This window comes from Mesoflavibacter zeaxanthinifaciens subsp. sabulilitoris, from assembly GCF_014191595.1.
Lineage (GTDB): Bacteria > Bacteroidota > Bacteroidia > Flavobacteriales > Flavobacteriaceae > Mesoflavibacter > Mesoflavibacter zeaxanthinifaciens.
This window is the reverse complement of sequence record NZ_JACHWV010000010.1, coordinates 1-55,186: the sequence shown is the minus strand read 5'-3', so window position 1 is coordinate 55,186 and position 55,186 is coordinate 1. Positions and strand designations below refer to the sequence as shown.

61 protein-coding genes are annotated in these 55,186 nt (G+C 26.0%); 26 read left to right on the top strand and 35 right to left on the bottom strand.

Going from position 1 to position 55,186, the window contains the following annotated elements:
• The coding region (locus FHS04_RS13995) for a hypothetical protein (RefSeq protein ID WP_183408382.1) at positions 1–3,162 on the top strand (3,162 nt) is incomplete at its 5' end.
• A 154-nt stretch (positions 3,163–3,316) separates the two neighbouring features.
• On the opposite strand, the gene FHS04_RS13990 is transcribed toward FHS04_RS13995, so the two are convergent.
• The 11 genes from FHS04_RS13990 to FHS04_RS13940 all read right to left on the bottom strand — a co-directional run bounded on the left by FHS04_RS13990 (position 3,317) and on the right by FHS04_RS13940 (position 7,526).
• Entirely contained in the window at positions 3,317–3,994 is a 678-nt protein-coding gene (locus FHS04_RS13990; protein WP_106676335.1) for a TnsA endonuclease N-terminal domain-containing protein, read from the bottom strand.
• Between the two features lie 92 nt (positions 3,995–4,086).
• Positions 4,087–4,578, bottom strand: coding sequence for a hypothetical protein (locus FHS04_RS13985; RefSeq protein WP_106676333.1), 492 nt, complete (start codon positions 4,576–4,578; stop codon positions 4,087–4,089).
• A gap of 5 nt (positions 4,579–4,583) precedes the next feature.
• Entirely contained in the window at positions 4,584–4,934 is a 351-nt protein-coding gene (locus tag FHS04_RS13980) for a hypothetical protein (RefSeq protein WP_146131281.1), read from the bottom strand.
• 63 nt (positions 4,935–4,997) lie between these two features.
• Complete coding sequence (locus FHS04_RS13975) at positions 4,998–5,225, bottom strand: hypothetical protein (protein ID WP_106676329.1); 228 nt, start codon at positions 5,223–5,225, stop codon at positions 4,998–5,000.
• Between the two features lie 110 nt (positions 5,226–5,335).
• Positions 5,336–5,668, bottom strand: a complete 333-nt coding sequence (locus FHS04_RS13970) for a hypothetical protein (protein ID WP_106676327.1) — start codon at positions 5,666–5,668, stop codon at positions 5,336–5,338.
• Positions 5,669–5,683: 15 nt separating this feature from the next.
• Entirely contained in the window at positions 5,684–6,046 is a 363-nt protein-coding gene (locus FHS04_RS13965; RefSeq protein ID WP_106676325.1) for a hypothetical protein, read from the bottom strand.
• Positions 6,039–6,368, bottom strand: coding sequence for a hypothetical protein (locus tag FHS04_RS13960; protein ID WP_106676323.1), 330 nt, complete (start codon positions 6,366–6,368; stop codon positions 6,039–6,041). The genes FHS04_RS13965 and FHS04_RS13960 overlap by 8 nt, the downstream gene beginning before the upstream one ends.
• A 36-nt stretch (positions 6,369–6,404) precedes the next feature.
• Positions 6,405–6,575 carry a hypothetical protein gene (locus tag FHS04_RS13955; protein WP_181256095.1) on the bottom strand — a complete coding sequence of 57 codons (171 nt, stop codon included), beginning with the start codon at positions 6,573–6,575 and terminating at the stop codon, positions 6,405–6,407.
• A 3-nt stretch (positions 6,576–6,578) separates the two neighbouring features.
• Complete coding sequence (locus FHS04_RS13950; protein ID WP_106676320.1) at positions 6,579–6,920, bottom strand: hypothetical protein; 342 nt, start codon at positions 6,918–6,920, stop codon at positions 6,579–6,581.
• Between the two features lie 37 nt (positions 6,921–6,957).
• Positions 6,958–7,251: a hypothetical protein gene (locus tag FHS04_RS13945; RefSeq protein ID WP_106676318.1), complete on the bottom strand. Its 294-nt coding sequence runs from the start codon at positions 7,249–7,251 to the stop codon at positions 6,958–6,960.
• Positions 7,252–7,259: 8 nt separating this feature from the next.
• Positions 7,260–7,526: a hypothetical protein gene (locus FHS04_RS13940; RefSeq protein WP_106676315.1), complete on the bottom strand. Its 267-nt coding sequence runs from the start codon at positions 7,524–7,526 to the stop codon at positions 7,260–7,262.
• Between the two features lie 95 nt (positions 7,527–7,621).
• On the opposite strand from FHS04_RS13940, the gene FHS04_RS13935 reads away from it, so the two are divergent.
• The 5 genes from FHS04_RS13935 (at position 7,622) to FHS04_RS13915 (ending at position 12,316) form a co-directional block, all read left to right on the top strand.
• Complete coding sequence (locus FHS04_RS13935; RefSeq protein WP_106676313.1) at positions 7,622–7,900, top strand: hypothetical protein; 279 nt, start codon at positions 7,622–7,624, stop codon at positions 7,898–7,900.
• Positions 7,901–7,903: 3 nt separating this feature from the next.
• Entirely contained in the window at positions 7,904–8,536 is a 633-nt protein-coding gene (locus tag FHS04_RS13930; protein WP_106676311.1) for a hypothetical protein, read from the top strand.
• Complete coding sequence (locus FHS04_RS13925) at positions 8,536–8,895, top strand: hypothetical protein (RefSeq protein ID WP_106676309.1); 360 nt, start codon at positions 8,536–8,538, stop codon at positions 8,893–8,895. Before FHS04_RS13930 ends, FHS04_RS13925 begins: the two co-directional genes overlap by 1 nt.
• Positions 8,896–9,257: 362 nt before the next feature.
• Positions 9,258–10,526 carry a hypothetical protein gene (locus tag FHS04_RS13920; RefSeq protein ID WP_106676307.1) on the top strand — a complete coding sequence of 423 codons (1,269 nt, stop codon included), beginning with the start codon at positions 9,258–9,260 and terminating at the stop codon, positions 10,524–10,526.
• A gap of 2 nt (positions 10,527–10,528) precedes the next feature.
• On the top strand, positions 10,529–12,316 hold the full coding sequence (locus FHS04_RS13915; protein ID WP_106676305.1) for a T9SS type A sorting domain-containing protein: 1,788 nt from the start codon (positions 10,529–10,531) through the stop codon (positions 12,314–12,316).
• 1,430 nt (positions 12,317–13,746) lie between these two features.
• Here the strand turns inward: FHS04_RS13915 and FHS04_RS13910 are convergent.
• The 17 genes from FHS04_RS13910 to FHS04_RS13830 all read right to left on the bottom strand — a co-directional run bounded on the left by FHS04_RS13910 (position 13,747) and on the right by FHS04_RS13830 (position 31,588).
• A complete protein-coding gene (locus FHS04_RS13910; RefSeq protein WP_106676297.1) occupies positions 13,747–14,820 on the bottom strand; it encodes a hypothetical protein in 1,074 nt (357 codons plus the stop codon).
• Between the two features lie 168 nt (positions 14,821–14,988).
• Positions 14,989–15,423 (bottom strand): hypothetical protein, encoded by a 435-nt coding sequence (locus FHS04_RS13905; RefSeq protein WP_106676295.1) that lies wholly within the window; start codon positions 15,421–15,423, stop codon positions 14,989–14,991.
• Positions 15,413–15,667, bottom strand: a complete 255-nt coding sequence (locus FHS04_RS13900) for a hypothetical protein (RefSeq protein WP_106676292.1) — start codon at positions 15,665–15,667, stop codon at positions 15,413–15,415. The genes FHS04_RS13905 and FHS04_RS13900 overlap by 11 nt, the downstream gene beginning before the upstream one ends.
• A gap of 1 nt (position 15,668) precedes the next feature.
• Positions 15,669–16,568, bottom strand: coding sequence for a hypothetical protein (locus FHS04_RS13895; RefSeq protein ID WP_106676290.1), 900 nt, complete (start codon positions 16,566–16,568; stop codon positions 15,669–15,671).
• 491 nt (positions 16,569–17,059) lie between these two features.
• On the bottom strand, positions 17,060–17,848 hold the full coding sequence (locus FHS04_RS13890; RefSeq protein ID WP_106676288.1) for a PRTRC system ThiF family protein: 789 nt from the start codon (positions 17,846–17,848) through the stop codon (positions 17,060–17,062).
• A 2-nt stretch (positions 17,849–17,850) separates the two neighbouring features.
• A complete protein-coding gene (locus FHS04_RS13885; RefSeq protein WP_106676286.1) occupies positions 17,851–18,564 on the bottom strand; it encodes a hypothetical protein in 714 nt (237 codons plus the stop codon).
• Entirely contained in the window at positions 18,558–19,610 is a 1,053-nt protein-coding gene (locus FHS04_RS13880; RefSeq protein ID WP_106676284.1) for a hypothetical protein, read from the bottom strand. The genes FHS04_RS13885 and FHS04_RS13880 overlap by 7 nt, the downstream gene beginning before the upstream one ends.
• 37 nt (positions 19,611–19,647) lie before the next feature.
• Positions 19,648–20,100 (bottom strand): hypothetical protein, encoded by a 453-nt coding sequence (locus FHS04_RS13875; protein WP_146131280.1) that lies wholly within the window; start codon positions 20,098–20,100, stop codon positions 19,648–19,650.
• Between the two features lie 4 nt (positions 20,101–20,104).
• Positions 20,105–20,323, bottom strand: a complete 219-nt coding sequence (locus tag FHS04_RS13870) for a PRTRC system protein C (protein ID WP_106676280.1) — start codon at positions 20,321–20,323, stop codon at positions 20,105–20,107.
• A 3-nt stretch (positions 20,324–20,326) separates the two neighbouring features.
• Positions 20,327–20,899, bottom strand: a complete 573-nt coding sequence (locus FHS04_RS13865) for a hypothetical protein (RefSeq protein WP_106676277.1) — start codon at positions 20,897–20,899, stop codon at positions 20,327–20,329.
• Between the two features lie 231 nt (positions 20,900–21,130).
• Positions 21,131–26,104 (bottom strand): helicase-related protein, encoded by a 4,974-nt coding sequence (locus FHS04_RS13860; RefSeq protein ID WP_106676274.1) that lies wholly within the window; start codon positions 26,102–26,104, stop codon positions 21,131–21,133.
• A 58-nt stretch (positions 26,105–26,162) separates the two neighbouring features.
• Complete coding sequence (locus FHS04_RS13855; RefSeq protein ID WP_106676272.1) at positions 26,163–26,468, bottom strand: hypothetical protein; 306 nt, start codon at positions 26,466–26,468, stop codon at positions 26,163–26,165.
• 11 nt (positions 26,469–26,479) lie between these two features.
• Positions 26,480–27,835, bottom strand: coding sequence for a hypothetical protein (locus FHS04_RS13850; RefSeq protein WP_106676268.1), 1,356 nt, complete (start codon positions 27,833–27,835; stop codon positions 26,480–26,482).
• Positions 27,825–28,076: a hypothetical protein gene (locus FHS04_RS13845; protein WP_181256093.1), complete on the bottom strand. Its 252-nt coding sequence runs from the start codon at positions 28,074–28,076 to the stop codon at positions 27,825–27,827. The genes FHS04_RS13850 and FHS04_RS13845 overlap by 11 nt, the downstream gene beginning before the upstream one ends.
• A gap of 62 nt (positions 28,077–28,138) precedes the next feature.
• Positions 28,139–29,368, bottom strand: coding sequence for a hypothetical protein (locus FHS04_RS13840; protein ID WP_106676263.1), 1,230 nt, complete (start codon positions 29,366–29,368; stop codon positions 28,139–28,141).
• A gap of 29 nt (positions 29,369–29,397) precedes the next feature.
• Positions 29,398–30,789, bottom strand: a complete 1,392-nt coding sequence (locus FHS04_RS13835; RefSeq protein ID WP_106676261.1) for a PcfJ domain-containing protein — start codon at positions 30,787–30,789, stop codon at positions 29,398–29,400.
• Between the two features lie 10 nt (positions 30,790–30,799).
• A complete protein-coding gene (locus FHS04_RS13830) occupies positions 30,800–31,588 on the bottom strand; it encodes a M23 family metallopeptidase (protein WP_106676259.1) in 789 nt (262 codons plus the stop codon).
• A 92-nt stretch (positions 31,589–31,680) separates the two neighbouring features.
• Between FHS04_RS13830 and FHS04_RS13825 the strand changes: the two genes are divergently transcribed.
• From FHS04_RS13825 to FHS04_RS13805, 5 genes are all read left to right on the top strand, one after another.
• Positions 31,681–32,871, top strand: a complete 1,191-nt coding sequence (locus tag FHS04_RS13825) for a hypothetical protein (RefSeq protein ID WP_106676256.1) — start codon at positions 31,681–31,683, stop codon at positions 32,869–32,871.
• Positions 32,872–33,059: 188 nt separating this feature from the next.
• Positions 33,060–33,914, top strand: a complete 855-nt coding sequence (locus FHS04_RS13820; protein ID WP_106676253.1) for a hypothetical protein — start codon at positions 33,060–33,062, stop codon at positions 33,912–33,914.
• Between the two features lie 82 nt (positions 33,915–33,996).
• Positions 33,997–34,566, top strand: a complete 570-nt coding sequence (locus tag FHS04_RS13815) for a hypothetical protein (protein ID WP_106676251.1) — start codon at positions 33,997–33,999, stop codon at positions 34,564–34,566.
• Positions 34,563–37,001: a type IV secretory system conjugative DNA transfer family protein gene (locus FHS04_RS13810; protein ID WP_106676248.1), complete on the top strand. Its 2,439-nt coding sequence runs from the start codon at positions 34,563–34,565 to the stop codon at positions 36,999–37,001. Before FHS04_RS13815 ends, FHS04_RS13810 begins: the two co-directional genes overlap by 4 nt.
• Before the next feature lie 3 nt (positions 37,002–37,004).
• Entirely contained in the window at positions 37,005–37,418 is a 414-nt protein-coding gene (locus FHS04_RS13805; protein ID WP_106676246.1) for a hypothetical protein, read from the top strand.
• Between the two features lie 52 nt (positions 37,419–37,470).
• On the opposite strand, the gene FHS04_RS13800 is transcribed toward FHS04_RS13805, so the two are convergent.
• Positions 37,471–37,923: a hypothetical protein gene (locus FHS04_RS13800; RefSeq protein ID WP_106676243.1), complete on the bottom strand. Its 453-nt coding sequence runs from the start codon at positions 37,921–37,923 to the stop codon at positions 37,471–37,473.
• 242 nt (positions 37,924–38,165) lie between these two features.
• Here FHS04_RS13800 and FHS04_RS13795 point away from each other — a divergent pair, with 242 nt between their 5' ends.
• Both FHS04_RS13795 and FHS04_RS13790 read left to right on the top strand, forming a co-directional pair.
• Positions 38,166–38,360: a hypothetical protein gene (locus tag FHS04_RS13795; RefSeq protein WP_106676241.1), complete on the top strand. Its 195-nt coding sequence runs from the start codon at positions 38,166–38,168 to the stop codon at positions 38,358–38,360.
• Positions 38,357–38,635, top strand: a complete 279-nt coding sequence (locus FHS04_RS13790) for a hypothetical protein (protein WP_106676239.1) — start codon at positions 38,357–38,359, stop codon at positions 38,633–38,635. The genes FHS04_RS13795 and FHS04_RS13790 overlap by 4 nt, the downstream gene beginning before the upstream one ends.
• A 46-nt stretch (positions 38,636–38,681) precedes the next feature.
• Here the strand turns inward: FHS04_RS13790 and FHS04_RS13785 are convergent, their stop codons facing one another.
• From FHS04_RS13785 to FHS04_RS13760, 6 genes are all read right to left on the bottom strand, one after another.
• Positions 38,682–39,233, bottom strand: coding sequence for a hypothetical protein (locus FHS04_RS13785; protein WP_106676237.1), 552 nt, complete (start codon positions 39,231–39,233; stop codon positions 38,682–38,684).
• A 74-nt stretch (positions 39,234–39,307) separates the two neighbouring features.
• Entirely contained in the window at positions 39,308–39,667 is a 360-nt protein-coding gene (locus FHS04_RS13780) for a hypothetical protein (protein ID WP_106676235.1), read from the bottom strand.
• A gap of 161 nt (positions 39,668–39,828) precedes the next feature.
• Positions 39,829–40,065 carry a hypothetical protein gene (locus tag FHS04_RS13775; RefSeq protein ID WP_106676233.1) on the bottom strand — a complete coding sequence of 79 codons (237 nt, stop codon included), beginning with the start codon at positions 40,063–40,065 and terminating at the stop codon, positions 39,829–39,831.
• Positions 40,066–40,068: 3 nt separating this feature from the next.
• Entirely contained in the window at positions 40,069–40,434 is a 366-nt protein-coding gene (locus FHS04_RS13770) for a hypothetical protein (protein WP_106676231.1), read from the bottom strand.
• Positions 40,435–40,538: 104 nt separating this feature from the next.
• The gene (locus FHS04_RS13765) at positions 40,539–42,815 is read right to left on the bottom strand and encodes a relaxase/mobilization nuclease domain-containing protein (protein WP_106676229.1); all 2,277 of its coding nucleotides are present in this window, start codon (positions 42,813–42,815) and stop codon (positions 40,539–40,541) included.
• Positions 42,805–43,281: a hypothetical protein gene (locus FHS04_RS13760; RefSeq protein ID WP_106676227.1), complete on the bottom strand. Its 477-nt coding sequence runs from the start codon at positions 43,279–43,281 to the stop codon at positions 42,805–42,807. Before FHS04_RS13760 ends, FHS04_RS13765 begins: the two co-directional genes overlap by 11 nt.
• Before the next feature lie 459 nt (positions 43,282–43,740).
• Between FHS04_RS13760 and FHS04_RS13755 the strand changes: the two genes are divergently transcribed.
• From FHS04_RS13755 to FHS04_RS13695, 13 genes are all read left to right on the top strand, one after another.
• Positions 43,741–44,490, top strand: coding sequence for a ParA family protein (locus FHS04_RS13755; protein WP_106676225.1), 750 nt, complete (start codon positions 43,741–43,743; stop codon positions 44,488–44,490).
• Positions 44,483–44,917, top strand: coding sequence for a hypothetical protein (locus FHS04_RS13750; RefSeq protein ID WP_106676223.1), 435 nt, complete (start codon positions 44,483–44,485; stop codon positions 44,915–44,917). The genes FHS04_RS13755 and FHS04_RS13750 overlap by 8 nt, the downstream gene beginning before the upstream one ends.
• Positions 44,918–45,055: 138 nt before the next feature.
• Positions 45,056–45,280 (top strand): hypothetical protein, encoded by a 225-nt coding sequence (locus FHS04_RS13745; protein ID WP_181256092.1) that lies wholly within the window; start codon positions 45,056–45,058, stop codon positions 45,278–45,280.
• Positions 45,237–45,572: a hypothetical protein gene (locus FHS04_RS13740; protein ID WP_146131279.1), complete on the top strand. Its 336-nt coding sequence runs from the start codon at positions 45,237–45,239 to the stop codon at positions 45,570–45,572. The genes FHS04_RS13745 and FHS04_RS13740 overlap by 44 nt, the downstream gene beginning before the upstream one ends.
• Before the next feature lie 11 nt (positions 45,573–45,583).
• Positions 45,584–45,904: a DUF4133 domain-containing protein gene (locus tag FHS04_RS13735; protein ID WP_106676216.1), complete on the top strand. Its 321-nt coding sequence runs from the start codon at positions 45,584–45,586 to the stop codon at positions 45,902–45,904.
• Entirely contained in the window at positions 45,889–48,429 is a 2,541-nt protein-coding gene (locus tag FHS04_RS13730; RefSeq protein ID WP_106676214.1) for a TraG family conjugative transposon ATPase, read from the top strand. The genes FHS04_RS13735 and FHS04_RS13730 overlap by 16 nt, the downstream gene beginning before the upstream one ends.
• Before the next feature lie 24 nt (positions 48,430–48,453).
• Positions 48,454–49,107 (top strand): coiled-coil domain-containing protein, encoded by a 654-nt coding sequence (locus FHS04_RS13725; protein ID WP_106676211.1) that lies wholly within the window; start codon positions 48,454–48,456, stop codon positions 49,105–49,107.
• A 4-nt stretch (positions 49,108–49,111) separates the two neighbouring features.
• Entirely contained in the window at positions 49,112–49,942 is an 831-nt protein-coding gene (locus tag FHS04_RS13720) for a type IV secretion system protein (RefSeq protein WP_106676209.1), read from the top strand.
• Positions 49,943–49,954: 12 nt separating this feature from the next.
• Positions 49,955–50,572 (top strand): conjugative transposon protein TraK, encoded by a 618-nt coding sequence (gene traK / locus FHS04_RS13715; RefSeq protein WP_106676207.1) that lies wholly within the window; start codon positions 49,955–49,957, stop codon positions 50,570–50,572.
• Positions 50,569–51,570 (top strand): conjugative transposon protein TraM, encoded by a 1,002-nt coding sequence (traM, locus tag FHS04_RS13710; protein ID WP_106676204.1) that lies wholly within the window; start codon positions 50,569–50,571, stop codon positions 51,568–51,570. Before traK ends, traM begins: the two co-directional genes overlap by 4 nt.
• Positions 51,567–52,538 carry a DUF4138 domain-containing protein gene (locus FHS04_RS13705; protein ID WP_106676202.1) on the top strand — a complete coding sequence of 324 codons (972 nt, stop codon included), beginning with the start codon at positions 51,567–51,569 and terminating at the stop codon, positions 52,536–52,538. Before traM ends, FHS04_RS13705 begins: the two co-directional genes overlap by 4 nt.
• A 2-nt stretch (positions 52,539–52,540) precedes the next feature.
• Positions 52,541–53,092 (top strand): conjugal transfer protein TraO, encoded by a 552-nt coding sequence (locus tag FHS04_RS13700; RefSeq protein ID WP_106676199.1) that lies wholly within the window; start codon positions 52,541–52,543, stop codon positions 53,090–53,092.
• 10 nt (positions 53,093–53,102) lie between these two features.
• Positions 53,103–55,186 (top strand): TraQ conjugal transfer family protein (locus FHS04_RS13695; RefSeq protein ID WP_183408381.1); only part of this gene is annotated, 2,084 nt, incomplete at its 3' end.

Sequence of the window (55,186 nt, the reverse complement as noted above, 5' to 3'; positions counted from 1 at the left end):
CAAGAAACTCAATCAGCTAGTATTGCTTATAGTAATATCGATTTTAATTTAACGTCTGCAGGTGATACCTCTTTATACGTTAATACCATTGAAGATTTTACACTGTTCTTATCACAAACAGCTACGGACCCATCGATTACTTATGATGTCGTCTTTTCTTTAGGTACAGGTACTGCTGGTAATGGTAATATTACCGATAATGGTGGTGCTGCGCTTACTTTAGGGACTTCTTATCCACTTGCTATTGGTAGTACTGGATTTAATTTTGAAGGTACAGCTGTAGGTTTAGTAAATGTGGTAGCTACCGTTACTGATTCTAATGGTGTAGTACATAGTACAACTATTGCAATGGATGTTCAGGATATCTCGTATACCTTTACTGCAGCTGCTCAAAATAATACCATTGGCGCTGGTGGTTCTACCGCTATTAATATGTCGATTATTGAAGACTTATTTAGTGGTGCGGATTATCAATTAAAATATGTGATGGTTAGTGGTACAGGAAGTGTGACTAATAACGGAACGCCTTTAAATACCAACACGTTCTATAATGTAACTACTGGTAACTTTGCTTGGACTTTTGAAGCGGGTAGTGCTGGAACTACAGAGTTATTATTTACTGCAGTAAACACTACAACAGGAGAGGAGCAAACACAAACAGTAACCATTACTGTTGATAATGCCCCTGCATGTCAATTTAACTTTACAGCTATTGCTTCAGAGAATAGTGCTATTGTAGGAGAGGATGTAGCGATTAACTTTAATGTCAATAGTACAGTACCTGGTACAAACTATACTATGATTTATACCACTTCAGAGAGTGGATCATTAGATTATAATGGTACAACGTATACACCTGGTCAAGTGATTAACCTTGGTTCTAATCCTAGTTCGTTTGTAGCTACTTATGCAGGGTCTACTCAAGGAGCGCATGATTTAGACTTTACCATTACTTGTGATGGTGGTTCTCAAGAAACAGAAAGTTTTAGCATTCTATATAATACAACCGATTTCACTCTCTCTACAGTAGGTGATGGAACATTATTAGTAAATGAAATTAAAAATTTCTTTGCTATTATTACTCAAGCAGAAAATGATCCTTCAATTACATATCAAGTTCAATTTAGTATTGAGTCAGGAAGCACTGGTTATGGAGAGGTATATCAAGGTAACACTAATTTGGATTATGGTGTATATCATAATATTAGTGTAGGTAATACAAATTATACTTTTAAAGGAATATCAATAGGTGATGTTACTTTAAATGTTGAAGTAACCGATTCAAATGGTGTTACTCATTCGTCTAATATTGATTTTGTAATTGAAAATATTGAATTTACTTTTAGTGCAACACCTCAAGATGGAAGTATTATATTAGGAGAAACTACAAATATTTTCTTTGATATAAATGAAACTACAGCATCTGGAACAAATTATGAAATTAAATATGTGATCACTTCTTCTGAAACAGGTGAGTTACTAAATGCAGCTACAACTATTAACCCAAATAATTATATTCCTATTAGTGTTGGAGGCTCTTCTTGGGAGTTTAATTCTATTGAGGTAGGAAATATTAATATTGAGTTTACTGTTATTAATTTAAGTACTTTACAAGAAGAAACCGATAGTGTTACAATAGAAGTAAATGAACCTGTTATACCTACATTCAATTTTACTGCTATTCCTGAAGAAAATTCAGAACAAATAGAAAATTGTGTTAATATAAACTTCAATTTAACTGAAATTGATGGTTCAAGCGCTCCTTATACATTAATATTTATTACAGATCAATCAGGGTCTTTAAATTATAATGGTAATACATATTCACAAGGACAACCAATTCCATTTGTTCCTGGAACTTCAGTTGGTTGTTATACAGGTAATAATGTTGAAGAACATAATATAACATTTACAGTTACAAACTCTAATGAAAGTCCTATTAGTGAAGATTCTGATATTGTAATTGATTTTACTCCGTTGAATGACTTTAATGTATCAAGTCAATCTTCAAGTGATAATATAAATGTAAATTCTACAACAAACATTGATTTGACTATTACTGAATTGGTAGGTAACTCAAATTATACTTTTGCTTTTACAAATACTGGTAATGGTAATTTAATTTACAATGGTAATTTAATTAATGAAGGTCAACCTTATGTTATAAGTCCAGGAAATCACTCATTAGAATATACACCTTCAAATACAGGTGTTCATGAAATTATTTTTTATGTAACTAATGATAATACGACACCTATAACTAAAAGTACAACAGAAATTATAACAGTAGATAACTTAAATATTTTTGTTAATCCAACTTACATTCAATTAGAAGAGGGAGATATTCAATCTATTTCAATAAATAATTATGAAACATCTCCAGGATGGACTCTTAGTTTAGAAAACAGTGATGCAATTCAAAGTGGTGAATTTTATGATTATAATCCTTCTCCTCCAATATATCCTGAAATACCTTATAATTCAAATTCGACAAGTATACCTTATGGTGATACCACTTTATATTTTAAAGCTACAAGTTCTACAGATATGATTGTAAATTTCCATTTTAGTAATGGATCAGAAGAAATAACAATACCTGTTCAAATTGTTGTTATTCCTAAGTTTACAAACGATATAGTTGGATTATTTCAAAAACAGGGAGTTATATTAGGAAGTTCTGGTTGTTCAAATAGATCTGAACTTGATATTGCATATGTATTAACAGAATCAGACTTTTTAGCTACTAATCAAACTTTAGATAAAATCTATATAACTTCTAGTGTAGGTAGCGGTAATGTAATTGAACAGAATTTAAATTTTAGTAACACAGTTACTACTAATACTTATAATACTTACGGAGGTAGTCCTGGATTACAATCTGGTTTAGTAACAAATAATGCTCATGTTGTATTTAACACTTTAAATATGAGTGGTAATAAGCCTAAATGTACTCCATTTGTTACAGCTGCAGATGGTTGTAATACTTATGCACAAGATATCGACAATAAAACAGTTGGAGCATATGATATGTTTAATCCTGCTCCATTTAACACTGTTGGTAATGTAAATGTTTTCTATATTAAATTTGTTACAACTGATGGAAAAGAATCTTATTGGAAATCTGTAGTAATTCCTAATTATGATAATCATTATTCTCTTTAAATTGTTTATTTAAATCACCTAGTAGATTAACAGTTTAATAAATAAAGCCAGATATTTAATCTGGCTTTATTTATTAAAAACATTTAAAGTTATCAGAAAGAGTATTTATGTAATAAAAGAAGTTATACCTTTTCTCTAATATTAAAATTTAAAACTAATGAGCCCATATTTTTGAATCCAAATTCAACCAACTATCTTTATCATAAAGGATAAAATTATTAGCAATCATATGCCAAGTTAAAAAAATTAATTGCGCTTTTTGAGTTTTGTTATTTGTAATTAGATCTATTAATTCAATTATTGTATGATCTTTTTTTTTCTCTGTTCTAAGTTTTTTTAGTAATAAAAGTGAATCTTTTGCATCAATTTCGACACCTGTTTTCTTAAAATCAATTCCATCAAAGCAATCTCTGTACCTAGCTAGAAATTTAAAGTTTCTTAGTCTAGTTTTATTCTTAATATAAATATATTCGTCAGTACAAACCCTAAACATCAAATCATTTTTAATACAATATAATCTAGCAGCTTCTAATTTTACTTTAAGATCTTCATCCTCTTTGTCTAACTCTTCTTGATATTTAATTTCTATCACTTCATTTTTTCTAAAAGTATCATGATAGCTAACTATGAAATCTGGAGTATATTTTCTTAACTTATTGTTTTGCTCTAAATATGCTTTAACATCAAGGTTAAACTCTAATAGATAAATGAAATCTCTTTTAAGAGCAGATTCAAATTGAACTGATTTATTTAATTTTTTACTACTTATTTGTCCTGATAATGAAGAATATTTATAAGTAATTTCTCTTACTCTTTTATTTAGTTTTAGCATTTATTTTAATATAAAATCAAACGAAAATTTATTTACATAAAAAAAGGAGTATAATAATTATACCCCTTTTAAATTATCTAATAAAAATTATTTTACTCAAATAAAATAGTTTCAATTATACTATAAGTTGTCCCTCGTGAAGTTGTTATCTCTATCTCAATTTCATGTGTACCAGTTTCTAAACCAACATAGTAAAAAGATGATTGGTAAAAGTTTTGTATGCATTGATTTAGTTCATCAACAATAATAGATTCTCCTACACTATAAGTTTCTCCTTCATAAGTTAAAGTTCCATTTAAGTTGTTATTTACTAATTTTGCTTCTACAATTGAATTTTCGGAAGTATAAGGTTCTGTAAAAATACAACCTATTATAGTATTTGAATTATAAGAATCATTCATCCCAACAGGAAAAGGGAAATCTAAATAAGTCTTATCAGGATTAGCTTCTAAGTTAAGTTGTAAAACTGATTTTAAAACTATATCCTCAGATATAATAGGGTCACTAACTGAATCATCATTTTCACAATTAAAAAAAGATAATAAAGCTATAAATACAAATGTGAATTTTAATAAATTTTTCATAATAATTAAGATTTTTTAAGTTCGTTTTTTAAATTTTGAATTCCAAGGTTAAAAGCTTCAGTATTTGTTTCTTTAGAAACTTTATCACCTATTTTTTTTAATATTTGATAATTGTCTTTGTTATAGATTACTAATTTATCAATCAAAGGTAATATTTTTTGTTTAAAATATAATCTATCTAACTTTTCATTATTTAATAATAAGATAATTTCATCTTTTACTTTTGATATCTTATTTTTTTTAAGATCATCGATAGAAATAATAGACTCTACATTCTTATTAGATTCTACAACTTTAGCATCTTCCCTGCAATTGAATAAAAAAGAAAGCATAATAATAAACAGTATTTTTTTCATACGCATTTAAGTTTAAGGTTTAAGTGTTTAACAAATGTAGTGTTTTTGCACTACATATAAAAATTATTTTTTAAAAATTTTTTTATATTCTTTATTTATTGAATTTTCTAATGGTTCTTTTAATTCAGCTGCTTCTAATAGTTTTTCTAAAATTGGCAACGAAGCGCTTTCTCTATTGTAGAGCTCATTTACCCTTTGTCTAGCATACTTTTCATTAAACCCCATGAAAATACCTAGCTTATTTTTGTTTCCTATTTTATGAGCCCCTATATCGATTAATTTTCTTATCATATCATGTATTAAAATACAAACATACATTTTGTAGTGATAAAACACTATAATTTATCACATTATTTATGTATTATAATTTTTCTTATGTAAAATAGGTTTTAACTTATCAATTACTCTTCATTTTTAAATTGTTTAGTAAAGTTATCTTCTTCTATTCCAATAGGAAAAAGAACATGATACCAAAGACAATTGAAGTAATATCTTATTATTCTAAACCAGCGAGGTAATTTATTGTTTTTCATATATTTTTTAAACCCTATTATTAATGTAATTACTATAGAAATTAATATCATTATAATCAAAAAAAAATCATCGACCTTACCTGTACTGTTAGGACTAATATTTATGTACAGAACCCAAAAAACAAAACCAACAATAAACACTAAAGCAAAAACATTTGTAAATAGCTTAAATAATTTCATCCAATATTTATTTTTATCCATTGATATTATATTTAGTTATATAATTGTATCATCTGAATTACTTATATCTTCGTCGAGGATCTGTAAATTAAAATGCTCTTGCATTTCATTTTTTAAATCTTCTGTTATAGAACAAAAAGACTCTCTTAATTCGTACATATCTATTCTAAATGCACTTGATTCATTTTTAAATGGTATTTCTATTGCCTCAATATGTTTAAATAAAATACTTGCTAAATTCCTAGTACTTATCGATTTAGATTCATCAATTATAGCTTCAGCTCTTAACTGAATAAATATAGCTTTTTTAAATATTATTTCAGGTTCTTCATTAGATATAAAAAAAACATCCTGACCACAAATATCATATAAATGAGTTAATACATATAGTTTATTCATTAGTATCTTTTAAAAATTGTTTAAATTCAGCACTTTTCATCCAAGTTTTATTTTCATCCATAGATATTATAGAATTAGCATACTTCTGATTTATGATATAATCTAATAGTAATTCTTGATGTAGATCATCCATATTTAAAACCGTTTCAAGAATAGCTGTACTACTGTCTTTATTTTCAGATAAATTACCTTGAAATTTATCCCATTGATATTGCCATCCTAAATGTGAAGATTTAAAAGCAATTTCAAAATCTTCCTTTTTCCAATTATACACCCATAAAAAAAGATGATGCATTACTGTTGTTGTTAATTTTTGTTTCATTTTAATTTGTTTTTAGTATTAATTTACTATGGTTAGTTATCTACTTTTAAAAACATCATAAGTATTAGTTTCCTTATTTTTAATTAAGTTTTCTCCTACCTTTTTTGCTTCTTTATAACTTTCAAAAAAAACAAGTTTTCCATCATCATCGGATAAAGTCCAATATGTAGAAAATCTACTGTCTAAAACTAAAATATATGATGCCATCGATTATTTAGATTTTAAAATTTTAATATTAACTAAGTCATTAAACCATTTTTCATAATGCATCAATAAAGTTTTTCTTTTATCTAAAATCATTTTATCATTATAATCATTTTTAATAACATATAAGCAAGAGTGAAAATCAATGCTACCATCACTTTCACTTGGATTAGTATATAAATTAACTGCTATATTCCAATTATCATATTCTTCATACATAGCAAAAAGGCTATTAAGATTAATAAGTTCGCTTTTTTCAACAAGCTCTCTTTTCTTTAGTTTATTTGCAGTTGATACACTTATTAAACGTGTCTCTTGTAAATTATCTACAATTGAATCTAGTACCATTAGTTAATTATATTTCATTTATATTAATAACTTAGATTTAAAGAACATCTTTTTTTTCTATAAACCATTGATTAAAAAATCTTTCTCCATTCTTCCATGTATCCCAATAATCCTTTAAATATCTACAATCACATAGCACCTTAGTATTAATATCAAAATAATATTCTTTATTTCTAAGTCTTCCTATAATTTTACCATCTTTAATTCCATATTCAGGAAGAAGTTCAACAGTGTAAAATACCTTTCCTTTTGGAAGACAAAACCTTACACAAGTTCCTCCGAAACTTTCAGCATAAATAAAAACTTTTAAAGGTATTGTATATATTTTCATATTTAAAGTTATTTAAAATATTCATCGTGATTATCAATACAAATTAATTTATGTTCTTCAGGAAAAGAGAAACCACAACTTTCATAAACATCAATTAATAACTCAAAAGTCCATAAATAATAAGTTGTATTTAATATATATTTAAATTTTCCAGATCTATTTGCTTTTAAAATAATTTGAACTACATCTACTGGCATCAAATCCTCTCCAAATTCAATAGATTTATGATAAATATAATTTCTAAAATCTTTTAGTTTAGAATTTTCTATATTCATATGATTAGTAATTTATTATACAAATGTAGTAAAATATTTTTATATGTAGTGTAAAAACACTACTTTTGTTATAAATGTAAAGAAAATTTATTAAAATGGATTTAAGATTATTTGTAAGGTCCTTAAGTAAGGAAGAAAAGGAAGAGATTAAAATATATTTAAACTCTGATGAAAATAAAACTCCTATAGAAGATTGGGTACAGGATCAATATAATATATCTTTAAGGTTAAGAACAACTCTATTAAACAACCAATATTGTAGATACAACAAACCTTTTATATACGCTGAAGACATAGATATTAATTCTTTCAGAAAATTAAAAAATGTTAGTCTTAAAATTATAAATGAATTAGAGTCTTTATTAAAAAAATAAAATATGCAATTTGATTTAGAATACAATTATTACTACCCATTTTATACAATGGAAAAGAGAGGTCAAAAAAAATATTATTATTCTGAGGAAGTATATATGCACCTTTCTGATGATACTAGCATAAAATTTTTACTAAAGTATCAAAATAGTAAATTGATTGAAGTAATACTAGATAAAATCAATAAAAAGGAGCATAATGTTTATTCAAAAAAATGCATTCATCTTTCATATATAGATTTTTCAAAAAAAATTAAAACATTTCAAAATTTCCTTAATAAAGGTTTAAATAGTTTAAGCGGCTTTAATAACTACCATAAAATAAATTTTTTTTATGAAGTCTATAAATTTAACACAGATTTTGAGTTATCTTTTGGTTATTCTAAACTTCATTTAAAAAAAGACATATTTAATCACAAAATCATCGATGGTAAAAAAATTAACGTTGAAAATCAAAAAACTTCCATTTCTGAAGAATGGGATAAAATTAATACAATAATTAATACTTACGAATCAGGTTTTACCTATAAAGAAATACCAGAAGCAAAATTTAAAGATAATCTGAATGATTTCTTCTCAAGATATATACCGTATTTAAAAGCACCAAAAAAATTATTTAAAAAAGAATATAAACCATAATGAAAACAAAATTAGTTATAGCTGCTGTTAAGTATTGGAACGGATCTATTAAAGGTATAATTACAGTTGAATCTGAGGATTTAAACCATTTAATTATATCCAAAGCAATGAGAAAATTAATTTATGATAAAAACATTAAAAATGTAGAAGAGTATTCTTATAAGATTTTAGCTAAAAATAGACTTCTAAAAAACAAGAAAAAAATAGATTCTAATTTTCTAAAGATTCAAAAACTAAATAAAAAAGGTTATAATACTCAAGAAATAGCCTATAGACTTGGAATAGAAATTAATGAAGTAAAAAACTATTTACTATCAAATTCTTATGTTAATTCTGAAAATATTTTAGTTATAAAATAAAGAAATAATAAATTTATACTTAAAACTCTTTTTCTTTCCCTTAAAATAAAAAGCCAGTTATAAAAACTGGCTTTAATTACTTAAAAGGTATAATACTATTCTTCAAATACCTATTAATTTCTGAAATATTTCCTAAACGGAAAACTTTACTTTTTATTGATTTCAAAAATAAGAATAATAAACTAGAAAACAAATAATTTACAATTTGATATTTAAAATACAACAGATAAATAAGGTTATATTATTAATGTTTAAAGGTGTTATTAACTAAAAAGGGTTAAATATTAAATTTATAATAAAATGATTATTAATTGTAAATAATTTATATTTTTGTAAATAATAATATTTTAAAAATTCAAATTATGAAACAAACAAAACATTACATTTTAATTTTATTAGCATTAGTTTGTCAATTAACTTATGCTCAAGTAGGAATAGGAACTACAAATCCTGATCCATCATCTATTTTAGATTTAGATACAAACAATTCGGGAATTTTAATTCCTCGTTTAACTACTTTAGAAAAATCTAACATTTCAAATCCAGCTACAGGATTAATGGTATATGATTTAACAGAGCAATCATTTAGCTACTTTAATGGTACAACATGGAGTAGAATAGTGATTGATTCACAATTGCAAATAGCTCATGAAGGATATTCAGAAACAGGAACTAGAGATAATGCAGATTTAAACGTAACCCTAGGGGATTTTGATGATAGTGGTAATGGAACAAAATTAATTATCGATGATAATTCAGGTATTATAAAAGCTAAATCAGGTTTAGAAGTAAATGGTTGGACTAATTTTATTACAGGAGCTTACACAACGCAATTGAAAAATAATGGTAATACTGCAGATAGAAGTATTATATTTCCAAATGAATCTGGAGAATTAGCATTAAAAGGTATAAATAATCTAGGGTTACAAGGTTATTATGAAACAGGAACAAGATCAGGTGGTGATTTAATTGTAACACTTGGCGACTATGATTCATCCTATACAGATTTTAAAGCGGTTATTGATATAGACCAAGAATGGTTTTATACAAACTATACAATTGGAGGCTCTTTAGGAGTAGGTAATCCTGAAACAGACTTTATAGGAGCTATACATCAAAATTTATTGACACAAAACCAATCGTATGAACTTCCAAATGAAACAGGTGTTATAGCATTAAAAGAAAGTACTAACCTTCAAGCGGTAAGTGATATAGGTAATTCTACTACAAATGAATTAGAATTAAATGGTGGAATAAACTTAAATGGTTCTACAATTACATTATCGGATATAGATGGAGATGTTCAATTTATATCTGCTTCATCTGGAAATATTGAAATAGGTTCAGATTACTATTATGTTGATATAACTGCAGATTCTGGTATGAGAATTACTAATGGAGGTTTAGAAGTATTACCTCCATTAGTATCTAGAACTGTTTCTTTTTTAGAAGGCAAAACTGTTTTTAAAGATACATTAACTAGTCCTCAATATGATGAAAAAGTAGAAATTTATGATGGTAACTTATTAATAGAAGATGGACATCTTATTATGAAAGATAAAGTTAATGGTAATCATTATAAGATAGAAATGATTAATGGCGTATTAACAACAACTCAAGTAACATTATAATTATGAGAAACATTAATTTAATAATATTAATTTTTATTTCTCATCTATCAATATCTCAAGTTAGTGTTATAAATAGTGAATCTATTTATGTTACTAATGAAGTCTTCTATATTGAAGATAATTTAGAGCTTAAAAATATTAATTCACTTATGTATTTGAGAAATAATGCGCAATTAATACAAGGACCAGGAACAACAGGTAATTCTGGAATAGGACAATTAAGTGTTTACCAGGAAGGTACTTCTAATAATTATTCTTACAACTATTGGTGTTCTCCAGTAGGTAATGTATCTGTAAATACAACAGATAATAATACATTCATTCCTAATCAAAATATTTATGATGCTTTAGATAATTTAAATAGTAATCTAGCTGGTTATTCTACAAATAATTATAATGGTACAAGTAATCCATTAAATATAGAAGATTATTGGTTGTGGAAATATAATCCAGGAATGAATTATAATGATTGGATTTATGTAGGACAAAATGGTACTGTGGAAACTGGATATGGATTCACAATGAAAGGGGTTATTGGTGCAACAGTTTCTTCTGGCCAATTATATGATTTTAGAGGTAAACCAAATGAAGGTGAAATAACAGTAGCAGTAGAAGCAAACAAAGAAACTCTTATAGGAAATCCATATCCATCGGCTTTAGATGCTGTAGCATTAATACATAATGTTAATAACGCTTCTTTATTAGATACAGGAACTTTATATTATTGGGAACAAGATCAAAATGTAACTTCTCACAATTTAGCTAATTATAAAGGTGGTTATGCGAGTTACACTATAGATGCTTCAGGATCAATTGAAACATTTGTTCCTGCAACATTTAATACTTATGATACTTCAGGTAATCTTAATAGTGTTGGTAATGTTTCAAATTCTGGAAAAATAGCTAAAAGATACATTCCTATTGGTCAAGGTTTTATTATTAAAGGCTTAACTAATGGAAGTATTATAATATCTGACAGCTTTAGAACATTTTATAAAGAAAGTGATATTCAAAGTGAGTTCTTCCGTACTAATAGTATAGTTGAATCAGCTTCAACTAATAATACTTCATCAATAATTAATTATACACCAGATGGACTTTCAATAGTTCCATCAGATTGTAAAAGATTTAGACTGAATATTGATTTTAACAATACTTATACAAGACAATTAGTTCAAAATTTAAAAAATAGCTTTACACCTGGTGAAGATTATGGAGTAGAAAGTAAAATAAACACTATACTCCCATCTGATATTTTTTGGCCACAAGGGATCAATCAATTAGTTACTCAAGCAAATGCATTTAATCTCGATTTAATACTTCCGTTAGAATTAACGTTAGATAATGATGAGTTAATAAGATTTAGACTTATAGATGTACAAAATTTTGATTCAACTCAGCCTATTTATATTCATGATATATTAAATGATACTTATACTGATTTAAGAACTACAAATTTTGAAATTAATTTAGTATCCGGTAGTTATCCAGATCGTTTTGAAATAACATTTCAAGAGAGTTCATTATCTATCGATGAATTTACTGCAGATAGTATAAATGTATATCACAATAATAGTTCGTCAGAGTTAATTCTTTATAATCCAAAGAATAAATTAATAGTAAGTATAGAACTATTTGATATTCTAGGGAAAAAGATATTCCAAGATTCTATAAATAGTAATACAGAGAACTATTCAAAAAATACAGACTACTTAAGTAAAGGAGTATATCTAGTAAGAGTTAACTTGAGTAGTAATAAGACTATTAATAAAAAAATAATTATCAAGTAGATATGAAACAATTACTTAATAAAGAAATAAGAATTAAAATATGCTTACCATGTTTCATTTCAAAATTTCTAAAAAAACGAAAAAAAGTGATTAGTGTAATTCAGTAGGCAATTACGTTGGGGACTACTCACTTCAAAAGAGGCTTTCGGGCCTCTTTTCTTCTTTATAAAAATAACAATAGTGTAAATAAAAAAAGCCCGCTATTTGCAGGCTTTTTAACTAACTCACTAAACTATACTACCCTTAGTCTTTTAAGAACAGTATATACTATTAAAAAAGCTTCTAGAAAGCATATGTATGGTATCATTATTCTCATAAAAGGAATAAAAGCTAATCCAATTACAACAAATAACGTTGGTAGACCAGATAATCTTTTTAATCTTCTAACAAAAAACAACATCAATACCATCATAATAACGAAATGATCTTGTCTTATAATCTCTTCTAGGTTTAAAAATTGATGTGTCATAACAATAAAATTTTAATTATTAGTACAATATATGTACAAATAATGTACCAAACAAACAAAACAGAATAAAAAAAAGAGAATTTAATATTTAACTTTTCCTTTCCCTTAAAATAACACTATTTTCGCTGTCCATGGACAAGCGAATTAATCAAATATATACCTGTTGTATCAATAACAAAGTTATTGTTGTTGATACTAATTTAGAGGCGTTTTATAAGCAATTAAAGGCTTTAGGTATCATTGATATAACATACTGGGGATTCTATAAAAACTTCAAAGATAGATCAGCATTAACTATAGTTAAAGATTCAAAAACATATTATCTGCAGAAAAACCTGTAATATTTAGGGTAGTGTAATTACGAAATCATTTCAAGGGAAAAAGAAAATCTTTGAAATTAGAGAAAATTTTAGAGAGAAGAAATTTAAATAAGTGGCAAAACTTAGTGTATTTTTCGCGAATAGAAATTGAGCTAATGATAAGTATTACAAGGTGTATTTACAAAAAAGGGTGTGTAATTACGAATTATAACCAGTTTGAAAATCGACTTTCTTTTTCCCTTTAAATAAAACGTTTTACTCCGTAGTTGGACGGTAATATTTCTTTTATATTTATATTAATAATTTAGATATTATATATTTAATATTTTTAAGAACTCTTAAAAGTCACATAAACAAAGGGTTTTTGCTACTTTTAAGGGGTGTGTAATTACGAATCAAAAGGGTGTGTAATTACGAATTCAGGGTAGTGTAATTACGAATTTAGAGTAGTGTAATTACGAATTCAAAGGGTGTGTAATTACGAATGATTTCATAAAATTGTATTTCAGGGTAGTGTAATTACGAATGAAAAAAGGAAAGGGTAGTGTAATTACGAATAAGTACCATTTTATAGACCATATTTTAGTAAAAAAGTGCATCAGGGTAGTGTAATTACGAATTTAGGGTAGTGTAATTACGAATTAAACAATCTTAGGATATCCATTTTTCATTAATTGAAAAGCCTTTGTTGTTTTGTAATGTTCAATAATATGAGTTTGAAATTCTTTCATAAACTGATCTGAAGTAAAAGACGTTGTTTTTTTACCAACTTTTCTACATGCAGCTGTAAAGAGTTTATAAGCATCATTAAGTAAATAAATAGCACTACCATCATTATTAAAAAGAGTTTTAAGAGTAGTAATGTGTTTATCACTTAATTTATGTCTTAGTTTCCAATAATGAAGTTTTTGACTAATATTTAAAGTTTTTTTAGTTTCAGGTTTTACGTTATCTAAGCTAGTGACAACATAAGGAACAATATTTATAGAATCTTTCTTATAAGAATAATTAAAAGACTTGAATGAGTATTGGTCTAGAGTTTTTTTAATCGGTTTTAAAAAACCTTTTGTTAAGCTCTTAGCATCTTTATAATTTAAATTATATCGTGTATTAAACGTCTCAAAATTAACTTGAGTACCATAATCAGGAATAGTAATTAACCAAAAATGAAATAAGATATGTTTATTATTAGAAACGTTAAATACTAATTTAAAAAAGGTATTGTTATATTTTGGTAAATATGCTAATTTTTTAAGCCAGTAAGAAGAAACTAAAAATGTAGTTCTTCCTTTAGTGTAAGAAGGTGAAGAAATTAGTCCTCCATAAGAACTTACAGTCTTACCGTCTTGGTTTTTTGATTTATACCAACCTTTTTTGTACTCTACTAAAAATTGAAGTGCATCTTTAACTCTGGATGTATTTCTATTCAAAGACACTTCAGAGAGAGAAAAATTAAAAGTAGCAAACGTGTTGTTTTCGTTTAAAAACTCTTTATCAAAAAGATTAAGTTGGTATGTGTTTTTATCCTGGTATTGAGAATTTCTTAAGTCAGAAGCTATTTTAAAAATAATACGAATAGCATCCATGGGAACGTCTATCATTTTTTTTTCATCATCAAAAAAGAACGTGTGAACAAACTCTTGAGAAAATCTAATAGTATCTGTTGGTGGTAAATTAGGAAATTCTTTTTTTACGATCATCGATGTTGCAGGCATTTTAAATAATTTTAAGTGAGTTAAGGAATATCAAATATACAAAAAAAGGACTTAAAATACATTAAGCCCTCGGTTGTTGTTAAATACTGCGAAAATCAATACTGCAGTATTCAAATATAGTTATTTTTAAATTTAAATTTTTCATTTTTTACAATTTTTATATTCAATTTATTGAGAGGTAAGTAGTTGATTTAATTCAGATTGATAAGTTTCTAACTTGTCTTTTAGTTTCAAATATTTTGGATTGTCAAAATAAGGTATTATTAAAGTTTTCTGCTCTTCTTCATAAGATTGGATAGCATTTTTAAACTTAGTTATCATTCTCCTGCAGGTTTTAATTCTATTGTTTTTCACTTTCAGATCTAACTGTGCTTTAGTTAGTCCAACAGGATCTTTACTACCCATAATTAAGTCCACTTTATAACGAGGATATTTTATCTGCAGTAAAGCAGCTCTATATTTAAAATACCACTCCCATTTCACTACTGTATCAAACCTCATATTACTCCATACCATACGTTCAATGATAGGCTTTCCAAGTTTTTCTCTAACTTCTATAATTCTATAAAAAGCTTGAGGTTTAAAATTAAAATCAGTGGCCATCTTTTATAAGTCTTAAATTAGAACAATGCACGCCATAAATAATAGTTTCACCTGCAGCAATATCAAATTTATAAGCATTAAGGTTCATGCCTTGAAACATACGTTTTTCAGATTTATTTAGAATAGTAATTTCTTTACCTGCAGCTATAACATCGCCACCTAGATTTTTCACTTCATTAAGCAAAAGAGCTTTAGCACCTTCCCAGGCACTAGAACTCTTGCTTTTATAAATATATTCTTTCATCTTATTGAGCCTTTAAGAAGGATTTCACTTCATTCATTTTCTTTTTAGAGAAGATCCATCCAGGACCACAAGTAAGTCTATTATTCCAACGACCACCTAAAGCCTTCAAATCTTCTTTAATAGGTTTAGTATCACCAATAACCGCAAATGCTTTTTCAGAATAATCAACAATATTTACTTCTGGTAGCTTCTCCTCTACTTGTTCATCTTCAGATAAAGAATCAAAAGCATTTTTAAAAACTTCAGCAGGATCCTCTGTTTGATCAGATGCTGCATTGATAGAATTATCATAATTATTCTTCTTTTCAACAGCATCAATAATAAGAGAGTTAAACTCATTTTCAGAGAAACCTAAATCAAAAATAGTTTTACAATTTCTTTCCATATAGTAACCAATACCAAATTTTTCATTGTAATCTGTCAAATGGTCCACATTAATAATTTCTTGAGTATCAATTTTAATTGCTTTAACAGCGTTTCCATTTAATTCATAAATTACAAAAAGGTTACCAGGATCACCTTTAGTAGAACCATAACCTTCAAAAAAGAAACAATCTCCAATATTATATTTAAGAGGTGGATTAAACTCTTTGCTTTTTTCCTCAAATAAACTCAAGGCTTCAAAATGGCATTCACGCAATTTTTGTGCAGTAGCTCTAAAATTACCATGGTTTTTTTTAAAAACTTCTTTCATTAAATTATGATAAGTTTGAGAGCCATCAGGATTAAGTTCAAAATCTGAAGCGAAAGAATAAATAGCACCACGAGAATTTTTAAGAGTAACTATTCTATAATTTTTTTCATTAACGACACGTATACTCTCAAATGATTTTTTATTGGAGTGATCCAATTTTAAATGAGCAGTAAATTCTTCAGCTAAAAGTACATTTTTAGTATTCATAAGTATTGATTTTTAAATTATTTAACAACACTTAAATTTAAGAAATAATCAAGGTAAAGCATAGAAAAACACAGGTATATCAATAAAAAAGTAACCTCAAACTTTCTTTTTCCCTTAAAATATTTTTCATCTGAGTAAGTCGTTTTTGGCGTGAGTTTTTGATACAAAAACCATGACAAAAACAAGCCAAGGAAAAAGGTAAATTATACCGCACTTTTATTTTTGGACCAATTATCCAAAAATAAAAGTGCGGTATGTTTTACCAGGGGAAGCAATAGTCTGTTTTAAAAATTTAATAAGGTCTTTATAAAAGGGTGAAATTAAATTTTTAAGACAGTCTATGCGAGGTAAACCCTTTAACAGAGTTAAATAATAAACAATATTTTTGGCGTGGATTTTTGACACAAAAACCATGACAAAAATTTACCGCTTCATTTGCCTTTCTGCCAAAAGCAGAAAGGCGGCGCAAGATAGCACCGCCAAGAGATATTTTAAATTCTAATAGGATTAGCTTTAAAAGTATCAAGATTAATAAAAGCGCCTTGATGGGCAATACGTTTATCTTTAAAAAGTTTCCAAATAAGATTGGAAGCAAAAAGCGCAATACTATCATTAACAAAAAGGTCTTGTTCCATCAGCTTATCAGCTATTGAGCAACCAGCACCTTGTAAGGTTTCTGTTTCCATATCGTCAATATTTCCAAAACGTTCAAAAAGGTTAGGCAAAATAGCTTTGCCATCGGTTTTAATAGTAGACAAAATACACTGACCAGCAGTTCTAGTATTACCGCAGTCTAACCAAAAATAAGGTTTAACCGTATCATTAAAATGTCTATTTGAAGCCTTTAGTAAGTCTGTAAATACAGCAAGTTCCTTTCGAGGTTTAAGAGTATCTAAACAAGAGATAATAATATTACTTGATAGTATATCACAGCTGTCTTTATCTTTAAAAATCTGTTGTGGATATTCAAATTTAAAATCATATGCTTTCCAATCCGTATGGTAGCACAGATTAATTTTAGAAATAAGGCGTTTAGCTTTATGCTTTCCAACATCAGCCATAAAAAAACCTTGTCTAAGCACGTTTGCTTGTTCTACGGTATCAAAGTCAAAACCTTTCACAAAAAGTCCTGGATGGTTTAAAGCGACTAAACACGCATTAAGTTTAGCAAGTTTAGTAAGCAAAAGAGAGCCTGTTCCTCCTACTCCAAATAAAGAAACAGTAATTCTATGTTGTCCATTAATAAAATATGCAGGCGTATTAAAATAAGTAGTTGTCATAATTAGATTGATTGTGAGAGTGATAAAATAGATTGATTTGATTTTAAGGGAAAAAGAAGATTATTGTCAAAGGGTTGATTAGAATTTAGCCAACGCTTATGGTTTTCTTTATGAGAAAGGGAATTATTAAATAAGTTTTCGTGGTTTGAATGTGTAAAAAGGCTTTTAAAAAAAGTGATTTCAGTGGTTTTAATAATATCAGAGATGTCAAAAGAATTAAATTCAAGATTAGCGTTACCCATACAAACATCACAGCTATCATAAACATTAAAAAATGGTGCATAATATAGTTTTGCATGTTTACCAAAATGTTTAACAGCAAAGACAGAAAGTTTATGATTTGAAAGTTTAAATATTAATTTAGGTAAATGATACAACCCACTTTTAATTGAAGTATCATCTTTAAAATGTAAGTACATTTCAGAACGATTAAACGACCAAATAACACTTTTTTCATTCATATTAAGAGCGATAATATTTTTAGGAAAAACACCTTTAGAAGTCCACGTTTGAGTTTCAACTTCAAAATATTGAACAATGTTTTTAAGAGTATCTTTATAAAGTGGTTTACCTTCAGATAGTGTTCCATTTTCCAAAACAGATCGGAACTCTAAAAAGTAGGATGTATTAAAATTAGAATTTGAAGAATATCCCGTTATAGTAAATTGGGGTTTCATATCAATTAAATCAATATCAATAGGTCGTTCATTTAGCATAATAAAGAAGTTATATAATCGTTAAATGTTTGAGTTAAGTCTAGATATTCTCTATATAAAATAGCATCGTTATTTGCTCTAAAAATGCCATTATCAGAAAGTGTTATAAAATCATATAAATGATTATCCATAGCGGAATTATTCATAAGGTCATTGACATAAGATAAAATCCAATTTGTATAATAATCATCTTCTTGATAAGAAAAAATAACACTATATTCAATAGCTTGAAGATTATCTGCAGTAATACTATCTTGACAGTTATAATCATCGCAATCATCAAGGTTTCTATAATGTACGAATTGACTAAAATCAAAACGATTAAGTCTTATAAGTTCCCTCATAATTTCTGCAAGTTGCTTTTCAGTATCATTAATAGGGTTAAAAACATTAATAGCGAGGTCAAAGGCATCACATTTAAAGTTTTTAATAAAAGATTTAGCATCGATAAAGTCTTGAATATCTTGTTCACATTCTTCGTGCATTTCAAAAAAAGACGAGCTTGTCCAATCATTATCATCTAAAAATGAGGTACAATTCATTGCTTTAATAAAGCCAAGAATAAGATGTAAAAGTTCTTTTCTAAATTTTTGATGTTGAGTAACAATAGGTTTTAAGTAAATAGAGTACACTAAGTCGTTACAATAAATAGTATTAAAAAGTTTAAGTGTTTTATGCTCAGAAAACCAATAGCAATTAGAAAAAGGAAAATTAGTATTAAGAGCATTAAATAAGTTACGAACAACAAGTTCTAATCTATTTTCATTGACTACTGGTAAAGATTTAAATTCAGGAAAACAATTAAAAATAATCTCTATACAATTAAAAGCATCCTCATTAGAATTAAAAAAAGTAAGTGCATTAGAAACTACATTATTAATTATTGGAGAATAATCAATGCACCCATATTGCAGTTCAGTATTGGTTTTTGTTTGGCATTGGAGTTCAAGAGGTTGTCTTGTTCTTCGATAAGGATATTGTAGAGGGTTAGATGAAACGCTTTGAGTTCTTCTAACTGTTGATTGTTTTGTGAGTGTTTGTGGCATCCTTTAATAGATTTAAATTGATTTTCAAGAGAACTCATTACAAAAGATGTTTTATATAGTTTTTAACGACAGTTAAAGGTTCATAATTAACGCCATCCCCTTTTTTAATAAAAAGGTCATTATACTCATTACTATCAACTATTTGAGCAAGAGCGTAGACTTGAAGCGCATTATCTTTAGAAATAGCATTAATTTTAAACCTATCAGAAAAACCAACACGATAAGCCCATCTAACAATATGAGTATAGTTATCAAGCGTTAATTTATCTTGAGGTATGTTAAAATGAGAAAAGTTTTTAAGGTAATTAGGATGCTGTTTAACATAAAGAAATTCAGCACGAATAAAAGCTTTTGAGCAAAATATAGGTTGAACAGCGCCATCATCAAAAGTGGTAAACTTAGCATCAAACTCATTTTGTAAAATATCATTAACACGTTTAATATTTTTTTCAGATTTATTTTTAAGAGCAACACAATAATATCTTCCCATAACATTAACCTTTAACACCAATAACGGTGGTTAGTTCGTAAATTTCGCTATCATTTTCAATACCTTTATAGGTAGCAGTTCCGTTAGTGAGTTCGGGATAAGCTCCACTATAAAATTCAAGGACTTGATTAGGAGTTGTATTAGGAATATCTGCAAGTTCAATCTTTTGTCCATTAGAAGTAAAAGAGAACTTACGATTTAAAACAGTTGGAGTAAGAGCCATAATTTAAGAGTTTTGATTATCAAGGTTAAACGCATCAAGAGTATTACTATCGGAAGCAAACAAATCAACTTGTGATTGTTTTGATTTAATATCATTTATAAGCAGGATAACTTCTTGCGAATTTGGGTAGGTAGATTTAATACTTTGCAAATCATTAAGAGCCTTAGTGACTGCTTTAGCATCGTTAAAATTAAATTCCTCGCTTGCAATTAATTCTTTAACCTTATCAAAGGTGTCTTTAGCTTTTTTAGCGATTTTATCTTTTTTCTCTTTTTCAGCTTTAGCGATTTTAGACTTTTCTTGCGCCTCTTTAGTTGCAATTTCAAAGGCTTCAATATTATCATTAAGAGAAACAGAGTTTTTAATAGGCTGATTAATGGCATCAAAAAAACCATCATCAAGTTCATTTATAGGGTAAGTAAAAGTAAGAGGAGGAATAACATTAAGGGCATTATCCTCTGCGGAGTGATTAACTTTAAGGCTTACAGTCATAGAATTGTCTTTATGAAGTAAAAAAGACATATTACAATTAGATATACCAAGCCTAGCTAATTCAGAAAAGAAATTAGTTTTCATAAGTATTGATTTTAAAATATTTAACAACACTTAAATTTAATCAATACTTAGAGTAATTAGAAAAAAGTATCAAAGTATAATTAAAAAAATCACAAAAAACTTCTTCTTTCCCTTAAAATAAAAAACCACTCATTTCAGAGTGGTTTGCAATGAAAAAAGGATAGAAATGATATCCTTTTAATAACATTAAAAGATTAAATAGATAGCCTGGTGCAGTTGTGCATTTTCCAATTAAATATCAATACCATTAGAATGATCTTTTTCTTTCTCTTTATCTTTGTCATTATCTTTATTATTTTCTTTATCAATTTTATCTTCAATAGATTTAATTTTAGATTTAATAGAATTAATATCTTTAATATAAGGATTTTGATCATTAAGTATTTTAGAATAGCTAGTTATAGAATGATTAATATTATTAATTTTTTGCTCAATAGCTTTTGGTAAGTCAAAGACTTTAGAAATTGCATTTTTAAAATACTTCCCTGCCTCTACTCTATCTTTTACAAGCATATTTCTACCATGGGAATATTTGAGTCCATAAGGACCTTCTACAAAAATTTTATATTCATTAAGAGAAATAGGAATAGAACGTCCAACAGCAGCAATAACAAGTTTAAAATTTCCATCTGTAGATACGGCTAGAGGTTCATCATACTTTTTAGAAACAACAATAGACTCTAGTTTTTGATGGAGTAATTCACCGAAAGATTTATAAGAGGTAGCTGATAGAGATTGTCCTTTCAAAGTAACATTAAAACCAGGATTAAACTGATTATCTGTAAATTTAAAATCTTTAGCAGCAGCAGCTTCTTTATTAACTTTATCGAGGGTTTTAATTTGTTTATCAAGATCCTGTTTTTCCCATTCAAGACTCACTTTAGCATTTGAAATCTTTAAAGAAAATGCTTTGTGTTTTTGTTCTAAAAGATTGAGGTCTTTTTCTAATTTAGATTTTTCTATAAAATCAGAATCATTAGAAATTAGCATTCCTAGATCTTGAGCATCAATATTACCATTAGCATCAATAATACCTTCATCAATAGTACGTGTGGTAATAGAAGCATCTTTAATTTGTTTAATAAAAAAAGCTTTAGTAGCAATAAGGCTAAAAATACCAGCATCGGTAGTTCCTTTAGTGCCGTATATATAATTATCAACTTGATTATTATTAAACGTTTTAGCAACATAATTGCCTTGACGTTCACCACGTCCGTTACGTTGATCATAATCAGATGGGCGCCAAGCCATATCTACATGATGCATAGCAATACAGTTTTGTTGAGCATTAACACCAGTACCTAATTTTTGAGTAGAACCAAAAAGGATTCTTAATTTACCGGCATTAAAGTCTGTTAAGATTTTATCTTTCTTTTTAACAGAGGTATTAGCATCATGAATAAAAGCAATTTGAGTTTCAGGAATACCTTTATTAATCAATATTGATTTAATTTCATCATAAGCATTAAAGGTATTAGCTTTAGGAGTGGAAAAGTCACAAAAAACAAACTGGGTACCGTTAAAGTTTTTAGAATCATTATAAACCTTGAAAATATTTTGTGCAACCTGATTAATTTTATTGTTAGGGTGAAAATCAAAAAGGCTTGAATTTACAAGTCTTAAATCTAAAGCAGCTTTTCTTCCGTAATTAGTAGCGATAAGACCAATAGCCTGTAATTGATCTTCTGTATAATGCTTACCAGCATGAAGTAAAGCAGGATTACCATTATTCATAAAATCCTGTAAATCCTTCATGTAATTATTTAATTCAGGATAAGACTCTAATTCCATAAAAATAGTATTCAAATTAGGTTTATCAATAGAAAAGACACGTTCATCTGCAACATGAGCAATATGAGTATATTGTTTTGCAAGTTCAGGAACCTTTACAAAGAAACGGAGGCGTTCTTTTTTCTTAACAATACCAATTAAGTTCTGTTCGAATTTAACATCTTTTCTGGCATAAGTCCTAGCCCATTGATCAAAACTAGAGATATTAAGTTGTTTGAGTTTTTTAGGCGTTAAGTATTTAAAAAGCAAATACAGTTCAGCAAGAGAATTAGATAAAATTGTAGCAGATAGAAAAGTAACACCTTTATCAGCATTGTATTTTTTTTGCATTGCTCTACAAAAAACTAAAAGTTTTGATGTTTTTTGATTACCTGCAGTAGTTCCAAGTCCAGATAAATTAGTATGTCTAGTAGAAAAAGCAAGATTTTTAAACTGGTGACTTTCATCAACAAAAATATGAGTAATACCAAGATCATTAAAAGATACAATACCTTTGCGAGATTTAGCATTAATGATATCATAGAGTGTTTTCATACGAATTTCATTATTCTCTTGTTTTTTGACAAGACCAGCTCTCATTTTAGGGGTTATTTTAAAGCCTTCTTCTTCAATAACTTTTAAATCATTAGCAATGTTTTGATTTTCTTCTTTTATAATTTGATACTCAATTTCTGGTTCAGTAGGGAATTTATCAATAGTAGAGTGCGGAATAACGATAAAATCGAAATTAGTATTTGCTATTTTAAAAAGCGCATTTTGTTTTTTAGAAGGCGCAAAATCGTCACTATGTAATAAAAGGCCATTAAGATGTGGTAAAGTGGATTTAATATCTTCGTATAGCTTAACATAATTAGCATTCATACCAATGATCAAGTTTTTTTTAGATAGACCAGTAGAAGAAAATTTATCAATGGTTAAACTAATAGTTAAAGTTTTACCAAAACCAACTTTATGATCGACAACACCTCCAAAATTTCCTAAAATATGAGCAGCACCATTAATTTGGTGTGGATTAGGAGTATAAGTGTTTATATGAGAAAAATCTAAATAACTACCATCAAAAACTTTAGATACAAAAGCGTTATTATTTAAATGATAAATGGATTCGAGTTCATTTTTAATAACCTGGTTATTTGAGAGCCAATCTACAAAAGCAGATTTTACAGCATCTACTCGTATAGCGACTTGATTATTAACTTTATCATCACTTATTTTAACTTCATTTCCTTGTCTTAAAACTGTTTTTTTAAAATCAGGAGTGTTATCATGCATGGCATAATCCAAAATATCTTTTGCAGTAACACTACCTCTATTTTTTGAAACATAATATTCTTTAAAAGTTTCCGAATTATAAGGTAATTTGATATGATATAAATTGCTAAGTGCAGAAAGTTTTATAACGGCATCTGTTTTAAAAAATTCAGAAGCAAATTGTTGATAATATTCTGTAGGAATCCAAGGTTCTCCAAGTTCAGGGTTAATTTCATCGATTGATAATTTTTGAGGGATAAAATCCTTTAAAACATCTATATAACTGTTCTGAAGTTCATAATTAAAAAACTCACTAAAATCACCATCGATACGTCCTGAAGAAAAGAGCTGTATTTTTTTTTCTATAAAACCAGATTTAAATGTTGAAGCATCTGAAATTTCATTTCCTAAATAAGTAGTATCAGCATTTAAAATAGGATTAATAAAGAGTTTATGATCTTGAAGTGCTTTAGGTAAAAAATCATCATATGGTTTATCTAATGCCATAGCAATAAGATCTAAATCTATACGATTATGTTTATTTAGTGATAAAATAATAGCTTCATCAATACTTTTAACTTTAAAAGAATTGTTATCTGTATTGTTTTCAATAATAGAGTTTGAAGCATTGGAAAGTTCAACTTTAGAAAAGGTATTATTTTCGAGCTGTTCTAGACTTAATAATAAATCAGATTGACTATCTTGAATAATGAGATCAAGATTTATTTTATCGTTTAATTTGCCATATTGAAATTCAAAAGTGCTGTAATTAAAATCAAAGTCATCTTTAAGTTTTTTTAAATCGGTTTGATTATTCTTTTTAGCGATAAAATAATTGAGATAACTTTTCTTTAATTCTATTAAAGAGTAGGCTTTTTGAATATCTTTAATATTAAGCTTTACATCATCGTCATTAGGATTATAAGCATAAACAATACTATTTTTTATAAATAATCCTCCTTCTATAATACCAGGATAAGGAACTGTTTTAGTTTTATTTTGATTTGTATCTTCAGGTGTCTTTAAATTAGTTTTTTTAGGAGTACTCAAAGTTAAAGCATGAGAAAAATTAGCATTAATATTTTGAGTGAGCTGCTGATTAATAAATTCACCTAAATCGTTAATATTAGGAAAATCGGCATCAGTAACCGTTAATTTTTTAGCATTATGAAAAATATACTCTTCAATAGGTCCAGAGAGTTGTTCTCTATTTTCATCAAAGTAGGCATTCAAATAATGCTTATGATCGTTAATAGTGATTTCATTAGTTTTGACAAAAAGTGATTCATCATAGGAAAGCTCATTTTTTAAAGCATTTGTTTTTTGAAGCACAATAATATCTGAAGTTACAAGTGTGCCTTCACTTTTAAAAGTTTGATTATGAAGTCTTATTGCTGAAATTAAATTAGAGCGTTTCAAGAGATATTCTCTAAGTTCAGATGAAGAACGACTATCAGTAAACCCTGTTGAAGTAATAAAAGCTATAAGTCCTCCTGGTTTAGTCACATTAATTGCTTTTAGAAAAAAGTAATTATGAATTCTAGATTTAAATAAATGTTTGGAGTTATTTAAAGACTTATCATAAACATTTAGATCACCGAAAGGAATATTAGAAATAGTTAAATCATAATGATCTAATTCTTTAAGGTTTTCAAATCCATCAATGATGGTATTAATACCAGGATATTTGTTTTTTAGTATTTGTCCTGTAAAAAATTCTTTTTCTATTGCTGTAATATTGCTTTTTGGTAAAAAAGACTGAATTGAATTTATAAACCGTCCATCACCAGCTGAAGGTTCTAAAACATTAATAGCTTGTTTTGGTAAAACACTTGCTAAGGGTTTCACTAAATTTTCAATAATAATATCAGGAGTAAAAAAAGAGTTTAAAGTGCTTAATTTAAGATTATGATAGGTTTGTTTAAAACCGTTAAGGCTATTACCGTTAAAATGTTTATAAACATTAATTAAAGCAGTAGCAAGTTTATATTCATCTGGAGATACTTCAGATTTATTTTTGATTTCACCGGAAAAGAGTTTTTCAAGATTTAAAAAAGTAGTTCTATTAAGGCCTAATCCTTTTATTGAAGGTTTAAATTTTTCTTGAGGATTTAATGTAGAGTGTAAAGCATGGATAAAAACATCCAGGTGAGGATTTTTCATAAGAAATAAAAATGTTTAGTGAGTGAGTTAAGGAAATTGTAGTGACTAGTATTATTAATTAGCTACTTACATGAGTGTTCATAATACTTATAGAGACTTTTTTAAATAGTTCTTTAACACTACTAATAGCAAGTTCATAAGCATAATCTCTAGCCTGAATGCCATTACCAAATTCATGAAGCTTAGTGTGATAAACATCTATAGCCTCTTTTATAATAGGGCCAATATTAAGATAGTATAAATCAGTTTTTATAAGATAATCTACCATATTAGTATATGTTTCTTTAGCAAAGGAGTGAATCATTCTTCCTAAAGCTGTATTTTGAGTTAATTCAAAAGGACTCATTTCAGTGTTTGTATTCATAATAATTAAATTTATAGTGTTAATGAATTATTTTTTTTTTTGTTATTTAATTTAAGATCATCATTCCAATCTTTAGATTTAGATTTATCTAAAATCATTTCATTTTTAAAGAAAGTAGAAGTAAACAATTTTGAAATTGTTGAGTGACCTTCTTTTGTATTTGGAATTAGATATCGTTTAATGTTTTGAGGGGTTTTATTTTGCGATTCTTTTCTAATATATTTCGAGTATTTATTATCTTCTTTTAAAAGGTCAATACTTTTATTGTAGGCATCAATTTTTTTCTCCAAATCTTTATAATCTAAATGATCAGGTATATCTAAACGGTAAAATTTAGAATCATTATGATTTTTAGGAGTATCAAACTTTTTGTATTGAATTTGAATATTATGTTTATGATTAAAATAGTTAATAGGTATACTAATATCATAATAAGCACCAAGGGTATCATTATCAGTTATTGATTTAATATGACCTTTATGAAAAGACAAATTAGGATTAACAGATTGAATCCAATCTAAAGTGTTATTTAAAGCTTCAAATTTCCTTTTATACATATTACCTCCGATGGATAAATAAAGTGTTTTAGAAGCTTTAAATTTATCCAATTGAAAATGTGACATACAATCGATTTCATTTTCCCCTATGGCAATTTTATCAAAATTTTTAAAATTTGTTGAAGATAACCAAACGCCTAAATAATTTCCTTGAAATTTTTGTCCTTTGTCTGGTTTTTTATAACCTTCTTTAATTTTATTACTAGCTTTATATCTTACTGAAAAACCTTGAACTTCTTTATTATAATATAAAGGAAAAGCAATATTTTTAATATTAATACCTGAAAATGAATAATTAACTATAGCATTTTGGAAATGACTTATAGTATCTTTATTTAAGCCTCTATAAATTAAAAAATCGTGTTTTTTAAATGGATAAACATTTTGATGATTTAGATTTATTGGAACAATAGGCTTAGCGGTTTTTTTGGCTATACTTTCAGCTTTAACTTTATTTTCTTTGACAAAACTATTATCAGGAAGATTTATAAATTTACTCAAGATGTAGCCTACAGATTTTAATTCTTGATTAGGATCTTCTAAATGGCAATAATTTTTAACCAGGTCGATTAAGTTCCCTTTATCAGTTCCTTTTTTATTTTGGTAAAAGCAATAAGGTCTTAGACTACCATCACTATTTGTGTAATGCACAAGTAAAACGATACCATCTTTTTCTAATCTTTTTGTTTTTGCATTTTTACCAGCGGTTTCAATAAATCCTAACTCTTTTTCAGCAAAATCAACTAAGTCTATATCTCTTAGAAGTTCTTTTAAAGGATAATCTATAAATTTTGGAAGTTTATTTGTCATAACTTTTAATCAATTTAGGACTTAAACTATATTCTATTTTTTTATTTTCAATTAAACTAATAAATTGATTTTTAATAAACTGAATATTAAAAATAGAAGTTGTAAAATTTTTATTAAAAAAATCTTCATTTTCGATTTTAAAGGAAATAACATAATCATTGGTATTTTTTCCAGGATTATTTTCACTTATATTTTGTGAAATATTTTCAAAACTTTCTATCACTTCTGTTTTACTATCCATAATAAATGGGATTTCAAACAAAGTGATGTTGTCTTCTGTAATGTTAAATGTAAATAGCATTGTTATAATTGTAATTTGTTATTTGATTTTTTTGGATCTAAAATGATGGTGTTATCTTGACGTTTTGCTATTCCTGATTTGATAGCATCTAATTCTTTATTTGTAATAGGAATAAACTTAGAAGATGGATCATTTTTTTGTGCTGCATATAATTCACCTGTTCCATACTTTTGTTTGACAATAATATTATCATATACTTTTAAAGTCCTCTCATCTAAAAAATTTCTGTTTTGGATGGTTTTAATTATATCTTTTTTATAATCGTTACTAATTGTTTTTTCTTTTAGAAATTCATCATCTTTCATCCATTTAATTTCTTGATTAGCTTTAACACCTATACGACGTTCATTATTTAAATTTTGCCCTAAGTAAATGTTCTTGTTAAGTTGACTAACAATAGTTATTGGGTCTTTATTAATATCTTTTAGCTCCTGTTTATTTAGTAAAATATGGTCATTAATTCCTTTTGGCTTATTTAATGTCATAAATCTTACATGATTATCATTAGATTCTTTTAAAATATGATAAGCATCTTTACCATTTTGAAAACCAGGTAATTTAATTATTCTTCCTTCATATTGTTTAGGCTCATTAATAATCTTTTCATTTAAGAGTAGAGTATCTTTTTTAAGGTAATGATTTTGTTCAATGCTATTGATCACTATAGTATTAAATTTTTGATTTAATTCATTTATTTTTTCTTTATCTAAAGAATTTAAGTCTTTATCAAAAAAGTTTTTATCGATAGATAATATTTCATTTTCTTTAGGTTGGATATGCTTTATGATGTCTTTAAATTGTTTAGGATTAAATTTAGACCATAATGGAACTCCTTCAATATTTTGATAAGAGACTTTAATTGCATTGTTTTTAGTTATACCAAAATTAATTAGACGAACTGAATTTGAATTGGATTTAAATTTAATATGACCTAAAGGTGTTATTTTTTCGTTTTTATTAAGATATAATTCTTTCGTTTTGTATTTCTGATAGATAGTTTTTAGTTCTGGAGTAACACCTCTTTTAGTAGCTAGATTAATAGAAAAAAAATCTTTAGCAGTTTTATAATCATTAATAAAGTTAAAGTTAACTATGGTTTTGTTAAGGTGTTTATTGTGTCTATAGTTTTCATCAGTTAAAGTTGAGTATACATCTTTAGTTTGATAAAAAAACTTCTGCAAACGTTTTATAAAAGAAGGCTTTTTTTCTTCAGTATTAGTATTTGAATCCATTTTCTATTAGTTTAAAGTGAGTTAAGGAATTAATTTTTAATTTTATTTAAAATCTTAATGAAATCAGGTAAATTATCTTCAAAATCTTTATTTAAATTCATTATCAAACCAGATAATATAGTTTCAAATTTTTTATTTGATTGCATATTAAATCTTTTTTTAACTTCTAATAATTCAAAAGATTCTGAATTATAATGAATCAAAACACAATGTCTTTCATTTTTATATTTAGCATTTAATACAATGCATCTAGAATTAATAATTAAATGATTATATTCATAAACACAATTATTCATATAATTAGCAAAATTTAATAATTGTTTGTTTGAGCTAATTGGTTTAATATCTATTTCACTTTTATTAAAAAAATCAATTAAGAATTTATAATTATCATTAAATATGTATTTAATTAATTTAATTTTTTTAGCTTCTTTAACCCTAATTTTATAAAATAGATTATCGTGTTCTATTTTGAACCTTTTAATAGATTTAATTTTGAAATTAAACTTACATTCTTTAAATCTTCTTTTTAGAATTGTATTGCAATAATCATAATATTCTGATTCTGAGAAAATTTTTGATTTTTTAATTTCTTTAAATAAATCTTTATTATTGTTTTCATATATAAGATCTATTATATTTATTAATGAAAAAGAGTTATTAATCTGTAAATTTTCATTAACATAATCTGCTAAAATTTTATGATTTTTATTAAAAAAATTTTTTACAATTCCTAAACTATTTTCTTCTGTTTTTTTACAAATTTTAATGTATATGTTCAGAATAATTGACCCAGTTTTTAAAGACCAATTTGGAATTTCAACAGTTCTATTATTATTTATTTCTTTTAAAAAAATTTTTCTAGAATTAAAAAAAACTATTGAAAAAATATTATCATTAGATGTACTATAAATTAGATCATTTTTATCAAAACATATTGAATTATTTTTATTTGAAATAATTTTTAATACGTCATGAACATATAATAAGAGTTTTTGATTAGTAATAAGATATTTTATATTATTAAAAGTAACAGGTATATACTTTTGAAACTTCTCATTTTTACAATAAATAGATTTATTTTTTAAATCTAAGGTGATATTTATATACTTATTATAATTAGTATAATACTCTAACTCTTCATCATTATCATTAAATGAATATTTTAAAGTAACACTTCCAAATTTTTTAAACATGATATACATTTTAGAATAGTCAGAAGAATAATCTGTTCTAATAAAATAGCCTTTATTAAATATTTCAACATTAAATTTATAACCATATAAAGCTTTATGTTTATTGTATAGTTTATCTAAAGAAATATTTGTGTTGTTAAAAAAAATTCCATCATTATTTAAATTTGATATATACGATAATATTTTCGAAAAGTCATTTATTATATTTTTTGAATTATGTTTCATATAGAAAATATTAATTATTACTTAAAGAAAGTAAAGGAGTTAATATTTCTTTTTTGAGATTAAAAAAACCAAAAGGATCAATTTTATTATCATTTTTTTTGATTTCATAATGAAGATGTGGACCTGTTGTCTTTCCTGTTTGTCCAACAGTACCGATTAAATCTCCTTGTGTTACTATTTGATTTTTTTGAACAAGTATAGTATTCATATGACCATATAAAGTTTCAAAACCATAACGATGTTTAATAATTATATGATAACCATAACCGTTTAAATCTCTTTTTAGTTTAGTAACAACACCATTTGCTGAAGCGTAAATAGGTTTTCCAATTTCAGCAGCTAAATCTAATCCAAAATGTCTTTTATATTTTTTGTCTACTGGATGGTATCTATATCCAAAAGAAGAACTTAAATTATAATCACCTTTTTTTAAAGGAACCATAGAAGGAATATAATTTAATAATTCTGGTACATGTTTAAAATATACATTTAAACTATTAACGTCATTAATATCTTTAGATAAAGTAAGAAATGTATTTACCTTAGATTCAATCTCTTTTAATAGAAGTTTTTTTTCTTTTTCATTGATTAAACTATCTTTTAAACTAATAGCATCAATGCTACTAGATATGTTTATGATCTCATTTTTATTATCATTAAACCATTGCTTTTTATTAAATATTACATTATTTGATAAATAAAAAACGACTAAAAAAATAAAGAAGACAGCTGTAAAACTATATCTTGATATTCCTTTACGATTGTGAACTTTAAGTTTAAAAAACCGAATAATATTCATAACTTTTTGTAATTAATTAATATTTACCTATTTTTGAAGTGGTTTACAACCATTTACAAATTTACTTATAATTTGCAATTTACAAAAGAAATATGATACTTTGGAAAGAATTTAATAATGAAGCTAACTTACCAGCTGTTTTTGAATATTTAAAATTTAAAAAAGTTGGTAGTTATGATAATTATATTGTATATAGTAATTCTATTAATTTCTATGTTGTATATAAGACTTTAAAAGGGTTTTATTTTTATAATACAGTATCACCTGAAAAAAAATTACAAGCATCAGATGCTTTTGAAATTGTATTATCAAAAAAGGATGATAATTCTAAACTATCAATTTGGGAAAAAATCGACATAACCATTAAAAGTTATGAAGATAAAGAGATAAAAAAAGAAGTAGTATTAGATTTAGTTGATTATAATTTTAATCATTTTGAATTAGTAGAAAATGAATTATCTACATTAAACAATGATCTATTTGATAAAATTAAAAACAATCCTGTTTTTAATAATAGTTACATTATTTCAAATGATAAGATATTATATCCTTTATATAATATTAATAATACACTTTGTGGTTATTTAACTGAAGAGAATGGAAAAATAATTCCCACACTATATACAAATCCAAAATACAGTCTTTGGTTTTCAAATACAAACATAAACTTTGAAAATATCATTGTTTTAAATAGTCCTAAAGAAGCGATATCCTTTCATAATAATTTCAAATTAGATAAGATAGTTTTTGTTGTATTGTCAGAAATAAATAATACATCAGTAAGAACAATTAAGGCTTTAAACAAAATATCTAAAAGTAAAAAGATAATTATTTCATTTACTGGAAATAATAAAACTGAAGGTTTTATAAAAGATTTAAAGTTTTTAGAGCAACTTCAAGATAATTTTTCTATTAAGTTACTTCAAAATAACATATCAATAACATTTAAAATTGGTCATGAAAAATCATTTTTAAGTTTTTATAATCAATTAAATAGATACAATAAACACTTAGGGCAACAATTTAATAATACTTTTAGTGAAATAGATCAATTTCAAATTGATAAGTATGCTATGAAAATTAGTAAAGATAATGATTTTGTTTCTGTAAAGTTACCAATAGAAATTAATGCGTTAAAGCATTTCATCTGGAATTATACGAAACAATATTTAGCTAATGAATTAGATGTTTTAAAACCTAAAGCAAGAAGTTGGGAAAAGCAATTAGAGCAACTTAACTTATCAGAAAATGAAAATATTAAAGATTATAAAATAGCAATGTAAACAATCCTTAAACTCAATAAATGTTAACTATAAAAAAATATTTGCCTATGATAAGACCTTAAAAGAAAAAGAGGGTACTCCTACCCTCTTTAATAATATTTCCTTAAACTCAAATGAAACTATTTAATATTTCAAATGAATATAACAAAATTACAAATTTAAATCCTTAACTCAAAAATTATTTAATTATGAAAAAAACTGATGAATTTAAACCAAAAAAAGTCTTTGTAAAGATTAATCAAAAATGGGAAAGCGGAACTATGATATCTGCAGATGAAAATCAAATTCAAGTGAATCACAATTCAGGAACAAATACAATTAAGACTGAAGATGTTGATAAACTTATTGATATCCCTTTTTCAAAAGACCAGGTATTTGCTCTAAAAGATGTCAAAGAAAAACTTGAAGGTGAGTATAGAAGCTTCAACAAGTTAGGATCTTCTGATCAGGAAGCTTTAGCTAAAGGAAAAGAGGTGTTTATAACCATCACTAAAGAAGCTAAAGTTGAAAACTCTGAAACAAAAGAATTAAAACCTGTAGGTGTCATGTTACAACTACGCTATAGTCAAAGTAAAGGAAGTGAATTACATCAGCAGTATGCTAGAAAAAGTGAACTTTCTTTAGAAGATGTTAAAGCTTATAACTATCAATTCACTCAAAAAGAATTTGATACTATGAAACATGATAAAAAACCTGTTTTATTTCAAGGGGTTGACTCTAACAGCGGTGAAGTGTTTGATAAAGTTGCGTATTTTGATACAAAACTTAATGATATTAGAACTAAATCACCTGTTAAAAACTTCTATGGAACCAAGTTAGATGAAAAACAGTATAAAGCTATAAATAGTGGAGAAAGTGTAGAGATTGAATACACTAAAAAAGGTGATAAAACACCTACTAAATACACCATTAATCACAATTTTAAAACAGACACAACATATTCTAAAAAAGTTAATGAAAAAGTTAAGGATATGACTGTTAATGATGCTAAAGAAGTAAATGCACAAAAAAAAAAGGATAAGTCACAAGGCTTAGGTGTATAAAAAAATCCTTAAACTCAAATAATTCCTTAAACTCAACTCAATTAAAGCCGATGTCTCATCGGCTTTTTTAAAACTTTTTAATATGAAATCAAAACATATGCAGTTAGCTGTCTTTAATTTCGTTTCTAATTACAATTTAAAGACAAAAAAAGCTGAATTATATTCTGGGCATTTAGTAAGAATTAAAGAAATAAAAGGATCTAAAGTCCTAATTAGTATTTCTATTAATTCACCATCATTTTGGGTAAAAGAAGAAGAACTAAATTTAAGTAAAATAGCAATTGAAACATTTTTAAAAGAAAAGGATCCTAAATCATTATTGGATAAAAAAGTTATTGAGTATTTAAATCAAAACGCTATTGATATTAATAAGAATTACAAAGAAAAACTTCCAGATCATAATAATTATGATGTTTGGTTAAAAAAACTAAATAAAGCTTTAGCATTTGAATTTAATTTAACCCAATCTGAATCTGAAGATTTAATTCTTAATAAACTTAAAATAGTACATAAAGGTTATGAAAATGGTGAAAGCATATTAGATATGGTAACTATTATTGATAACGATATTAAAAATCTAAAAGCAAAGCATTTTAGTTTAAATTCTTCAGTAAAAGAAAATAATAATTTATCTAAAAACTTTAATTTATGAATGAAAAGAGTTTAGCGTTTTCAGCCATGTTTATATCTGTAGCTCTTTTTTTAATAATAGGATTTTTAATGTATTATCCTATTTATGTTTATTACAATGGTAATAATTTTATTGGTGATTCAACATATCGATTTTTTGCAAAATCTTCAATTTTAACAAAAGCATATACTAATAAATTATTACTGTTTTCAGTAATTACTGGGGCTACACTTTTGTATAGTTACAAAAGAGATAAAAAAGGGAGTAAAATATATGCTTTTAGTTTAGCCTTATTTGGAATTTTAATGCTGTTAGCTTCTGATCTTATTAATTTAACAAACATGGTTATGTCCTATTTTAGTATGTTTTTATACATTTTTGGATTTATATTTTCATTAATAGGTATTACTAAAATTAGGAAAATTTACAATTATAAAGATTTATCTGAAGAAGATCCTTTTAATGATGAAAATGAAACATTTGCTCAAACAACAGAAAAAATAGAAACTAAGTATTCTGTAAACATACCTTATGAATTCATTTTTAAAAAGAAAATAAATCAAGGTTGGATTAATTTTGTAAACTTATTTAGAGCTTTACTTATTATAGGAACACCAGGTTCAGGTAAATCATTTGCTTTAATAGAAGAGATTATAGAGCAGTTTATAGCAAAAGCATTTACTTTATTGGTTTATGATTTTAAGTTTGATACATTAAGTAAAATTGCATACAATTATTTAATACACTATAAAGAAAAGTATAAGAATGATGAAGAAAAAATGAAGCTTATGCCTCAGATTTACTTTATTTCATTTGACAATATGAAAAAAACGCATCGTTGTAATCCCATTGATCCATATTTAATGAAAAATCAAAGTGATGCTTCCAATGCAGCAAGTACACTTTTAAAAAATTTAAATAAAGAATGGATTAAGAAAATGGATTTTTTCTCAAGAAGTGCATTAAGCTTTGGTTCTGGCTTAATATGGTATTTAAAAAATAAATCCGAAGAGCATGGAAAAAATTACTGTACATTACCTCATGTAATTATTCTATCTACGGTAAATTTAGATTACTTATTAAAAATTATGCTTAAAGACGTTGAAGTTAAAACTCTTATGATTCCTTTTAAGGATGCATTAGAAAGGGAGGCTAATCAACAATTAGCAGGTCAAACAGCAAGTGCTCAAATTTCATTATCATCATTAGCAAACAAAGAAATTTTTTATGTAATGAGTGGTAATGATTTTAGATTAGATTTAAACAATCCTGAACATCCAAAAATTTTATGCTTACAAAACAATCCTGATCGTTCTGAAATTTATTCTGCGCCATTAGGATTATACATTAATAAAATACTTCAGGTAGTTAATCAAAAAGGTAAAAGGCCCTTAGGATTAATATTAGATGAATTACCAACTATTTTTATAATGGGGCTTAGAAAAATTATTGATACAGGACGTTCTAATTTAGTAGCTACTGTATTAGGAATACAATCTCTAGCACAGTTAATTACTGAATATTCTAAAGAGCAAGCAGATGTATTATTTGATAACTGTGCAAATATTTTCTGTGGATCAGCAAAAGGAGAAACAGCAAGTAGGTTATCTAAAATATTTGGTAAAATTCATCAAAAGAAAGTATCTAAAACAATATCAAAACAAGATGTTACTAGTAATGAATCTACAGTAATGCAAGAATTACTCCCAGAAAGTAAAATAGCAAGTATGTCAACGGGGCATTTTGCTGGAATCGTTGCTGATGAATTTCAGAATAAAATAGAACAAAAATTATGTTATGGTTTAGTAAAGCCAAATATGGAATCTAAGAAATTTCAAAATAAACATGATATTCCTATTATTAATGATTTTAAGAATCAGGACCATGATATAATATTAAAAAATAAATTAAATGATGTAATACATCTTAATTTATATAACAATTTAAAAGATATTGATTTTGATCATTTAAATTACATTGATTTTTATAATGATTATGCTTTAGAATTTTCAAAAAAGTATTACAACAACGAAATAGATTGTAATAAATTTATAGCTATTATTAAAGAAATTAAGCTTTACGATAATTTAGCAGAACTTAAAAAACTATATTCGGAAGCTATAGAGGAAAATATTATTAAATTTATAAACTTTCTTGTAGAAGAGAGTATTATAAATACAAATATGGATAAGATTTTAACCTCAAATTTTATTCAAATTTTAAAAGATGTTGAAGAGCTTGTTAAAATTGAGTATTATAATGTAACAGGAGAATACCCTGAACATCGTATATTTGATGAAAACAAAATTAATGATAATATGACAGAGGTATTATCTAAAGAAGAAGAGTTAACAGCTGCATTTATGAATGCTCCTGATGATGAATTAGAATTTGATGTAAATGAAATCGAAGATGATGAAGATGAATTACCTCCATATAGACAAATAAATAATTAATCCATGGATATAATTGATATTATAAAATCAAAAGATAAAGCTAAGGACTTCTATTATATAGGAGAAAGATTAAAAGAAGCCCGACTTGAACTATTAGAAAAAGACATTTCTGAAAATAATAAAATAAAAAATGAAAGTCTTTTCAATGGTGTGAATTTTAGTAAATACATCAATATAAATTATAACACATTAGTTAACGCTGAAAGAGGTGTAATTACTATCAATACAATGAAGCTTATAATGTGTTTTTATAAATTTGGTTACAATCCATTATGGTTTATATTACCAGATAATCAATTTATAAATCGAAAAAATGTAACTGAAAATATTGTTTATCAATTTGCAGTTCAAGATAATTTTGAAAAGTTAGAAAGTGATGTTTTTAAAGCTTTAGAGCAATTTAAAAAAACGATCTAACTAATAAACCGTAAACTTTAAGAGGCTAAATAAGTTTACGGTTTTTTTAAATTTAACAATCACTACAATAACCAAAACCAGCATCTTGATCATATTGGCTTTGAATTTTAATTGTTGATTTAAATCCTTTTCCACAACAAGCACATATAAACCAATTTAATGATTCTTTATTATTTAAATTTTTAGGAGTTGCTTTATCAATATTAAAATAATATTTTTTATTAATTATACTTTCATTTTTAAAGTCATTAATAAACTCTTCAATATCTTCATCAGAACACCAAGGTATTGTTATACTCTCAAATTGATAATAATTAGAATCTTTTTCTATCAAAACAGCAGCTTCATAACCACCAGTTCCGTGTGGGGTTTCATCATTAACCCAAATAATGTTATCAATTTTTATAGCTTTACCAATCCCTAAAGATTTAATGCATTCAATTTGTTCTTGAATTGATAGGTTTGAAATTTCTTTAATCTGATTAATTCGACTTTCGTAATACATAATAATAATTTTAGTTAAACATTTATTTTTCTCAGCGGCCCTTACACAAACGAAACGGTTCACAAAGCAATGAGGAACGAAATTGCGTGTGGTTCTGAGTTTGTAATTTTGCTTGTGGAAAAATAAGTGTGTTCTGTTTTACTAATTTTCTATATGATTTACACTAAAAATACCGTGTCGGAAAAATTCCCACACGGTGAAATAAATTTTATATCCTATATTTATCATATAGAATATTACTTATGGTTGTAAAAGATAGTTTTGTATTATTAACAGATCAAAACACATACTTTGTAGAATACCTTCTAGGAGAACTAATCTTATCACAAAGTATAAATCATGCTATGGTTTTTAACGAAAAGGAAATTGCTATTAAATTTCAAAAAATGTTATACCAAGTATGTGATTTAAATTGTAGCGTAAACACATATTTATGAATATTAGTGAGTTCAATTTCATTTTAAGGAATGAAGCTTTATTGTGTTATCAACGCGCTTGTTTTATTATTGAAAACTCTCCAGTAGAATTAAACATTGAAAAATGTATAAGTGATGTTATTGAGTTTGAAATAAATCAAAGTTTAGGCTCAAAAGCTTTAAAATCTGTAATGAGTAATAATCTTTCAAATATTCAAATAAAGCAGTTAAATAACCATATAAATAACTATAAAGAAAGAATAGCTATTAAATTAAATAATCAATACTTAAAGTAGATAATTAAAATACCTGGTTTTTTAGGAACCAGGAAACCTTGAGTAATTAACTAATAAAATTTGTAAAGTATTCTATTGCTGTTAGCATAGCTGCATTATAGTTATCATAATCCCAACTTATACAAGTTCTATCACTAGGTTTACCAGTACATACTTTAAAACCTCTCTTTTCAGTTTTTATATAAACAATTACTTTATTTTTATGTTTAAATGTTTGGATAACTGATTTTATGTTTTGATGTTTTACTTTTATAAACCAATCATATTCATAACTATTAGTTTTAGGTAGTTTCACTAAAGATAAGAATTCAATAGGACACTTATCTTCTGCTGGTCCCATAGAACCGGATATTTCTTTAAAATAAATTTCTTCATTTTCTATATTTATCAATACAACTAAAATAAAATTGTAACCATCTGGATGTTTTAAAACTAAATAAACAACATGATTATCTTGTATATTTTTAGTTGGCTGAAACCAAAATCGAATTATTTCATAGCTATTTCTATTATATTCTTTATAACAAAATAAATAAGCATCTGTTATGTTAAATTCTAAATGTGTTTTTTCTGTGTAAGTGAATGATATCCATCCCATAATATTAAAATGTTTTAAAAAAAAAGCCAACTAATTAAAGTCGGCTTCTTTGTGTTAATAAATTTATTAATTGATTATTCTATTTCATTTTCAATTTCTCTTAATCTATAATGTATCGTATTTAATCGTGCTACCTTTTCTGCATATGGCTGATCTTTCATTAACTGCATAGCTCCAATTTTATAATGTTCTTTACTTAGGTTAAAATATTCTTTTAATAAACCAATTGTCTTAAAATCTTCAATGGGCTTTAAATTAAATGGCTCTGCATCAAGTCCATATTCAAAAGTAAAACCTATAGATTCAACCTCTTTTAAAAACATTTTACAATCTTGATAACTTAAACCATCAGATTGTTCTTTTTCAAGCCATTTATCGCAAATAGCTTTTAGTTCTACTGGTTGTTCCTCATAATTTTTAAATAAATCTGTCATAATTTCTAATTTTAGTTAAACATTTATTTTTCTCAGCGGCCCTTACACAAACGAAACGGTTCACAAAGCAATGAGGAACGAAATTGCGTGTGGTTCTGAGTTTGTAATTTTGCTTGTGGAAAAATAAGTGTGCTTTTGAACTATAAAAAGAATAGTGCTACTTAGTTATTATCTAACCAAGTATATAAGTAGTTTAAATCATAACCCATTGTGGTTAGATTTGTTTTCAAATGCATTGCGGGAATTTCTTTATATTGACTTCTAAAAGTTATTGTTCTAAAACAATTTGGGCATTTCCAATGTTCATGAGATGTACCATTATGTCTTTTTCTGTTACATTTATGAGCTTTAAGAAATTTTATCCAATCTTTTAATTTAATTGGTCTATTATTACCCAAAATTTATAAGCTTGATGGTTCTAAAATTGATTTTTTTACTTGACTTGGTGAATCGAAATTTTGTAAAACTCCATTTTCATCTACATAAGCAGAAGAATATTGCTTTTTAAAAATTTTATTTCTTTCCCATCCCATTTTTTTTAATTCTAAATCTCTTTGTGTTTCATTTAATGAAAATAAGTCTTCACATAGAATTTTAAGATTATACTCTAAATCTTTAATGGAATCTTGTTCAGTATCACCATATCCAGATACATTTAAAGAAGGAATTATACTTATCCAATGATCCCCTGATTTACCAGTAAAATTTAAGAATTTACCTTTTAAGCCTGTACGGCTTAATTTCAAGTATTCTCGGATATTATTCATTTTAGTGTTTATTAGTTAAATGAGACATCAAATTAAAGCAAAAAAATTTAATTAACAATAATATTAACAAACAGTTATAAAATTAAATCAATAAGATAAAGTATTTAAATATCAATAATTTTACCTTTTGAATAATCTGTTAATTCATCTTTAAAGCCATTATAAGCTTCATAATTACCTCCTGTTCCATTATATATGCCTTTAATTTTACGGCTTGATTTACTATATTCTTTTTTATCGATATTATTAATTGACTTTAATTTTTCATCATTTAATTGTTTTTGTAAACCATTTTTTAAATGATAATCATAAACTTCCTGGTGTATTAATGGATTAATAGTTTCTTTATCCATTAAATAAGCAGCTTTATCATAAATTCCATTTTCTATAAGCTGAGTTACCCAAAGTTGATTTAAGTGATTTCTCTTATCTTGAGGAGTATTCAAGGTGTAAAGTTTTTGCGTTTGATCTTCAAATATTTTAGAATCATTTGACAACTGTTTTAAATAATTAGCAGTTGATACTTCAACTTCATATTTTGAATTATTAAGAGGTGTCCTATAATAAAATTTAGATTTATCCTTTATTATAAATACTTTTTTAGCATTTAGATGTTCTATAAAATGTTCAGGATTTTTTTGATATATGGCAGTTTTTTTAACTACATCTTTTAAAAAAATAGGTATAACTTTATCTTCAAATTTTTGAGTTATTTCTGGAGACAAGTTTTCATAAATACTTGGAAATATCATAGGTAAGTAAAAAGCACTTGAATTAAATTTTACTTCTTTTTCTATACCAAATAAGTAATTTAGCATTTTTGTATTGTTAGCTATAAACCCAGAACTTAAAAAATTATTTAATTCTTTTGGAGGTGTTACTTTACCTAATTTAAAAGGCATATTAATCTCATTATGATTACGATCTGATAATGAAAAATTATTATAAACTAATCCTAAGCTTTGGATTAATTTATAAGGTTCTAAATTTTCTTGATTAAGAATTTTTTTGATTAAAATACTTTTATTTAAAAGCTGCTTTGTTTCTATATTTTTTAATGTACTCCTTTTTTCAATTAATTTATCAAAGGCAAAATTTAATTGTTGATTTAAATCTGAAGGTTTAATAAGATTTAAATTTAGCAAACTTAAATATGCTTCACTCGATTCTAAATAAGGCTTTAAAGTATCAAATCTTAATCCTTCTAAAAGCTTATATTGATAAATATTCCAATTTTCTTTTTGTATTGAGAATTTATTAAAAGCTGTTTGAAGTTCCTTATCTAATAAACTAGATAATAATGTATTTTGATCTTTAACTTTTGTATTAGAATCTGATATTTTTACGTTTTTAGAAATAGTCAAATTTCTATCAACTTCTGAAGCATTAAAATTATACTTAGTATAATCCTTAATTTTATAACCTATAACGTTTCCTTCTTTTGATTTTTGATATTCAATATCTATATTATCAAAAAGCTTTAGTATCGCTTTTAAATCATTTTTATTAATTGTATCAAAACACTCTAAACGTTCTGTGATTTTTCTTTTTAATCTGAATTTATAAGATTTAAGTAATTTATTAGAATTGTTTCTTTCAAATAATTTATTTAATTCTGGGTAAGAGAGTTTCTTATGTATTTTAGATCCTGGTATAATTTTTTGACTAACCTTTTCATCCTGACTTATAATACCAAAAGAAATACCTTTAATTACATTTTTATCATCATTTGTATAATGCTCTATTACTTTAATATGATATTCTTTTAATAAAGATTTAAATTCATTTAAACTCCTTATGTTATATGATTTAAGTAGTTTATTAGTTATGTCATCTAAATAGTATTTAGTTTGTTCTGTAGAACTTAAATCAATATTTGATAATAAAAATTCTGGATCTAGATATTCTTTTAATTCATTTTTGTGATTAGATCTTGATAATTGTTGTAAACCATATTTAATTTCTAAAGACCTACTAATATTTTTGGTACGAATACGGTCCTGAAATGTTTGTATTAAATCACCTTCATGTTTAATTCTAGTGGATAAAATATGTACATGATTGTGTTGCCTATCATTATGCTGAACAACAATAAAAGGCTGATCACCATAACCAAATTCATGCATAAATTCTTTAGATAATTCATAAAATTTGGCATCTGTTAGCTTATCTTCAGGTGATAAACTCAAACTTAAATGCATTATTTTATCAGAAGCTTCTCTCCTATTTGATAAATGATCCATGCTCATTTTATATATAGGTAGAGATAATTCAGTATTGACTATATTTCCATATCCTAAGATTTTTGGTTTCTTTTTTTCATCTAAAATGTAATCAATTGCACCTTTAAAATAAGAACCATAACTTAAATTAGCTATCATATTTTTTTAATATTTTAGAACTTATTTCAATTAAATTCATCATATTTTCATTGATAATATTAATGTCTTTGTCTGATATATTTAGCTGATTTTTTTTATTCTTTAAATGAAATAAATAAGTTATTTGATTAATATTATTACCTATTCTATTTATTTGATAAATAAATTCTTTAATATTTTCTTGTTTATTTTTTAATTTATTATCTGATATTCCTAAAAAATAACTCCTTAAAAATGGAGCAATAACTCCTCTTTTATCTGTATTTAAACCTTTATTTTTTAGTTTATCGATTAACTGCAGATGTTCTTCGTCATTAAAACGTAACATAATAGAGTTATTCTTTTTTTCATTTTTTTTGAGAGGCTTCCTACCGCCTTTCCCCTTTTTAAATGTTTTTTTTTCTTCCATCACTAGTGATAATAATGCGACTTTGGAGCATTTAAGTTTAAAATTTTCAATTTTCAAGATTTATTTTAAGTAACTTAAAATCTACCTTGCTATTAACATCAGTTAATTTATATCAAATATAATAAAAATACTTTAAAAAAGGTTTATTAAACACATATTCTAAATCTTTAACGTATACAAATAATACTATGTCGTTATATTTCCTGTAGGGTAAAAAATTCATCTTAATTCTATAATAAAAAACATCATTGTGTAAATGTGTATATACACATAGAAATAAAATTCATTAATTTAAACAAATAATACACATACATTTAAAAATGTATGTGTGTAAATGTGTAAATATGTAAAAGTGTAAATGTATATGTATTACAAAACACCTAAACATACATATTTACTTATTTGTGTGTTTATGTACTTACACATTTACACACATATATACATAAACACATAAACAAATATTTGTTTATGTGTGTAAATAATTGTATGTTTGAATAAATAAATATATCCATAAACATGAAAGAAACTAAAGTAATATCATTTGTAGGGGAGAAGGGAGGTATTGGAAAAACGACTATTAACATTATGGCTGCTTCTGCATTACACTACTATTTTAAAAAATCAGTCCTGTTGATTGACTCTGACAATCCTCAATTTTCTTCTTTTAAAAAAAGAAAAAGTGATTTAAAAATTTTTGGTGATTTTTTAGAAGATGATCACAAACCTTACAAGGTTATAAAAGCGAAAGCGAATCCAAATGAATCGGATAGATACAATGGTATATTAACGGTTCAAGAGATTGTAGAAGAAAATGATGGTAAATACGATTATATTATCATTGATTTTCCTGGTAATATTAATGAAGACATGACATCTGGTTTAATTCATGTAGATTATGCTTTTATTCCTTTTTCTCATGATCAACTAGAAATAGAATCTAGTACCAGCTATTATAAAAAATTAATGAAATTCTTTATACTTAATGAAGATACCAATCTAAAAAAAGCTTTTTTATTTTATAACAGATATCAAAGAGTTAAAAAAAATAAATACAGTAAATTAACTGAATTACTTAAACAAAGTAATTTCAATATTGGTGAAGATGCATTTAAATATAATCTATTAGAGACTTATGTTTTAGATAAAACAATTTATCAAGAAGAATTTAGAAATACACTTTTTAGTTTTAATGAAAATCAAGAAAATGATCCAGAAGACTTTAAAGCTTTTATTAATGAAATTATTAAATTAACAAACAATGGCTAAAAATCAAACTAAAAAGAGAAGAATAAATACAGCTCAAATATTATCTGGTATGAGAGACGAAGAAAATCAAACTACAGTACCTGATTCAACTAATGATAATAAAGATGTTAAAAAAGATTCTTCTGAAACTTATAATGCTTCTGAAAATAATTTAAAGGGAAAAGAAAAAAATACTTTAATCGACAAAGAAAAAAGAAAAAATAAACCATCTTTGCTTGACAAATTATTCAATGTATCTGATGGAAATGGAGTTAATGAGAGAATTAATTTCACAATTGATAATGAAATACTAGCTAAATTTCATGAAATTACAGTACTTTATGGCCTTAAAACAGGTAATTCTAAATTAAATAAATATGATTTACCTCGTAAAGTATTGATAGATTTTATAAATTCAAACTACGAAAAATTAAAAAAAGACCTTTAAAAAGTGGACTTTCTTAATATACCTTTAAAAATATGGATTCTAATAGCTATTATAACAGCTTTATATTATTTCTATGTTTTTTATGTTTTAAGGTTTAATAAAAAAACAAATAAAAAATCTTCTGAAAATTTTTCTAATTTGCAAATAAATGATAATTTTGTAAATGAAGATGAAAAAACAGAAAAGGAAGATTTTGAATTTAATGACATTGATTCTGATTTTGAGTCTTCTGAATTATTGAAGCGATTTAACGCTGACAATAAAGAAGAAAGTAAATCTTTAAACTCAAATACAAATGTCAAATTTCAAATTTTTAAAAATGATGCCAAAGACGACCAAATTAGGTCGTCTGGCACCAATTAAATCAATCCTATTTATTACTATTTTTTTAGGTATTCAACAATTGGGTATAGCTCAGATTGATGAATTAGTCAACGAAATCCAAGACTCAGAAGAAGGTATAAGAGAAATCGCTATATCTATTGTAAAAATTGTTAAAATTATTGCTGCTGTTGCTGTGGTTGTTGGTGGGTTATCTTTCCTTTACTTAAGATCACAAGACTCAGACTTAGCAAAAAAAGTAGGTAACATTGTTTTAGGTATAGCTGTATTTTTCATCTTACTTACTTTAGGAGAAAATATTGGAGGCTTCTAAAAACTAATATTTTGAAAAAGCCTATATTAATCAGAAAAGGGCTTCAAAAAGAAGTCCTTTTTATGAATTTAAAAGCATCTTATATAAACAAGTTTTTAATAGGTGCTTTAATCAGTATTTTTATAGCCTTTGCTCTTTCACTTGTTATTCCAACTCTAATAGCTTTAGTTATTGGAGTTACTATTTTAATAATCATGTTTTTATTCATGTTATTTTATTCTAAAACATATGGAGAGAAAGGGTTTTCTAAAAAAATAGCTGATAGCAGTAAACCTAATCATCTCAAAAGAATTAATAATTATAAATCTTGTATGATATGGATAAAACAGTAGATTTAATTAATGTTTTTCCTTTTTATGGTTATGAGAACAACACCCTTATTTCTAAAGAAAAAGGGTGTATTAGTTTTTGTATAGAAATAGAATTACCAGAAATATACAGTTTAGACGAAAATGATTTTTCGGAATTTAATCAAGTATTTTCTAACGTTATTAGCACCCTTGGACCAAATACATTAATACACAAACAAACTTATTTTTTAAAGGAAATTTATAAGCCTACAAAAGAAAGATTATTAAGTAACGAATTATTCAAATCTAATGAGTTACATTTTAAAGATAGACCATATTTAAAATGTAAAACTTATTTATATATTTCAAAAGTTCCAAAAAATTACATCAATTTTTCTTCAAAAAGAGTCAATTCATTTTTAAATAAAAAGCAACCTTTTTTTGTTGATAATATAATCCCAAAAGATTTTTTAAATAAAGAACTACTTATCGAATTTAAAAGTAGGGTAGAAGCTGTTTGTAGTGTATTTAATGAGTCTTCTATTATGAAGGCTAAACTTTTAGATTATAATGGTATATTTGGTGAAAATAATTTATTAGATACTTTTTTCAATCTTGACTTTTCTAATACATCATACAATGATGTTTCTTTTGAAAAGAACACGATTAATGTTGGAAATAAACAAATTCAATTTTTTACACTAGAGAACTTATCTCAGTTTGAAGAAGATGCTAAATTTGAATATATATTTCATGATAAATTCACTTTAGACAATAATCCATTTCCTGTTAGTAACACTTTCCCTTTAGGTTTTAAAATAAATCATGAGCATGTCATAAATGAATACATTTATATACCAGATGAAAATACAATATTAAATAAGCTTAGAAAAAAAGCTAAATCATTTTTAAAGTTTTCATCAAATGATCAGGATGATCAAAATGCTATTTATGCAAATCAAATTTATGACTTCAATACTGAAATTCTTGAAAATCATAAATTGGTAGTATTTTATCATTTAAACGTAATGGGTATTTCTGAAGATAGTCACTCATTTTTAGATATGAAAAATACTATACAAAGAGCATTTGATAAAATCAAAATAAATGTAAATATCAATAGTATTGATCGAAAAAATTTATTTTTTGGTGCTATTCCAGGTAATGCTATTGGAATCGCTCCTGATTTATATTTACCAATGTCTAGTGATTTAGCCGCAAGTTTAATGTATGCTGAAGGTGAGTATAGAGATAACTCTCAAGCTGTTGATGGTATGAAGGTTATTGATAGAATCCAAGGAAGACCTTTAATATTAGATGTTTACAAAGCCCCTGAAAAAGACGGTTTAATATTCAATAGAGGTATGTTAATTGCGTCAGGATCAGGAGGTGGTAAATCATATTTTGCAAATCATTATTTAAATTCAGAATTAAATATAGGTTCTGAAGCTATTATAATGGAAGCAGGTGATTCTTATGATAAAACAACAGAGTTTCATGATGGAGTAATATTAGAACACAATGATAATAATCCATTTACATTTTCGCCTTTCGGTTTAGATCAATATGATTATACAATTGATAAAGAGGGAAAACATTCTTTAACTGAAGATAAAGTATTAAAATTAGTCACTTTAGTAAATCTAATTACTGGAACTTCTAAAGATGAAAAAAATCAAATTGGAGCTTTAAATTATGAAGTAAAAAAAACAGTTATTGAAAATTTAATAGTCAATTATTATAATGAAGCTTGGCAGCAAAATCAAACTGATTTTTCTTTTAATGCTTTCTTTGATTATACAAAAGAACATCTTGAATCTTATTTATCTGCAAAAAAAATTGATAGGCTTGTGTTTGATTCTAATGCGTTTATCTTTCTTTTAGAAAAATATTCTGCCGATGGTGCAAGACCTAATCTATTAAATAAAAGTGATGATAGGATTAAGAACTTAGTTAACGAAAAGGTGGTTTATTTTAAGTTGAGAAATTTAATTGATAATGAATTACTATTTCCTATAACAGCTTTTATGATTATGGATATTTTCACAAAAAAGCTTACTGATAAATCTAAAAGTCATATCAATAAAATTATAGTTGTAGATGAAGCTTGGAAAGCTTTGGATAAACCAGAACTAGAAGATTACTTTAATTTCTTAACACGCGCTGCTAGAAAAGATGGTGGACAACCCATATTTATTTCTCAGAAAGTGGATGATTTTGCAGCATCAAAAGTGATTAAAAATGCCATAATTATAAACTCTCATATTAAAGTATTCTTAGACATGAGGGATTACATGGATACTTTCAAAGAAAATGTTCAAGATTTGATGGGTTTAACAAATAAGCAAAAGCAAATTATTTTATCATTAAATCGAGATATTCCTGATGGGCAAAAATACAGAGAATTTGCTATTTGTTGGAAGGATAAAATAAAAGCTTATGGTTTAGAAACATCTTCTCAAGAAAGGTGTATTTATGAAACTAATCCAAATGAAAGACATAAAATTAATTTAATACATAAAGAAAATAATTATGATTGGACTAGAACCATTCATGATTATAATTAAAACAAATCCTTAAACTCAATTATTATGAAAAAAGTAATTTTTATTATCACAATTTTAATTTGTCAGATTAATTATGGTCAGATTGGTGCTGCTGTTGTTTCTGCACCTGGTGTTGAATCACAAATAGCAGTAACTAATACTTCAATTAACACCTTAAATACTAAAATAGCAACGCTCAATACTAAAGTCACTCAGACTAATCAGAAGTTAGATAAAATTATTTCTCTCTTAGAAGATCTTATAGAGATTGAAGACAGAAATAAAGAAATAAATGAGGAAGAATTACAAGCAAAAAAAACAACTCCTGATTATTTAATTAATTCTTCATCTATAACTAGTGCGTTAGATTTAAAAGAAGAAATAATTAATGCATTTAACACTTGTAAAAATAAAGTTGAAGCTTTGGATAATTTAAGTTCTTCAGAAACTTCAGATTTTATTAGTAGTATTACTAAAGAGTTGTCCAATGCCGTTAAGTTTTATAATGAAACAAATACTTATTTAAATACGCAATCTATTATTAATCCTGAAGAAAGAGGTAATAAAATTGAAGATTTAAATAAAAAATTAAAAGATGTATTAAAAAACATACTTTCTCTTACAGACAATAAGGTTAAAATTTCTCAAAAAAGAGAGAATCTAAGTACAATGACTGAGTTAACTAAGACAGGACAATAACGATATGCAAGATCTAGGAATTAGAGAACAAGTTAGTGATATCGTAGATTCTTTTATAGATAATGCATTCATTGAATCTGCTGTAATGATGAATATAGGTAGAACATTTGCTGGAATAGGAATTGTTATAATTACTTTAAAATTGTTCTTAGATAAAGAAAAACGGGTTGATATTTTTGAAGCTTTAAAGTGGGTGCCTTTAGTATTTTTACTATTAAAGTATAAATCTTTTGTTGGAGCTATTTATGGCTTTTATACAGGGTTAGGAGAAGCATTTGCAAACAATGTATATACATGGGATAACATTACTGAAATTTTAAACGCAACAGCTGAAGATGTTAATGCTAGTTGGTTTATAGAAGATTTTATATACGTTTTAATCTTAATTATAAATGCAATATCAATTGTTGTATTTGTAGCAATAAAAGCTATGGCTTCTATTTATTTATATGTGTTAATAGTTTTTGGACCTTTAAACATAGGTTTATCCCTAATTCCAGCGCTTTCAGGAATGTGGAAGGCATGGTTACAAAAGTTCATGAGTGTCGCCTTGTGGATTCCAATGCTTTATCTTATAGATAATTTTATGTTGAAAATCACTTTTGAGCTGATAATAGGCTTATTAGAGGAAGGAAATTTAGCTAAAGTATTAACATCAAGTGCGGTAATCCTTATGAATGTTTTTATGTATTTAAAAGTCCCTGACTTATCAAATTTTGTTGTTCAAGGTATGAATGTTTCTACTGAAAAAGTAAGACAAAAAGGTAAAAAAGCAGTTGGTCAAGCTGGTAAAGCAGCTACTGCTGCAAGAAAAGCAGTTACTGGCGGATTATAAAAAATTAATAAAATGGAATATAAAATATTTTCAAATTTAGAAAAGCAAAAACGTAACTGGACGTTTCTAGTTATTGTTTGTTTGGTAATTACATTTTCTACTGCATTTTTTTGCATGCATTATGTATATAAAACCAATGAAAGTGTAAAAAACAGATATTATGTGTTAGATAATAATGTTAAAATGCCAACTGTAAGAATTAAGTCACATAGAAAAGCTGTAGATATTTTATGCGAAGGTCATATCACACTTTTTCATGATTTATTCTTTTCTGTAGAACCTGATCTATCATTTATTAAAAAAAATATAGAAACAAAAGCGTTGTATATGATTGATGATACAGGTTTGAGAATGTATAATGAACTTCAAGAACAAAAATATTTCTCAAATATTGTTCTAGGAAGATATTCAATTATTATGGAAAAAGATAGTATTAATATTGATTATTCAAGTTATCCGTATCAATTTGAATTTTATGGTAAACAGAGAATAGAAAAAGGGGCTGATATTAGTTATAGAAATTTAATAACAAAAGGAAGTATTAAAGAATCAGGAGTAACTCCTAATAATTTGAATGGACTTATTATAGAGAATTTAAGAGTAATAAATAATAAAGATGTAAAACAATGAAAAAATTTATAGTTAAATACAAAGAGTTGGCTATAGGAGCTCCTATTTTGATAATAGGCTTAATTGTATTTCTTTCAATGAGCTTTTCAGATAATAATAATCCTGAAAAAAAACAACAAGCTGATTTTAATTATAATCAGAAATTACCTTATGAAAGTAAAGAGTTAGAAGAATCTAATATTCTTGAAATAGATAAGGAAAGTCGAAGAGATTCATTAAGAACAGTTTCTAATGTTACTTTAAACAATATTGGAAATAAAAAAGAAAAAGACAGCCTTTCAAAGTTATTAGATGATTTAAATAATTTTTCATTTGATGAAAGGCCTAATGCAACATTACCACCTTCTAGCAATAAGAAAAGAACAAATTATAATTCAAATTCAGAACTTAAAAAGCAAAGTGAAGAAATTGAAAAAACTGAACAAGAATCAGAACTTGAGTATTACAATAGAATGCTAGAAATGAAAAAAATGCAGCAGGATAATAATCAAGATATATCTGTTAATAATGGCACAACAGATGCTAGTTTTCAATCTAGAACGAAAAAAATAAAAACTAGAGCAGCAATTTATAGAGATCAATTTATTCTTCCAGGAGATCGAGTTAAAATGGTGCTAACCCAAGATTTAGAATATAATGGTAATATTTTCAAAAAATATAGTCCTGTATATGCTATTGCTTCTATTAATAATAACCGAGTATATCTTAACATTTCTAATATTAATGGAATTCCAATTAATTTGAGTGCTCAAGACATTAATGATAATATGTTGGGTGTTTATAATAAAAGAGCTGGTGAATTATGGGCAGAATTTAAAGGGAAAGAAGAAGATCAAGCTTTAAAAGAAATTCAAAACACAACAAATAGTGATGTTTCTTTTGTAGATAGAAGCATCCAATCTATAGGATCATTTTTTAAAAGCAAAAGATTAAAAGAGAAAGATAAAATTCTACTAATTAATGACCATGAAGTTATTTTAATATCAAGTAAAAAATGAGAAAAATATTTTTAATACTATGCTACATTTTAATAAATGTAGACTATTGTGAGGCACAAATTGATACTATACAAGTATCTAAAAATTATAAAACTCTTTTAATTTTTGATGATGACATTGCAGAAAGCATTATCGGTAATGACTTTGAATTTTTTCAAGAAATTGTTCAAGGAAACAGTGATTTCAATAGTCGTATTTTAAAACTATCTTTTAATAGGGGTGCAAACAGTAAAAATAATTTTACAAACTTAACAGTAATAACTTCAAGTGGAGTAACCCTAGATTATATTTTAGAGGCAGTAAAAATTCCAAAAAAACTTACGTTTAAAATTGATACTGGTAGTAATAAAACTGATCAAACTAATCAAAAATTTAAAAAAGAATTATTAAAATCTGAACATAATATTGAATCAAAAATTATTAGTTCAAATAAATCACGTTATAGTTTAGATGTTAATGAAACTAATTTTGAAACAATATCTGAAGAAATAAATAGAGAACCTAATAGACTAGATTCTTTATATAAAAATGATAGAAATGAATTTTACAGATTAAAATGTTTCTATAATCAATATGAAAAAGAAAAAATCGCTAGATACTTTGTTAGAAACGGTGATGTTTTTTTTCAATTAAAAACAGTCTATTATTCTTATGGTGATATATTTTTTCATTTCAAAATAGAAAATAAACAAACTATCGATTTAGATATAGATTTCATAAATTATAGTATTGCTACTAACTATAAAAAAAGCAGTTCTAACCAAGAAACATTATTACAACCAGTTTATTTGTTTCAACAGCCTGAAACAGTTGAAGGAGAATCAAGTAATCATTTCTTTGTTGTGTTTAAAAAATTCACTTTAGAAAAACATAACATTTTGAGAATTGATTTAAAAGAAAAAAACGGTGCTAGAACAATACAATTTGATATCAATGATGAACTTATTAATAACCCTATTAAATTTTAAATATGATGAAACTTAACCTTAAACTCATTTTGATTTTTTCAATGATTGCATTTTTTAACTTAAAAACAAATGCTCAAAATTATTCTTCAGCTGTTGGTCTTTATTTAGGCTATAGTGAAGATGGTGCCGCTGGTTTATTAAATTATAATTATTATATAAATAAATATGATTTTATTCAAGCAGGACTTTTTGTTTCTTCTGGAAATATGAAAGTCAAAGGCTATGATATTAAATTTAATGATATCACTTTTAATGGTGGCTATTTTACTTCAGTATATAGTACTGTTAGAGATAAAATAAATTTTAATGCCGGTGGTGGTTTAGTCGCTGGCTATGAAGCTGTAAATAATGGTAGTGAATTATTAAGCAGTGGTGCTATTGTACTTGATAAAAGTAAATTCATTTATGGATTATTTGGTTCACTAGAATCAGAAATATACCTCAATAATGAATGGACTCTTATGGTTAAATATAATCAATTCTTCCATGTAAACAGTGATTTAGGTAAATGGACACCTTTTATTGGTGTTGGTGCTAGATATTTCCTTTTTTAAAACTCAAAATATGAATAAAATTAAAACAATTACGAGATTTCTTTTGTTATCATTACTTATTGTATTTGCTTGTACAAAAGATGCTGATATTCAATTATCATTTCCTTTTACTTTAGAGGATCAACATAATGAAATAGCAACTATTAATTATAGAGAACCTACTAAAATAACTATTAATCCAGAACAAATTGTAACTGATAATATTTATCAATTCTCTTACTCTGTAATTGAGGGAGAAGGGTACTTAAGGTATGAAGGTAGTAATGAACCTTTATTAGAAAATACTAATCATACTTGTGAAGCATTAGAATTAAATCTAGAGTTTATTGGAACTGAGTTAGGTTTAGCTAAATTATCATTCATAGTAGACGATTTAGAAGATAGATCAGAAAACATTATTTTAAATTATAATGTTATTCATAATCCATTTACTTGGGAAGCTAATAGCGCTTTAGAAAATGTTACCATTAATCAAACAGTGCCATTAGTTAATGTCCTTGATAATACTGGTCCCGATCAAAGTGTAACTTATGATTATAAAATCTATTTTCCTCAAGGAAATGGTAAACTGTTTGAGACTGATGGTAATGGTAATTCCACAGATGAGATAGAACATAATGTATTAACTCAAATTGATGAAGGAGTATATCAAAGAAATATTAAACTTTTTCAAACAGGAGTTAATAAAATAGTTTTCGAAGCCATTGATTCTAATGGACAAATTAAAAAAGATTCATTAATATATAATGTTGATGTTATCGATTTTAATTATCTAGGTACGCCTCAAGACAACACATTATTTGTAGGTAATTCTACTAATATTAATTTCCAAATTAATGAATTATTAGGTGGTAATGATGCCTATACCTCTAGGTATGAATTTAATTCAGGAAACGCTATTTTAAAAAGAACAAATAATGGTATTGAAGAAATACTTCAACCAGGAATAAGTTATGATGTAAACATCGGTTCTTATTATTGGGAATTTGAAGCTACTGAAGTAGGAACAATTGATATGACATTTTATGCTGAGAATGCTTCAGGTGTTGAACACTCCATAAATTTAATTATTGAAGTGACTAATGGCGCTTTTAATTTTAATGCAATCCCTACTAGTAATTTTGGAGCAGTTAATGATGAAATCGCTATTAATTTTGACATTAATGAAAGTGGACCATCTGGAGCTCCTTATACAATGTTTTATGAAACTACAGGTGGAGCAGAATTTATTTATAATTCTTTGAGCTATACTCCTGGTAGTTCAATGAATATTAATTACCTAAATTTTACTGGTAATTATTTAGGGAATACTCAAGGTAGCCATGAGATTACATTTACAATTACTAATGCATTTGGAGATACTGTATCAGATACTATTACACTATTATTCAATCAAGATAATTTTAATTTCACAGCTGCAGCTGAACAACAAATAGTTATTGTTAATAGTTATACAGATTTTAATTTTAACATTACTGATAGTGATAATGGTTCAACATATCAAATGTTCTATTCTGTTAGCGGTACTGGTGATGCTGATTTAACTTATGCAGGTAATACTTATGATGCAGGAATTTGGTATGATGTACCTGTTGGTGGATATTCTTGGGAATTTAATCCTATAGCTGTTGGAGATTTAACTTATACATTTACTGTTGAAAACAATAGTGGTGTTCAAGAAAGTCAAGTTATTGATGTTACAATAGAAGAAATTCCTAATTGTCAATTTAACTTTACAGCCATAGCTTCAGAGAATAGTGCTATTGTAGGAGAGGATGTAGCGATTAACTTTAATGTCAATAGTACGGTAGCAGGCAGCAACTATACTATGATTTATACCACTTCAGAGAGTGGATCATTAGATTATAATGGTACAACGTATACACCTGGTGAAGTGATTAACCTTGGTTCTAATCCTAGTTCGTTTGTAGCTACTTATGCAGGGTCTACTCAAGGAGCGCATGATTTAGACTTTACCATTACTTGTGATGGTGGTTCTCAAGAAACTCAATCAGCTAGTATTGCTTATAGTAATATCGATTTTAATTTAACGTCTGCAGGTGATACCTCTTTATACGTTAATACCATTGAAGA

Excerpts from the sequence above, each read along its gene's own strand:
- FHS04_RS13750 (WP_106676223.1), top strand. The coding sequence starts at position 44,483 with ATGGCTAAAAATCAAACTAAAAAGAGAAGAATAAATACAGCTCAAATA.
- FHS04_RS13835 (WP_106676261.1), bottom strand. The coding sequence starts at position 30,789 with ATGAAACATAATTCAAAAAATATAATAAATGACTTTTCGAAAATATTA.
- FHS04_RS13865 (WP_106676277.1), bottom strand. The coding sequence starts at position 20,899 with ATGAAAACTAATTTCTTTTCTGAATTAGCTAGGCTTGGTATATCTAAT.
- FHS04_RS13930 (WP_106676311.1), top strand. The coding sequence starts at position 7,904 with ATGCAATTTGATTTAGAATACAATTATTACTACCCATTTTATACAATG.
- FHS04_RS13925 (WP_106676309.1), top strand. The coding sequence starts at position 8,536 with ATGAAAACAAAATTAGTTATAGCTGCTGTTAAGTATTGGAACGGATCT.
- FHS04_RS13980 (WP_146131281.1), bottom strand. The coding sequence starts at position 4,934 with ATGAAAAAAATACTGTTTATTATTATGCTTTCTTTTTTATTCAATTGC.
- FHS04_RS13970 (WP_106676327.1), bottom strand. The coding sequence starts at position 5,668 with ATGGATAAAAATAAATATTGGATGAAATTATTTAAGCTATTTACAAAT.
- FHS04_RS13910 (WP_106676297.1), bottom strand. The coding sequence starts at position 14,820 with ATGCCTGCAACATCGATGATCGTAAAAAAAGAATTTCCTAATTTACCA.
- FHS04_RS13905 (WP_106676295.1), bottom strand. The coding sequence starts at position 15,423 with ATGGCCACTGATTTTAATTTTAAACCTCAAGCTTTTTATAGAATTATA.
- traM (WP_106676204.1), top strand. The coding sequence starts at position 50,569 with ATGAAAAAATTTATAGTTAAATACAAAGAGTTGGCTATAGGAGCTCCT.
- FHS04_RS13965 (WP_106676325.1), bottom strand. The coding sequence starts at position 6,046 with ATGAATAAACTATATGTATTAACTCATTTATATGATATTTGTGGTCAG.
- FHS04_RS13840 (WP_106676263.1), bottom strand. The coding sequence starts at position 29,368 with ATGGATTCAAATACTAATACTGAAGAAAAAAAGCCTTCTTTTATAAAA.
- FHS04_RS13795 (WP_106676241.1), top strand. The coding sequence starts at position 38,166 with ATGGTTGTAAAAGATAGTTTTGTATTATTAACAGATCAAAACACATAC.
- FHS04_RS13800 (WP_106676243.1), bottom strand. The coding sequence starts at position 37,923 with ATGTATTACGAAAGTCGAATTAATCAGATTAAAGAAATTTCAAACCTA.
- FHS04_RS13950 (WP_106676320.1), bottom strand. The coding sequence starts at position 6,920 with ATGGTACTAGATTCAATTGTAGATAATTTACAAGAGACACGTTTAATA.
- FHS04_RS13985 (WP_106676333.1), bottom strand. The coding sequence starts at position 4,578 with ATGAAAAATTTATTAAAATTCACATTTGTATTTATAGCTTTATTATCT.
- FHS04_RS13880 (WP_106676284.1), bottom strand. The coding sequence starts at position 19,610 with ATGCCACAAACACTCACAAAACAATCAACAGTTAGAAGAACTCAAAGC.
- FHS04_RS13975 (WP_106676329.1), bottom strand. The coding sequence starts at position 5,225 with ATGATAAGAAAATTAATCGATATAGGGGCTCATAAAATAGGAAACAAA.
- FHS04_RS13720 (WP_106676209.1), top strand. The coding sequence starts at position 49,112 with ATGCAAGATCTAGGAATTAGAGAACAAGTTAGTGATATCGTAGATTCT.
- FHS04_RS13725 (WP_106676211.1), top strand. The coding sequence starts at position 48,454 with ATGAAAAAAGTAATTTTTATTATCACAATTTTAATTTGTCAGATTAAT.
- FHS04_RS13860 (WP_106676274.1), bottom strand. The coding sequence starts at position 26,104 with ATGAAAAATCCTCACCTGGATGTTTTTATCCATGCTTTACACTCTACA.
- FHS04_RS13770 (WP_106676231.1), bottom strand. The coding sequence starts at position 40,434 with ATGAATAATATCCGAGAATACTTGAAATTAAGCCGTACAGGCTTAAAA.
- FHS04_RS13805 (WP_106676246.1), top strand. The coding sequence starts at position 37,005 with ATGGATATAATTGATATTATAAAATCAAAAGATAAAGCTAAGGACTTC.
- FHS04_RS13785 (WP_106676237.1), bottom strand. The coding sequence starts at position 39,233 with ATGGGATGGATATCATTCACTTACACAGAAAAAACACATTTAGAATTT.
- FHS04_RS13825 (WP_106676256.1), top strand. The coding sequence starts at position 31,681 with ATGATACTTTGGAAAGAATTTAATAATGAAGCTAACTTACCAGCTGTT.
- FHS04_RS13915 (WP_106676305.1), top strand. The coding sequence starts at position 10,529 with ATGAGAAACATTAATTTAATAATATTAATTTTTATTTCTCATCTATCA.
- FHS04_RS13820 (WP_106676253.1), top strand. The coding sequence starts at position 33,060 with ATGAAAAAAACTGATGAATTTAAACCAAAAAAAGTCTTTGTAAAGATT.
- FHS04_RS13790 (WP_106676239.1), top strand. The coding sequence starts at position 38,357 with ATGAATATTAGTGAGTTCAATTTCATTTTAAGGAATGAAGCTTTATTG.
- FHS04_RS13810 (WP_106676248.1), top strand. The coding sequence starts at position 34,563 with ATGAATGAAAAGAGTTTAGCGTTTTCAGCCATGTTTATATCTGTAGCT.
- FHS04_RS13955 (WP_181256095.1), bottom strand. The coding sequence starts at position 6,575 with ATGGCATCATATATTTTAGTTTTAGACAGTAGATTTTCTACATATTGG.
- FHS04_RS13960 (WP_106676323.1), bottom strand. The coding sequence starts at position 6,368 with ATGAAACAAAAATTAACAACAACAGTAATGCATCATCTTTTTTTATGG.
- traK (WP_106676207.1), top strand. The coding sequence starts at position 49,955 with ATGGAATATAAAATATTTTCAAATTTAGAAAAGCAAAAACGTAACTGG.
- FHS04_RS13990 (WP_106676335.1), bottom strand. The coding sequence starts at position 3,994 with ATGCTAAAACTAAATAAAAGAGTAAGAGAAATTACTTATAAATATTCT.
- FHS04_RS13740 (WP_146131279.1), top strand. The coding sequence starts at position 45,237 with ATGATGCCAAAGACGACCAAATTAGGTCGTCTGGCACCAATTAAATCA.
- FHS04_RS13815 (WP_106676251.1), top strand. The coding sequence starts at position 33,997 with ATGAAATCAAAACATATGCAGTTAGCTGTCTTTAATTTCGTTTCTAAT.
- FHS04_RS13935 (WP_106676313.1), top strand. The coding sequence starts at position 7,622 with ATGGATTTAAGATTATTTGTAAGGTCCTTAAGTAAGGAAGAAAAGGAA.
- FHS04_RS13850 (WP_106676268.1), bottom strand. The coding sequence starts at position 27,835 with ATGACAAATAAACTTCCAAAATTTATAGATTATCCTTTAAAAGAACTT.
- FHS04_RS13945 (WP_106676318.1), bottom strand. The coding sequence starts at position 7,251 with ATGAAAATATATACAATACCTTTAAAAGTTTTTATTTATGCTGAAAGT.
- FHS04_RS13895 (WP_106676290.1), bottom strand. The coding sequence starts at position 16,568 with ATGAATACTAAAAATGTACTTTTAGCTGAAGAATTTACTGCTCATTTA.
- FHS04_RS13900 (WP_106676292.1), bottom strand. The coding sequence starts at position 15,667 with ATGAAAGAATATATTTATAAAAGCAAGAGTTCTAGTGCCTGGGAAGGT.
- FHS04_RS13765 (WP_106676229.1), bottom strand. The coding sequence starts at position 42,815 with ATGATAGCTAATTTAAGTTATGGTTCTTATTTTAAAGGTGCAATTGAT.
- FHS04_RS13845 (WP_181256093.1), bottom strand. The coding sequence starts at position 28,076 with ATGGATAGTAAAACAGAAGTGATAGAAAGTTTTGAAAATATTTCACAA.
- FHS04_RS13875 (WP_146131280.1), bottom strand. The coding sequence starts at position 20,100 with ATGGGAAGATATTATTGTGTTGCTCTTAAAAATAAATCTGAAAAAAAT.
- FHS04_RS13920 (WP_106676307.1), top strand. The coding sequence starts at position 9,258 with ATGAAACAAACAAAACATTACATTTTAATTTTATTAGCATTAGTTTGT.
- FHS04_RS13870 (WP_106676280.1), bottom strand. The coding sequence starts at position 20,323 with ATGGCTCTTACTCCAACTGTTTTAAATCGTAAGTTCTCTTTTACTTCT.
- FHS04_RS13890 (WP_106676288.1), bottom strand. The coding sequence starts at position 17,848 with ATGACAACTACTTATTTTAATACGCCTGCATATTTTATTAATGGACAA.
- FHS04_RS13855 (WP_106676272.1), bottom strand. The coding sequence starts at position 26,468 with ATGAATACAAACACTGAAATGAGTCCTTTTGAATTAACTCAAAATACA.
- FHS04_RS13830 (WP_106676259.1), bottom strand. The coding sequence starts at position 31,588 with ATGAATATTATTCGGTTTTTTAAACTTAAAGTTCACAATCGTAAAGGA.
- FHS04_RS13780 (WP_106676235.1), bottom strand. The coding sequence starts at position 39,667 with ATGACAGATTTATTTAAAAATTATGAGGAACAACCAGTAGAACTAAAA.
- FHS04_RS13700 (WP_106676199.1), top strand. The coding sequence starts at position 52,541 with ATGATGAAACTTAACCTTAAACTCATTTTGATTTTTTCAATGATTGCA.
- FHS04_RS13885 (WP_106676286.1), bottom strand. The coding sequence starts at position 18,564 with ATGCTAAATGAACGACCTATTGATATTGATTTAATTGATATGAAACCC.
- FHS04_RS13755 (WP_106676225.1), top strand. The coding sequence starts at position 43,741 with ATGAAAGAAACTAAAGTAATATCATTTGTAGGGGAGAAGGGAGGTATT.
- FHS04_RS13705 (WP_106676202.1), top strand. The coding sequence starts at position 51,567 with ATGAGAAAAATATTTTTAATACTATGCTACATTTTAATAAATGTAGAC.
- FHS04_RS13940 (WP_106676315.1), bottom strand. The coding sequence starts at position 7,526 with ATGAATATAGAAAATTCTAAACTAAAAGATTTTAGAAATTATATTTAT.
- FHS04_RS13730 (WP_106676214.1), top strand. The coding sequence starts at position 45,889 with ATGGATAAAACAGTAGATTTAATTAATGTTTTTCCTTTTTATGGTTAT.